The organism is Prevotella sp. DNF00663, assembly GCF_001553265.1.
In the GTDB taxonomy this organism is placed as follows: domain Bacteria; phylum Bacteroidota; class Bacteroidia; order Bacteroidales; family Bacteroidaceae; genus Prevotella.
The window spans coordinates 1-57,671 of the sequence record NZ_KQ960598.1; the positions used below are offsets into that span (position 1 = coordinate 1).

At 39.7% G+C, this 57,671-nt stretch carries 53 protein-coding genes and 3 pseudogenes (1 of these 56 running past the window's edge); 33 read left to right on the top strand and 23 right to left on the bottom strand.

Features of this window, described 5'->3' with window-relative positions; genetic code table 11:
* Positions 1-40 precede the first annotated feature (40 nt).
* The 4 genes from HMPREF3034_RS02085 to HMPREF3034_RS02100 form a co-directional block, all read right to left on the bottom strand.
* Complete coding sequence (locus HMPREF3034_RS02085) at positions 41-1,708, bottom strand: AMP-binding protein (protein ID WP_062432760.1); 1,668 nt, start codon at positions 1,706-1,708, stop codon at positions 41-43.
* A 3-nt stretch (positions 1,709-1,711) separates the two neighbouring features.
* Positions 1,712-3,379: an AMP-binding protein gene (locus HMPREF3034_RS02090; RefSeq protein WP_036898008.1), complete on the bottom strand. Its 1,668-nt coding sequence runs from the start codon at positions 3,377-3,379 to the stop codon at positions 1,712-1,714.
* A gap of 374 nt (positions 3,380-3,753) precedes the next feature.
* The gene (locus tag HMPREF3034_RS02095) at positions 3,754-5,001 is read right to left on the bottom strand and encodes an ABC transporter permease (protein ID WP_036898010.1); all 1,248 of its coding nucleotides are present in this window, start codon (positions 4,999-5,001) and stop codon (positions 3,754-3,756) included.
* Positions 5,002-5,012: 11 nt separating this feature from the next.
* A complete protein-coding gene (locus HMPREF3034_RS02100; RefSeq protein ID WP_036898013.1) occupies positions 5,013-6,224 on the bottom strand; it encodes a pyridoxal phosphate-dependent aminotransferase in 1,212 nt (403 codons plus the stop codon).
* A 174-nt stretch (positions 6,225-6,398) separates the two neighbouring features.
* On the opposite strand from HMPREF3034_RS02100, the gene HMPREF3034_RS02105 reads away from it, so the two are divergent.
* Together HMPREF3034_RS02105 and HMPREF3034_RS02110 are read left to right on the top strand one after the other, a co-directional pair.
* Positions 6,399-6,917, top strand: coding sequence for a DUF4494 domain-containing protein (locus tag HMPREF3034_RS02105; protein ID WP_036898016.1), 519 nt, complete (start codon positions 6,399-6,401; stop codon positions 6,915-6,917).
* A 2-nt stretch (positions 6,918-6,919) separates the two neighbouring features.
* Positions 6,920-7,594, top strand: a complete 675-nt coding sequence (locus HMPREF3034_RS02110) for a YggS family pyridoxal phosphate-dependent enzyme (RefSeq protein ID WP_036898019.1) — start codon at positions 6,920-6,922, stop codon at positions 7,592-7,594.
* 25 nt (positions 7,595-7,619) lie between these two features.
* Here HMPREF3034_RS02110 and HMPREF3034_RS02115 read toward each other — a convergent pair whose 3' ends face one another.
* The 4 genes from HMPREF3034_RS02115 to HMPREF3034_RS02130 form a co-directional block, all read right to left on the bottom strand.
* Positions 7,620-8,027 (bottom strand): hypothetical protein, encoded by a 408-nt coding sequence (locus tag HMPREF3034_RS02115; protein WP_062432764.1) that lies wholly within the window; start codon positions 8,025-8,027, stop codon positions 7,620-7,622.
* A gap of 317 nt (positions 8,028-8,344) precedes the next feature.
* Entirely contained in the window at positions 8,345-8,683 is a 339-nt protein-coding gene (locus HMPREF3034_RS02120) for a hypothetical protein (RefSeq protein WP_156431017.1), read from the bottom strand.
* Between the two features lie 28 nt (positions 8,684-8,711).
* A complete protein-coding gene (locus HMPREF3034_RS02125) occupies positions 8,712-9,482 on the bottom strand; it encodes an EFR1 family ferrodoxin (RefSeq protein WP_036898028.1) in 771 nt (256 codons plus the stop codon).
* A gap of 146 nt (positions 9,483-9,628) precedes the next feature.
* Positions 9,629-10,018, bottom strand: coding sequence for a DUF1573 domain-containing protein (locus tag HMPREF3034_RS02130; RefSeq protein WP_036898031.1), 390 nt, complete (start codon positions 10,016-10,018; stop codon positions 9,629-9,631).
* Between the two features lie 445 nt (positions 10,019-10,463).
* On the opposite strand from HMPREF3034_RS02130, the gene aspS reads away from it, so the two are divergent.
* From aspS to HMPREF3034_RS12200, 8 genes and pseudogenes are all read left to right on the top strand, one after another.
* On the top strand, positions 10,464-12,224 hold the full coding sequence (gene aspS / locus HMPREF3034_RS02135; RefSeq protein ID WP_062432770.1) for an aspartate--tRNA ligase: 1,761 nt from the start codon (positions 10,464-10,466) through the stop codon (positions 12,222-12,224).
* Between the two features lie 157 nt (positions 12,225-12,381).
* Positions 12,382-12,675 carry a winged helix-turn-helix domain-containing protein gene (locus HMPREF3034_RS02140; protein ID WP_036898037.1) on the top strand — a complete coding sequence of 98 codons (294 nt, stop codon included), beginning with the start codon at positions 12,382-12,384 and terminating at the stop codon, positions 12,673-12,675.
* A 77-nt stretch (positions 12,676-12,752) separates the two neighbouring features.
* Positions 12,753-13,085, top strand: a complete 333-nt coding sequence (locus tag HMPREF3034_RS02145) for a hypothetical protein (protein WP_062432773.1) — start codon at positions 12,753-12,755, stop codon at positions 13,083-13,085.
* A gap of 77 nt (positions 13,086-13,162) precedes the next feature.
* Entirely contained in the window at positions 13,163-14,659 is a 1,497-nt protein-coding gene (locus HMPREF3034_RS02150) for a xylulokinase (RefSeq protein ID WP_062432913.1), read from the top strand.
* 24 nt (positions 14,660-14,683) lie between these two features.
* Complete coding sequence (gene xylA / locus HMPREF3034_RS02155) at positions 14,684-16,003, top strand: xylose isomerase (protein ID WP_062432776.1); 1,320 nt, start codon at positions 14,684-14,686, stop codon at positions 16,001-16,003.
* A 168-nt stretch (positions 16,004-16,171) separates the two neighbouring features.
* The gene (locus tag HMPREF3034_RS02160; protein ID WP_062432779.1) at positions 16,172-17,233 is read left to right on the top strand and encodes a mannose-1-phosphate guanylyltransferase; all 1,062 of its coding nucleotides are present in this window, start codon (positions 16,172-16,174) and stop codon (positions 17,231-17,233) included.
* Between the two features lie 35 nt (positions 17,234-17,268).
* Positions 17,269-18,334: pseudogene (gmd, locus tag HMPREF3034_RS02165) on the top strand (GDP-mannose 4,6-dehydratase).
* Positions 18,285-18,557, top strand: a pseudogene (locus tag HMPREF3034_RS12200) (GDP-L-fucose synthase); the annotation flags it as partial. The pseudogenes gmd and HMPREF3034_RS12200, both read left to right, overlap by 50 nt.
* A 276-nt stretch (positions 18,558-18,833) precedes the next feature.
* On the opposite strand, the gene HMPREF3034_RS02170 reads toward HMPREF3034_RS12200, so the two are convergent.
* The 13 genes from HMPREF3034_RS02170 to HMPREF3034_RS02230 form a co-directional block, all read right to left on the bottom strand.
* Positions 18,834-20,792 carry a fructose-1,6-bisphosphatase gene (locus HMPREF3034_RS02170; protein ID WP_369796355.1) on the bottom strand — a complete coding sequence of 653 codons (1,959 nt, stop codon included), beginning with the start codon at positions 20,790-20,792 and terminating at the stop codon, positions 18,834-18,836.
* A gap of 36 nt (positions 20,793-20,828) precedes the next feature.
* Positions 20,829-21,617, bottom strand: coding sequence for a hypothetical protein (locus tag HMPREF3034_RS02175; RefSeq protein WP_036898051.1), 789 nt, complete (start codon positions 21,615-21,617; stop codon positions 20,829-20,831).
* Positions 21,614-22,705 carry a glycosyltransferase gene (locus tag HMPREF3034_RS02180; protein WP_197421717.1) on the bottom strand — a complete coding sequence of 364 codons (1,092 nt, stop codon included), beginning with the start codon at positions 22,703-22,705 and terminating at the stop codon, positions 21,614-21,616. The genes HMPREF3034_RS02175 and HMPREF3034_RS02180 overlap by 4 nt, the downstream gene beginning before the upstream one ends.
* Positions 22,706-22,785: 80 nt before the next feature.
* Positions 22,786-23,946, bottom strand: coding sequence for a diaminopimelate decarboxylase (gene lysA / locus HMPREF3034_RS02185; protein ID WP_062432785.1), 1,161 nt, complete (start codon positions 23,944-23,946; stop codon positions 22,786-22,788).
* Positions 23,947-24,008: 62 nt separating this feature from the next.
* The gene (locus HMPREF3034_RS02190) at positions 24,009-25,328 is read right to left on the bottom strand and encodes an aspartate kinase (protein ID WP_036898062.1); all 1,320 of its coding nucleotides are present in this window, start codon (positions 25,326-25,328) and stop codon (positions 24,009-24,011) included.
* A gap of 34 nt (positions 25,329-25,362) precedes the next feature.
* On the bottom strand, positions 25,363-26,121 hold the full coding sequence (locus tag HMPREF3034_RS02195; RefSeq protein WP_062432916.1) for a cell division ATP-binding protein FtsE: 759 nt from the start codon (positions 26,119-26,121) through the stop codon (positions 25,363-25,365).
* A 12-nt stretch (positions 26,122-26,133) separates the two neighbouring features.
* A complete protein-coding gene (gene hisIE / locus HMPREF3034_RS02200) occupies positions 26,134-26,754 on the bottom strand; it encodes a bifunctional phosphoribosyl-AMP cyclohydrolase/phosphoribosyl-ATP diphosphatase HisIE (RefSeq protein WP_062432788.1) in 621 nt (206 codons plus the stop codon).
* 23 nt (positions 26,755-26,777) lie between these two features.
* Complete coding sequence (gene hisF / locus HMPREF3034_RS02205) at positions 26,778-27,545, bottom strand: imidazole glycerol phosphate synthase subunit HisF (RefSeq protein ID WP_062432792.1); 768 nt, start codon at positions 27,543-27,545, stop codon at positions 26,778-26,780.
* Positions 27,542-28,270 (bottom strand): 1-(5-phosphoribosyl)-5-[(5-phosphoribosylamino)methylideneamino]imidazole-4-carboxamide isomerase, encoded by a 729-nt coding sequence (gene hisA, locus HMPREF3034_RS02210; RefSeq protein WP_062432795.1) that lies wholly within the window; start codon positions 28,268-28,270, stop codon positions 27,542-27,544. Before hisA ends, hisF begins: the two co-directional genes overlap by 4 nt.
* Complete coding sequence (gene hisH, locus HMPREF3034_RS02215) at positions 28,267-28,866, bottom strand: imidazole glycerol phosphate synthase subunit HisH (RefSeq protein ID WP_062432798.1); 600 nt, start codon at positions 28,864-28,866, stop codon at positions 28,267-28,269. Before hisH ends, hisA begins: the two co-directional genes overlap by 4 nt.
* A gap of 12 nt (positions 28,867-28,878) precedes the next feature.
* Positions 28,879-29,742 carry a formyltetrahydrofolate deformylase gene (gene purU / locus HMPREF3034_RS02220; RefSeq protein WP_036898077.1) on the bottom strand — a complete coding sequence of 288 codons (864 nt, stop codon included), beginning with the start codon at positions 29,740-29,742 and terminating at the stop codon, positions 28,879-28,881.
* Positions 29,743-29,996: 254 nt separating this feature from the next.
* Entirely contained in the window at positions 29,997-30,527 is a 531-nt protein-coding gene (locus HMPREF3034_RS02225; RefSeq protein WP_062432800.1) for an FHA domain-containing protein, read from the bottom strand.
* Positions 30,528-31,577: an HU domain-containing protein gene (locus tag HMPREF3034_RS02230; RefSeq protein ID WP_062432802.1), complete on the bottom strand. Its 1,050-nt coding sequence runs from the start codon at positions 31,575-31,577 to the stop codon at positions 30,528-30,530. It abuts the gene before it with no gap.
* A 316-nt stretch (positions 31,578-31,893) separates the two neighbouring features.
* On the opposite strand from HMPREF3034_RS02230, the gene rfbC reads away from it, so the two are divergent.
* The 5 genes from rfbC (at position 31,894) to HMPREF3034_RS02255 (ending at position 36,733) form a co-directional block, all read left to right on the top strand.
* Complete coding sequence (gene rfbC, locus HMPREF3034_RS02235) at positions 31,894-32,442, top strand: dTDP-4-dehydrorhamnose 3,5-epimerase (RefSeq protein WP_036898086.1); 549 nt, start codon at positions 31,894-31,896, stop codon at positions 32,440-32,442.
* Between the two features lie 55 nt (positions 32,443-32,497).
* Positions 32,498-33,310: a DUF4738 domain-containing protein gene (locus tag HMPREF3034_RS02240; protein ID WP_036898090.1), complete on the top strand. Its 813-nt coding sequence runs from the start codon at positions 32,498-32,500 to the stop codon at positions 33,308-33,310.
* Between the two features lie 799 nt (positions 33,311-34,109).
* The gene (locus tag HMPREF3034_RS02245; RefSeq protein ID WP_231725588.1) at positions 34,110-34,514 is read left to right on the top strand and encodes a GtrA family protein; all 405 of its coding nucleotides are present in this window, start codon (positions 34,110-34,112) and stop codon (positions 34,512-34,514) included.
* Between the two features lie 7 nt (positions 34,515-34,521).
* Positions 34,522-35,244, top strand: a complete 723-nt coding sequence (locus HMPREF3034_RS02250; RefSeq protein ID WP_062432806.1) for a glycosyltransferase family 2 protein — start codon at positions 34,522-34,524, stop codon at positions 35,242-35,244.
* A gap of 19 nt (positions 35,245-35,263) precedes the next feature.
* Entirely contained in the window at positions 35,264-36,733 is a 1,470-nt protein-coding gene (locus HMPREF3034_RS02255) for a hypothetical protein (protein ID WP_156431018.1), read from the top strand.
* 44 nt (positions 36,734-36,777) lie between these two features.
* Here the strand turns inward: HMPREF3034_RS02255 and HMPREF3034_RS02260 are convergent.
* Positions 36,778-37,757, bottom strand: a pseudogene (locus tag HMPREF3034_RS02260) (IS982 family transposase).
* A gap of 36 nt (positions 37,758-37,793) precedes the next feature.
* Here HMPREF3034_RS02260 and HMPREF3034_RS02265 point away from each other — a divergent pair.
* The 18 genes from HMPREF3034_RS02265 (at position 37,794) to HMPREF3034_RS02350 (ending at position 57,348) form a co-directional block, all read left to right on the top strand.
* A complete protein-coding gene (locus HMPREF3034_RS02265) occupies positions 37,794-38,540 on the top strand; it encodes a cytidylyltransferase domain-containing protein (RefSeq protein WP_062432809.1) in 747 nt (248 codons plus the stop codon).
* Between the two features lie 3 nt (positions 38,541-38,543).
* Positions 38,544-39,584, top strand: coding sequence for an N-acetylneuraminate synthase family protein (locus HMPREF3034_RS02270; RefSeq protein ID WP_062432811.1), 1,041 nt, complete (start codon positions 38,544-38,546; stop codon positions 39,582-39,584).
* Complete coding sequence (locus HMPREF3034_RS02275) at positions 39,581-40,072, top strand: KdsC family phosphatase (protein ID WP_062432814.1); 492 nt, start codon at positions 39,581-39,583, stop codon at positions 40,070-40,072. The genes HMPREF3034_RS02270 and HMPREF3034_RS02275 overlap by 4 nt, the downstream gene beginning before the upstream one ends.
* 31 nt (positions 40,073-40,103) lie before the next feature.
* Complete coding sequence (locus HMPREF3034_RS02280; protein WP_156431019.1) at positions 40,104-40,952, top strand: hypothetical protein; 849 nt, start codon at positions 40,104-40,106, stop codon at positions 40,950-40,952.
* Positions 40,953-40,959: 7 nt separating this feature from the next.
* Positions 40,960-42,213, top strand: a complete 1,254-nt coding sequence (locus HMPREF3034_RS02285) for a lipopolysaccharide biosynthesis protein (RefSeq protein WP_062432819.1) — start codon at positions 40,960-40,962, stop codon at positions 42,211-42,213.
* A 61-nt stretch (positions 42,214-42,274) separates the two neighbouring features.
* Positions 42,275-43,405: an EpsG family protein gene (locus tag HMPREF3034_RS02290; protein WP_082721671.1), complete on the top strand. Its 1,131-nt coding sequence runs from the start codon at positions 42,275-42,277 to the stop codon at positions 43,403-43,405.
* Positions 43,406-43,417: 12 nt separating this feature from the next.
* A complete protein-coding gene (locus tag HMPREF3034_RS02295) occupies positions 43,418-44,485 on the top strand; it encodes an acyltransferase family protein (RefSeq protein ID WP_062432822.1) in 1,068 nt (355 codons plus the stop codon).
* A 34-nt stretch (positions 44,486-44,519) separates the two neighbouring features.
* Positions 44,520-45,728 carry a glycosyltransferase gene (locus tag HMPREF3034_RS02300; protein WP_062432826.1) on the top strand — a complete coding sequence of 403 codons (1,209 nt, stop codon included), beginning with the start codon at positions 44,520-44,522 and terminating at the stop codon, positions 45,726-45,728.
* Positions 45,725-46,606: a glycosyltransferase family A protein gene (locus tag HMPREF3034_RS02305; protein WP_062432829.1), complete on the top strand. Its 882-nt coding sequence runs from the start codon at positions 45,725-45,727 to the stop codon at positions 46,604-46,606. Before HMPREF3034_RS02300 ends, HMPREF3034_RS02305 begins: the two co-directional genes overlap by 4 nt.
* Positions 46,606-47,679: a glycosyltransferase gene (locus HMPREF3034_RS02310; protein ID WP_062432832.1), complete on the top strand. Its 1,074-nt coding sequence runs from the start codon at positions 46,606-46,608 to the stop codon at positions 47,677-47,679. Before HMPREF3034_RS02305 ends, HMPREF3034_RS02310 begins: the two co-directional genes overlap by 1 nt.
* Positions 47,680-47,741: 62 nt before the next feature.
* The gene (locus HMPREF3034_RS02315; RefSeq protein WP_062432834.1) at positions 47,742-48,818 is read left to right on the top strand and encodes a glycosyltransferase; all 1,077 of its coding nucleotides are present in this window, start codon (positions 47,742-47,744) and stop codon (positions 48,816-48,818) included.
* 66 nt (positions 48,819-48,884) lie between these two features.
* Complete coding sequence (locus HMPREF3034_RS02320) at positions 48,885-50,084, top strand: glycosyltransferase family 4 protein (protein WP_062432837.1); 1,200 nt, start codon at positions 48,885-48,887, stop codon at positions 50,082-50,084.
* A 9-nt stretch (positions 50,085-50,093) separates the two neighbouring features.
* Positions 50,094-50,702: a sugar transferase gene (locus tag HMPREF3034_RS02325; protein WP_036898104.1), complete on the top strand. Its 609-nt coding sequence runs from the start codon at positions 50,094-50,096 to the stop codon at positions 50,700-50,702.
* Positions 50,689-51,873, top strand: coding sequence for a type III PLP-dependent enzyme domain-containing protein (locus HMPREF3034_RS02330; protein ID WP_036898107.1), 1,185 nt, complete (start codon positions 50,689-50,691; stop codon positions 51,871-51,873). Before HMPREF3034_RS02325 ends, HMPREF3034_RS02330 begins: the two co-directional genes overlap by 14 nt.
* 18 nt (positions 51,874-51,891) lie before the next feature.
* Complete coding sequence (locus HMPREF3034_RS02335) at positions 51,892-52,896, top strand: ATP-grasp domain-containing protein (protein ID WP_036898110.1); 1,005 nt, start codon at positions 51,892-51,894, stop codon at positions 52,894-52,896.
* Positions 52,897-52,912: 16 nt separating this feature from the next.
* Positions 52,913-54,265, top strand: a complete 1,353-nt coding sequence (locus tag HMPREF3034_RS02340) for a DegT/DnrJ/EryC1/StrS family aminotransferase (RefSeq protein WP_062432841.1) — start codon at positions 52,913-52,915, stop codon at positions 54,263-54,265.
* Positions 54,266-54,319: 54 nt separating this feature from the next.
* A complete protein-coding gene (locus HMPREF3034_RS02345; RefSeq protein ID WP_036898147.1) occupies positions 54,320-56,245 on the top strand; it encodes a polysaccharide biosynthesis protein in 1,926 nt (641 codons plus the stop codon).
* Entirely contained in the window at positions 56,245-57,348 is a 1,104-nt protein-coding gene (locus HMPREF3034_RS02350) for a nucleotidyltransferase family protein (RefSeq protein ID WP_062432847.1), read from the top strand. Before HMPREF3034_RS02345 ends, HMPREF3034_RS02350 begins: the two co-directional genes overlap by 1 nt.
* Positions 57,349-57,425: 77 nt before the next feature.
* On the opposite strand, the gene rny is transcribed toward HMPREF3034_RS02350, so the two are convergent.
* Positions 57,426-57,671, bottom strand: the 3' end of a protein-coding gene (gene rny / locus HMPREF3034_RS02355) for a ribonuclease Y (protein ID WP_036897217.1). It continues 1,290 nt past the right edge of the window; only the last 246 of its 1,536 coding nucleotides appear in the window; the start codon falls outside the window, past its right edge — the gene reads right to left on this strand; it ends in the stop codon at positions 57,426-57,428.

The following is a 57,671-nucleotide window of genomic DNA, read 5'->3' on the forward strand; positions in this document are numbered from 1 at the left end:
GAGGGGGTATCAATTTTGACACACCCTCTTTTTTCTTTTATTACCTAGTATAGAGGTAACGCTTAATACTTTTCTTTGGTGTCTTCTCGAATTCCTCCTCATGTATCTCGATAGCCGACAGTTTACAATATGATGGTAGCTTTTGGTTAAGCTCTTGACGGTTTTGTTCCATCACGTTTTGTAGGTCTTCGTTATTAAACGATAGCGATGAGGCTTCTTCGTAATCCGGGTGAACCAATCCTATCAGTTTGTCTCCATCTTGTATCACGACACTCTCGTTTACCAGTGCCATGGAGTTCAATTGGTCTTCCACTTCTTCGGGATAGATGTTTTGTCCATTCGCTCCTAGCAGCATATTTTTTGAACGTCCTTTGATGAAGATGTTGCCTTCCTCGTCCATTGTCCCCAAGTCGCCGGTGTGATACCATCCCTCTGAGTCGATTGTTTGCTTGGTAGTTTCCTCATTTTTATAATATCCCAGCATCACATTCAAGCCTCTGGCTAGAATTTCACCGGGCACATTGGCAGGGTCGGGACTGTCTATCTTCACATCCATATGGACCACACTGCGACCACAACTGCCCGGTACGAAAGTCTGATAATCGGCATAAGCGATGATGGGAGCACACTCTGTGGCGCCATAGCCCACTGTATATTTGAACTTGATTTGCTGTAAAAACTGCTCAACTTCTTGGTTTAGAGCGGCTCCACCAATAATAACTTCGTAGAATTTGCCACCGAACGCATCGGTTACAAGGTCGCAAATCTTCTCTTTTACCTTCTTGCTAACCATCGGCATGTTTAGCAACAAGCGCATCTTATTGTTCTGTATCTTCGGGAATACCTTCTTCTTGATAATCTTCTCAATGATGAGTGGTACCGCGATAATGACGTCCGGTTTCACCTCTGAGAATGCTTGTGCAATGATGGCAGGGCTGGGTATGCGTGTCAAGTAATAGATATGACATCCCTTGTTGAACTCAAATAGGAACTCGAACGACATACCATACATGTGTGCCATAGGCAAAATGCTGATGACTTTTGATCCTTTCTTGAGGTGACTACCAAGTACATGCTCTGCAAAATCGTAATTGCTCCACAGTGCACGATAAGGAATCATTACGCCTTTAGAGAATCCTGTCGTACCACTGGTGTAGTTAATGAGTGCCAATTCATCGGGACTCTGTTCTATATAGTAGTTGACATGCTCCTTACGATAGTACTTCGGGAACTTCTTACCGAACATCTCGTTCAGATGTTCGCGTGCGTATGTCAATTTATCTGTACGCGAAAGAATCAGTGAATTGTCCGGTATATAGATGATACCTTCCAATGCCGGCATCTTCGTTGCGTCGATCTCGGTAGTCACAACGTCTCCTGCGAAGAGCAGTTTCGACTCGCTGTGGTTGACGATATTGTGTATTTGGTCGGCCGTAAACTCGTGTAGAATGGGTACAGCTACGGCTCCGTAAGTAAGTGTAGCAAGGAAAGCTACAGCCCAGTTGGCACTGTTTCTACCGGCAATTGCAATCTTGTCGCCTCGTTCGATACCACAGTTCTCAAACATGATGTGCAGCTTTTCTATCTTTCTAGCTACATCATGGTATTGTAAGGTCATACCTTTGAAGTCGGTCAATGCATTTTGTTCCCAATGATCAACTATTGTTTTCTGAATTAAAGCGTTAAAGCTTGGAATATTCCCTGTCATAGATTATTCGATATTTTGATATAGATACCGTTTGATACTCTTTTTAGGTGTCTTTTGAAATTCTTCTTCGTGTAATTTAATAGAAGACAATTTGCAGAATGAGGGTAAAACAGAGTTGAGCTCTTGGCGGTTCTGCTCCATAATACTTTGTATGTCTTCGTTGGAGAAGCCCATGCTCTCAGCTTCTTCAAAGTCCGGATGTACCAATCCTACAAGGGCGTTGCCATTCTGTACGATGAGACTTTCACTGACCATTGCCATCGAGTTGAGCTTGTCTTCTATTTCTTCAGGATATACGTTTTGGCCATTGGCGCCTAACAACATATTCTTGATACGCCCTTTGATGAAGACATGTCCATCGGCACTTACGGTCGCTAAGTCGCCGGTATGATACCATCCATTATCGTCTAGTACTGCCTTTGTGGCTTCCAAATTCTTGTAGTAGCCCACCATGACGTTTGCTCCACGGGTAATAAGCTCGCCCGGAATGTTCTCCGGATCGCTGCTTTTCACCTTTATCTCCATGTTTTTGACCACCGTTCCACATGAACCTGGCACGAAATTAGTCCAATCGCTATAGGTTATCATGGGCGCAGTTTCGGTCGTACCATAACCCATTGTGATGGGAAAGTCAATGGATACAAGGAATGCTTCAATCTCTGTGTTCATGGGTGCACCACCGATGATAATCTCATATAGGTTGCCTCCAAATGTATCTTTCACCATTTGACAGATTCTTTCTTTCAGTCTTTTCTGTATCACAGGCATTCTCCACAGTAACTTTACCTTGTTGTTTTGAATCTGTGGGAATATCTTTTTGCGGATAATCTTCTCAAGAATAAGTGGTACGGCAACCACAATGGCCGGCTTAACTTCCATCATTGCCTCCTGAATGAATGAGGGACTGGGAAGGCGAGTGAGGAAGAAGAGATGGTTTCCATGGCAGAATTCCAAGATAAACTCTGCCATCATACCATACATGTGAGCCATAGGTAAAATGTTCAGCACATTGCTTCCTGCTGGAATATGCCCGGAGATAGACTCCGAAAGTCCCTCTAGATTACTCGATAAAGTTCTAAAAGGCAGCATTACTCCCTTTGAAAATCCTGTGGTACCACTGGTATAATTGATGAGTGCGAGGTCTTCGTTCTTGTCTTCGTAATACTTAATGTGCTCCGGACGGAAGTATTTGGGATACCGCAGACCGAATATTTCGTTCAGATGTTCGCGTGCATACGTCAGCTTTTCAGAGCGTGAAACGATGATAGAAAAGTCTGGTATATAAACCACGCCTTCCAAATTGGGCATTTGGTTTGGCTCAATCGTGGTGGAAACCACGTCACCTACAAACAAAAGTTTGGATTCGCTGTGATTTACAATGTGGTAAATCTGGTCGGGAGTGAATTCGTTTTGTATGGGGACGGCCACTGCACCATAGGTCAAAACAGCCATGAACACAACGGCCCAGTTGCTACTGTTTCTACCACAAATAGCAATCTTATCTCCACAGTTAATACCGCTGTTCTCGAACAGTATATGGAGTTTCTCTATCTTTCTTGCTACATCGTGATATTGTAATGTTGCCCCTTTGTAGTCGGTCAGGGCATCTTTATACCAATTTTCTTTGATACTGTGTTCTATATACTTATTGAAGCTGGGTATTAATTCCATTGCACAAAAATCAAAATATTGTGCAAAGGTAATGATTTAGGTGCACAATACAAAACTTTATGTGCAATTTTTAGGGCTGTCTATGAACCTTTGAAAAGGTAATATAGGATATGTAGTCATATCAACTATTCTTGTTCGGATATAGAATACATTGGTATGGAATGACTGCAGGGGCGTGGCAACATCGCTGCAACAACCGAACAGAATTCCTGCAAAGCCGGTTTAGCAATGTTGCCACAGCTCAGCAGTGAGATGAGCGAGTTGTTTGGAGTGAGAAAAGAGTAGTTTCTGCGTAAACAAGTGGACTTGTTTGGCTGTTAGATGTAAGAATTTATGACTGATAAAAGGGTGCTTTGGCAATTGGAAAAATACTTTTATTCATATCGCATAGACTTAGCCGGATGGATATGCGAGATGAGGTAGCTCGGTGTTATCAGTATAAATAGGCTTATCAACAAGGTTGCTACATTTAAGAGAATGATGAGGGGGAAATTGAATTCCACCGGTACGGTGTTGACATAGTATGTGGTTGGGTCGAGCTTCACCAAGTGGGTGAAGTGTTGCAGGGCTATAAGGCCGAGCCCGATAAGATTTCCGATGAGCAGTCCGCGGCCAATAATGAATGCTGCAAACCACAAGAATGTGTGGCGAATAGTCTTGTTTTGTGCGCCCATTGCTTTGAGTAAACCTATCATAGACGTGCGTTCCAATATAATGATAAGCAGTCCGGAAACCATCGTTACACCGGCTACACATACCATTAAGGCCAAGATAATCCATACATTCAGGTCGAGCAGGTCGAGCCAAGAGAATATCTGTGGGTTGATTTCCTGAATGGTTTGCGACGAGTAGGTCTCTCCATATTTGTCAATGCTACGGTTAACCTTGTCCACCATGGCTGCTGCGGTCTCGTAGAGACGATTGAAGTCGGTTACGGTAATCTCTGCTCCAGTGGCTTGATCGGCTTCCCAATTATTCAATTTCACCGCTGTGTATAGGTCGGTAAAGCAGATGGCGTTGTCGTATTGTGATAGATTGGTCTGATAAATGCCCGATATGGTGAACCGGCGTACGTGTATCCCGTTGTTATCAATGAAGTAAGCGAAGATGCGTTGGCCACATTTCAGATTCATTTTCGACGCCATTGATGCCGAAACAAGTATTTTATTGGTCGATTTTTGGTCACTGAAAGTGGGTATACTGCCATCTATCATATTCTGATGGAGGAAGGTGGAGTCGAACTCGGGACCTACACCTTTGAGTAAAACACCCATAAAATCATTGTCGGTCTTGAGTATTCCGCGTGCAGTGGCAAAGCGTTCCACATGCTTGACACCCGGAATGGTCTTAATGACACGTATCATCGAGTCGCCCATTTGGATGGGGTAGGACTCAGAGGATTGCTGTGTCATGAAGTTAGCTACCTGAATATGGCTGCCAAATCCGATGACCTTATCGCGGATGGTATGCTTGAATCCCAATACTACACATACAGATACTATCATCACGGCAAGTCCGATAGCTACTCCGGCAGTGGCTATTCGGATGGCAGGGAGCGATACTTTGCGCTTATCGCCCGTATCGCTGTAGATGCGTTTGGCTATGAATAAGGGGAAGTTCAAGCTTAATCGTTTTATGGTAGTTCCTCGTCTACGCGACCGGGATAGGCCTCCAACGCCTTGCGCAAGACGATGAGGGCACGCTCCAAGTCTTCTTTCTTAAGTACATATGCTATACGTACTTGGTTGATTCCGGCTCCGGGAGTGGTGTAGAAACCTGCTGCCGGGGCCATCATGACGGTTTCTCCCTCGTAAGTAAACTCTTCTAAGCACCATCGACAGAACTTTTCACTGTCGTCGACGGGTATTTTTGCTACGGTATAGAAGGCTCCCATAGGAATGGGGGAGTACACACCGGGAATGCGGTTTAGGCCGTCTATTAAGCATTTACGACGCTCTACGTATTCGTCGTAGACGTCTCTGTAATACGCTTCGGGGGCATCAAGGGAGGCTTCGGCTACTATTTGACCAATCAAAGGAGGTGATAGGCGGGCTTGACAGAACTTCATCACGGCCTTTCTCACCTGTTCGTTCTTGGTGATAAGTGCACCAATTCTGATACCACATTCCGAATATCGCTTGGAAACGGAGTCAATCAAGATGACGTTTTGTTCGATTCCTTCGAGGTGACAAGCACTGATATAGGGCGAACCTGTGTAGATATATTCGCGGTAAACCTCGTCGGAGAAGAGGTAAAGGTCGTACTTTCGCACCAAATCGCGTATTTGATTCATCTCTCGTCGAGTGTATAGATAGCCCGTAGGGTTATTGGGATTGCAAATCATGATGGCACGTGTGTGCTCGTTGATAAGCTCTTCGAACTTCTCAACTTTAGGCAATGAGAATCCCTCTTCAATGGTTGTGGCAATGGTACGAATCTTGGCGCCGGCACTAATGGCAAATGCCATGTAGTTGGCATAGGCAGGTTCGGGTACGATAATTTCGTCTCCGGGATTCAAACAACTCATGAAAGCGAACAAAACAGCCTCGCTTCCACCCGATGTAATAATAATATCATCGGCTGTTACTTGAATATTGTATTTCTTGTAATAATCAACAAGCTTCTCTCTATAGCTCTGATAACCTTGGCTGGGAGAATATTCCAATATCTTTCTGTCAATATGGGAGAGGGCGTCCAAGCCACATTGAGGTGTGGGAAGGTCTGGTTGTCCGATATTGAGATGATAAACCTTGGTTCCTTTCTTTTTAGCGGCTGCAGCCAATGGAGCCAACTTCCTGATAGGAGACTCCGGCATTTCCAGTCCGCGCACAGATATTTCAGGCATCGTTACTAAATTGTTTGTTGAATTGCAAAGGTAGTATATTTAATTGAAACGAAAACCTATGGATTGGATTTTGTTGTGTATCGCCTTATTTTTATGACTATTGTTCACCTCATGGTCAAAAATATATTATCTTTGCAAAGAAGAAAATAAATCAGAAATACATATTATTAGATTATGAGATCAAGGACAGCTTCTTGGTTTGAAACCAAGATTCGTTATGAGAAAACAATGGAAGATGGCATGCAAAAGAAGGTTACGGAGCAGTATGTTGTTGATGCTTTGAGCTTTACCGAGGCCGAAAATGCCATTATCAATGAGATGTCTTCTTATATAAGTGGTGAATTTAAGATTACAGACATTAAGCCCGCGTCGTACGGAGAGATCTTCTTTAGCGATGCAGATTTGGATGATCGCTGGTATAAGGCGAAACTTCAATTCATCACTATTGATGAAAAGACCGAGAAAGAAAAGCGTTCTACGGTTACTTATTTGGTACAGGCAGGTAATGTTCCGGTTGCTGTGAAGCACATAGATGAGATTATGGGCGGCACGATGATAGACTATGTGATAGCCGGAATCAACGAAACCCAAATCATGGATGTTTTTGAACATCAAGTAACAAAGAAGAAACCGGAGGTGAACGATGTGCCGGAATACGAACAACCAACCGAAGAGAAGAAAGAGGGAGAGTAGAGATGGATATTGATGTAGCTCGTAATTTGCACGAAGTACAGTCTCATTTACCGTCTACTGTCAAACTGGTAGCGGTGAGCAAGTATCATCCTAATGAGTACATCGAGGCTGCCTATCAGGAGGGACAGCGCATTTTCGGAGAGAGTCATGAGCAAGAACTCTCCAAAAAGGTGGCGTCGTTGCCCGATGATATAGAGTGGCATTTTATCGGGCATCTTCAAACTAACAAGGTGAAATACATCGCACCATACATCTCTATGATAGAGGCTGTGGATAGTTTGAAGCTTTTGAAGGAGATAGAAAAGCAGGCATCAAAATGTGATAGGGTCATTCGTGTACTTCTGGAACTGCACATTGCCGAAGAAGAAACGAAATACGGCCTTACGTTAGATGCTTGTCGGGAACTCTTGAATGATTCTACATGGCGCCAATTGAAGCATGTACAGATATGCGGCTTGATGATGATGGCTAGCAATGTAGACGATGAAACTCAGATAACGAGCGAGTTTGAGGCTGCTCGCAAGTTCTTTGACGAAGTGAAGTCGACCTATTTCCCAACCGATGATGCCTTTTGTGAGCGTTCTTGGGGGATGAGTCACGATTACCAATTGGCAATCAAACACGGCTCAACGATGGTTAGAGTCGGTACAACAATATTTGGGCCGAGAGTCTATTAAGACTTCCGGCCCAAATTGTTTTATTTTATTGAATTACAACTTTCTTTCTGTTGATGATGTAGATACCCTTGGGTAGTCGTGTCTTATCGGTTCCTAAGTATCGTCCGTCAATCGAGTAGATGCGATTATCTTTGTATAGTTGTTCTGCCACTGTGCCCAGAACACCAATGATTCCAGTCGGTGTGTCGTTATTTTCTTGTAAGAAATTGAACGTGATAACGCCATCAGTTTCAGTGATTTTGTATATAGGTTTAGCTAAAGCTGTCCCATTATAAACTGTAGGTTTCACCGTAGTTTCGTCTGTTAGAGTCGTATTGTTACCCGTTCCGGGGAATGGATCGGCAGCAGCCGAAGCTTTATATGCATATTGAGAAGTAATATCTGTGACATTAGATATATTCAGCAGTGTACCATCGGCAGGCACTAATGTCATTCGTGGATGTCCTAATGTATTGTTGACGGTATTGCTTAGTATACCAGAAGTGAGCGAAAAATGAGCTATACGCCGAATTTTCCATAGCTCATGGCTTTAAAATAGCCTCGAATACTGCCGATATTGGCAGTGTTATTATTCCCAAAATCACTCAGTTTATCAGCATTCAAGTATTCCTTATATGCTTCTATGGGCTTGTTGATTTTAAAAGTTGTGTCTTGAAATTCTGCAAGAATGACTAGTGCTTTAGGGCTATTTAGATGAGGAAAGAAACTGCCACCCGACTTGATAACTTCACGTGTACGAATCTTGTTAGTTCATGTGTTAGTTGCATTTTTGTAAAATACCTCCTTATTTTGACTGTTGATGAGTGTTTGTTCGGTGGCCGAACGTTGCCCAACTTCATGAGCCAATTGGGTGGAAGCCGTCAAATTGCCGTAAGAATCTATTTGGCCGATATAATACTCGAAGCCTACATGCACGAGGATAACGCCATCGCTAGCTGTGTACCATGATACATGTTCGTCTCCATGTCCGGTAACCAAGAGTGTCGTTCCATCTGATTGAGTAACACTGAAAGGCTCACTTAAGACTTTTGCACCCCATGCATATACAGTTATAACCAGTAGAAAAATGATGAGTAGAGGTTTCTTCATATTATAGAATCTATTATTAATACTTGTTTTATTTATAATGATATTGCCCTTTATGGCGCGTCTTGCTGCCGTATTCGATTGCATGATGTGGACAATAGTGATAACATGCAAAACACGTGATACATTTGTCTGCGTGCAACCAAGTTGGTTGGAAGCCGAGTCCGCCTTTGATATTGTCTGTAGGACAGACGTCAGCGCAGATGCCACACTTCACACAACGGCTCTCATCAACGCTGAATGGCTTATCTGTAAGAAGCCTTTTGACAAACAGATTTCCCAAGATATCAGAGTTGATACGAGGCCAATGGCTCTTATGGATAGGAGTAATACCGTTCTCGCAATTTTGAATGCGAGGGATATATTGTCGCAATAGCTTTTCTGATTCCTGCTTTTTAGCCTGTACGATTTGCGGTTTATCTGTGTTCATAAGTGGTAATCCCACATACGTATTAGGCATTTTTAGCGAGAAAGCGGCATGGGTGTGCAGTCCGAGTCGACCGAGTGACCCGTTGAGGTAGTCTACACTGCGTCCAATATCGTCACCGGCAGTCATGGCCGTATAGCAATAATGAGTATCGGTATCGCCTTTGAAAGACAGGGTAGCAATAAAGTCGAGCATGATTTTTGGCGGTCGCCATCCGTGGACAGGAAACACAAAGCCTATTCGCTCATCATCTTTGAGCGTATAGCAATGGAACATTGGGGCATCACAGATAGATATTATCTCTTCTTGTGTAGCTTGTCCCAGTTCCTTAGCGAGCCATCTGGAGTTACCTGTCGCCGAAAAATAGAAAATCATTCGCTTGTTCTCAATATTACATTTACAAAAATAAGTATTTCTCTTGAGCCCACCAAGAACCTTGATAGAATAGATGTATTGTAATGAAAAAACCATCCTGCGGATGCGGGATGGTTTTTTTGTGTATCTGTAAGATTAATATTTTACTATTTAGCTTCTGTCATCACACCCTCAATGTATAGGCGTGTCATCTCTGTTTGGCCATTGGAACGTACAGTAATGCTCTTCTTGAAATGTCCGGGGAACTTTCCTTTACCATTATAGGTAATCATAATTTGGCCTTTCTGTCCGGGCATCACCGGTGTTTTGGTGTAAGAGGGAACGGTACAACCGCAACTTGCGACAGCCTGATTGATGACAAGAGGTGCCTGGCCGACGTTGGTAAACGTGAAAGTACATTTCTGTACAGGGTTGTTTTCAGAGAAAGTACCCAAATCTATGGTTACTTTATCAAACTTAATATCGGCTTGATTTTGTGCCGAAACGGCTATCAAACCAATTACCAACATTGTTATGATGCTTAAAAACTTTTTCATTTCTTCTCGTTTTTGATTCTAAAAATTCGCAGCAAAGATATGAAACTTCGTGATAGCAAGCAACTATTCAGTCATATATTTATCTAATTTACGTTAAATGATGAATACTTTTAGCTCTTTATATTGTTGATTTGGCAGTTGATAAAGCACAGTTTCTCACTTCCCACTACTAAATCCTCATTCGCTGCAAGAGCGTGTCAATAGTACTGTTTTGGCTTTGCAGCATTACTGAAAAGGCTAGGCAGCAACGTTGCTAAACCTTTGCAGGAAATGAATATTTAGTAGTGAGAAATGAGAAGTGATATGTTTGGAGTTGGTGATAGCTTGCTTTGGAAAGGGAAATAAGGTAGTTCCTCTTTTAATTATGTAGATAAAAGAATGTACGTTCTTTGTGTAATGCTTTTTTTTGTATAACTTTGCATGATACAAAGGAAATATCAAAAATATGTATAGAAGCAATACTTGTGGAGAGTTAAGACTCTCTGATCAAGGTAAGGAAGTTACCTTGGCTGGATGGGTTCAGCGTTCGAGGAAAATGGGAGGTATGACTTTCGTCGACCTACGTGACCGTTATGGTATTACCCAGCTCGTATTTAACGAAGCAGACGATAGTGAACTCTGTGACAGAGCCAACAAGTTGGGACGTGAATACTGTATTCAGATCAAGGGTACGGTGAGCGAGCGTCAGAGCAAAAACGAGAAGTTGGATACCGGTGATATAGAAATATTGGTGCATGAACTCAATGTTTTATCAGAGAGCGCAACGCCTCCTTTCACGATAGAAGACAATACCGACGGTGGCGACGATATTCGTATGAAGTATCGTTATTTGGATTTGCGACGTGCCTCTGTGCGTAAGAATATGGAGTTGCGTCATCGTATGACCATTTTGATTCGTAATTTCTTAGACTCAAAAGAGTTTATGGAGGTGGAGACACCTATATTAATAGGTAGTACACCTGAGGGTGCTCGCGACTTCGTAGTGCCTAGCCGCATGAATCCGGGACAGTTCTATGCACTGCCACAGAGCCCGCAAACACTGAAACAATTGTTGATGGTGGCCGGCTTCGACCGCTATTTCCAGATAGCAAAGTGTTTCCGTGATGAGGATTTGCGTGCAGACCGTCAGCCCGAATTTACACAGGTAGACTGTGAAATGAGCTTTGTAGATCAGGAAGACGTGATAGGTATCTTTGAAGATATGTGTCGTATGCTCTTCAAGGAAGTCAGAGGCGTAGAGCTACCGGCTAAGTTACAGCAGATGTCATGGCACGAAGCGATGAGGCGTTTCGGTAGTGATAAACCCGATTTACGCTTCGGTATGGAGTTCGTTGAGTTGAAAGAGGCTTTCTCAGGTAAGGGAAACTTCTCTGTATTCGATGAAGCTAAATATATAGGTGGTATCTGTGTACCTGGTTGTGCAGACTATACTCGCAAACAACTTGATGGTTTGACCGATTTCGTGAAGCGTCCACAAGTGGGTGCCAAAGGCCTTGTGTATATTAAGTATAATGCTGATGGCACTATCAAAAGTTCGGTAGACAAGTTCTACTCGCCCGAAGAGTTGGCTGAAATCAAAAAAGTGATGAATGCTAATGATGGAGATTTGGTGTTGATACTGAGTGGTGACAATGCAAACAAAGCTCGTGTACAGTTGTGTGCGCTCCGCTTGGAGATGGGTGACCGTCTTGGTTTGCGCGATAAAAATAAGTTTGAATGTCTGTGGATAGTCGATTTCCCCTTGTTTGAGTGGAGCGATGAAGAGCAGCGATTGATGGCTACGCATCATCCTTTCACCATGCCTAACCCCGATGATATTCCATTGTTGGAAGAACATCCGGAACAAGTGAGGGCCAAAGCATACGACTTTGTCTGCAACGGCATTGAAGTAGGTGGTGGAAGTCTTCGTATCCATGATGGAAAATTGCAAGAACGTATGTTCAAGATATTGGGGTTCACTCCCGAAAGAGCCATGGCTCAGTTCGGTTTCCTTATCAATGCATTCAAATATGGTGCTCCTCCTCACGCTGGTTTGGCTTTCGGACTCGATCGTTTCGTTAGCATTATGGCCGGTTTGGACTCTATTCGCGACTGTATTGCGTTCCCGAAGAACAACAGTGGTAGGGATGTGATGCTCGATGCTCCATCAGAAATAGATGTCAAACAATTGGACGAATTGAACTTGAAAGTCGATTTGAAAGATTGATGTAAATCAAGAAAAAGAGCTACATAGTTGTTATTGAGATGTTTTGTGTAAAAAAATGCACGAACATGGAAAGATTGTCGTACTTTTGTAGTGATAAATAGAGTAATCTGATTCCTAATATAAGGAATTGAGATGAAATTGTAATCAAAATAAGAATATGGCAGAAAAGAAAGCAACAAAGGTAGTAGCAGCTCCTAAAAAGGAGACTACAAAGAAGGTAGCAGCAAAGAAACCGGCTGCACGCAAGGTGGTAGTAGCACTTAATGCAGAGAGTGTGGGCTTCCGCGCCGGCGATGTTTATCAGGCTTTGGCAGCTGCTGGAAAGGCTCTTAGTGTTAGCGAGATTTCCAAAGCAGCAAAGATTAGCGCTGAAGAGACCTATCTTGGAATAGGTTGGCTACTTAAAGAAGGCAAAGTAAAAGGCGACGAAAGCCTAGTAGCGTTGGCTTAATTTAGATTAAGAATAACCAAATAAGGAGCTGCATTGTTATAATACAGCTCCTTTTTTATGTTTTGTAAATAGTGTACATGAGTTACGATGCAGCGATATTACAGGTATTGGCAGAAGCCGGCAACGATGGTTTGTCGGTCAGGAAGATTGCACACCATGTATTGAATGCATGTAATTCGCTGTTTGAACCAGTCGAATATACTACCGTACATGCTTATGTACAGCAATTTCTTATTAGAAATTCTAAAACCACGAATGCTCTTATAGAGCGTACTGAGACGCGTGGAAAGTATCGGTTGAACTTGAATAATGTCGGAAATCAGCAGTTAATGCTCCAGTTTTGCGATGAGGTTGAGATAGAAGAAGAGCAGAATTGTCCGCCGGAAGACCTGTCGCTGAGCTTGTTTTGAGTGTTCGATGATTTCTAATGATTTTTAGGGAACACATGTTTTGATTCGTATTATACAATATATATAATATGAATCTTATGTCAAATAGATATTTATTAGGCTTTGATGTGGGTAGTAGCTCGGTTAAAGCCTCTCTTGTAGAGGTGGAAAGTGGGCAGACTGCGGCCACAGCTTTTTATCCTAAAAGCGAAGCTCCCATGCTTGCAGTGAAGACGGGATGGGCAGAACAGGACCCACAAATGTGGTGGGACAATGCTAAACTAGCCTTAAAGCAGGTCATGGCTGATAGCGGTATCACTGGTGAGGAGATTCTTGCTGTTGGTATTTCTTATCAAATGCATGGCTTGGTTTGTGTAGATAAGAATCGGGAAGTACTTCGCCCAAGTATTATTTGGTGTGACTCTCGTGCTGTACCTTATGGTGAAAAGGCATTCAAAGAGCTGGGGACAGACTATTGTCTGGGTCATTTATTGAATTCACCCGGTAATTTTACGGCCTCCAAATTAGCTTGGGTAAAGGCAAATGAGCCGGTACTTTACGAGCGTATAGATAAGATTATGCTGCCCGGAGATTACATTGCGATGAAGCTATCCGGTGATGTTTGCACCACTATTAGTGGCTTGTCTGAGGGCATGATGTGGGACTTTAAAGACAAATGTCCGGCCAAATCGCTTTTGGATTATTATGGTTTTGATGAGCATATATTGGCTCATATTGTCCCGACTTTTGCCGTACAAGGTGAAGTTTCTAGTGAGGCGGCTGCCGAAACCGGTTTGAAGAAAGGTACACCTATATCTTATAGAGCTGGCGACCAACCCAATAATGCGGTGAGTTTGAATGTCTTTAACCCCGGTGAAATAGCTTCTACGGCGGGTACTTCTGGGGTGGTTTATGGTGTTTTGGGCGATGTAAATTACGACGTAAAGAGCCGGGTCAATACTTTTGCACATGCCAATTATACATTAGAAGAGGACCGTTTGGGTGTGTTGTTGTGTATCAATGGTACCGGTATCTTGAATGCTTGGGTACATCGAAACGTTACTCCTGACATCAGTTATGCCGATATGAACAAAATGGCAGAGACCGTTCCGGTCGGATCAGAGGGCGTGAGTATCATCCCGTTTGGTAATGGTTCTGAGCGTGTGTTGGAGAATAAAGAAGTCGATTGTTCTATCCATGGCTTGAATTTCAATAAGCATTCGAAGGCTTATATCGTCAGAGCGGCTCAAGAAGGCATCGTCTTTAGCTTCTGTTATGGCATGGAAATCATGCGGGATATGGGTATGGACATTCGTAAGATACATGCTGGTCATGCTAATATGTTCCTAAGTCCGCTGTTTAGAAATACTTTGGCAGGAGTCAGCGGAGCCACCATTGAACTCTACGAGACCGATGGTAGCGTTGGAGCTGCAAAAGGAGCGGGTATTGGTGCAGGTATTTATAAGAATCATGATGAGGCATTTGCTACGCTCAAAAAACTGGCTGTGATTGAACCGGAAGAGCATTTGAAGACTTCGTATACCGATGCTTATGAGCGTTGGAAATCAATATTGAACAAAAATATAAATCAATAAGAACTTAAATTAAGAAACTACAAGATGATGACAAAAGAGTATTTTCCACAGATTGGTAAGATTCCTTTCGAAGGAACAGATAGCAAAAATCTCCTAGCATTCCACTATTACAACCCAGAAAAAGTTGTTGCTGGGAAGAAAATGAAGGACTGGTTGAAGTTTGCAATGGCTTGGTGGCATACGCTCGGAGCCGCAAGTAGCGACCAATTTGGTGGACAAACCCGCGATTATGCATGGGATCATGCCGACAGTGCCATCCAACGTGCCAAGGATAAGATGGATGCTGGCTTCGAAATCATGGAGAAGTTGGGTATCGAGTATTTCTGTTTCCACGACGTAGACTTGTGTGATCCCTCTGATGATATTGCTGAGTATGAGCAGAATATGAAGGAGATTACCGATTATGCTCTTGAGAAGATGAAGGCAAGTAACGTTAAGTTGCTTTGGGGAACAGCCAATGTGTTCAGTGATAAGCGTTATATGAATGGTGCCGCAACGAATCCTAACTTCGACGTAGTGGCTCGTGCTGCCGTTCAAATCAAGAATGCTATTGATGCAACTATCAAACTTGGTGGTACCAATTATGTGTTCTGGGGCGGTCGCGAAGGATACATGTCTCTGCTCAATACACAGATGCAACGTGAGAAAGAGCACTTGGCTCAAATGCTTATAGCGGCTCGTGACTATGCTCGTGCTAAAGGTTTTACAGGTACATTCCTTATCGAACCGAAACCTATGGAGCCTACAAAACATCAGTACGATGTAGATGTAGAGACCGTTATCGGGTTCTTGCGTGCTCACAATTTAGACAAAGATTTCAAGGTAAATATCGAAGTTAACCACGCTACATTGGCTGGTCATACCTTCGAGCATGAATTGGCTGTTGCTGTAGATAATGGTATGTTGGGTAGCATTGATGCTAACCGAGGTGATGCACAGAACGGTTGGGACACCGACCAATTCCCCATTGACAATTTTGAATTGACTCAAGCCATGATGCAGATTATCCGTAATGGTGGCTTAGGCAATGGCGGTAGCAACTTCGATGCAAAGATTCGCCGTAACTCTACCGACCCTGAAGATATATTTATTGCCCACATCAGTGGTATGGATGCCATGGCACGTGCGCTTGAGAATGCCGCAGCTATTCTTGAAGAGAGCGAACTTCCTCAAATGTTGAAGTCTCGTTATGCTAGCTTCGACAGCGGTATGGGCAAGGAATTTGAGGATGGAAAGGTCAGCTTGGAGCAGTTGGTAGACTATGCAAAGAAGAATGGTGAGCCTAAACAATTGTCAGGTAAGCAAGAACTTTATGAGACTATCGTAGCTTTATATTCTAAATAAGGCACGATAAAGATTACGCTATAAACATGGATAGGAGAGACCTTTGAACGGGTTTCTCCTATTTTTATGCCTAATACAGAGACTAAACGGTAAATAAAATTTTGTATCGATGCAGGTATGGAATATTTTGCCTATATTTGTAACTATATAAAATGAAGAATTAATCTTATGGTTATCGCAAACAATCATTTAGTCATTATGGCTGGTGGTGTAGGAAGCCGATTTTGGCCAATGAGCACCGAAGAACTTCCAAAACAGTTTATAGATATTCTAGGCGTAGGAAGAACACTGCTCCAACTCACTTTTGATCGTTTTAAAGGCCTTTGTCCTTCGGAGAATGTTTGGGTTGTTACGAATCGAAAGTATGAAGCACTTGTTAAAGAACAGTTACCTGAAGTTCCGGTAGAAAATATATTGTTAGAGCCTTGTCGGCGCAATACGGCACCTTGTATTGCCTATGTTAGTTGGCGTATCAAGGCCAAATCTTCCAAGGCAAATGTCGTCGTATCGCCTAGCGACCATATTGTTACCGATATCATAGAGTTTCAACGGGTCATCTCTTCGTGTTTACAGTTTACCAGTGAGACCGATGCTATTGTCACATTGGGTATGAAAGCTGACTGTCCGGAGACGGGTTATGGCTACATACAAGCTGATTTGACAGCACGTTCGCCGCGTAATAAAGAGATATTCCGTGTTGACTCGTTCCGCGAAAAGCCAGATTTACAGACTGCAACAGAATATATACGACAGAATAACTATTACTGGAATGCAGGTATATTCTTGTGGAGTGTAGAGACGATAGTCAACGCTTTCAGAGTTTATCAACCCACGATGGGTAAGTTGTTTGAGAGTATGCTGCCTGTATTGGGAACTCCTAAGGAACAGGAAATCATAGATCAGCGTTATGCAGAATGTGAGAATATCTCCGTTGACTATGCTATCATGGAGAAAGCCGAAGAAATTTTCGTGTGTCCGGCAAACTTCGGTTGGAGCGATTTAGGTACGTGGGGGAGTCTCTTGATGAAGAGTCATAAAGACTTATATGGAAACTGTGGTATTGGTGAAAATATTCGATTTTTTGATAGCCACAACTGTATAGTGCATACTATGCAAGAAAAGAAGGTTGTCGTCCAAGGACTTGATGGCTATATTGTAGCTGAGAAAGACAATACACTCTTGATATGTAAACTATCTGAAGAGCAGAAAATCAAACAGTATAGTGAGTAAAAATATAATAAATGATGGATAAAAAAGTAGCATAAATTACAGGAATATCAGGCCAAGATGGCAGTTATTTGGCAGAGTTTTAATATCAAAGGGATACGAAGTGCACGGCTTGCTACGTCGTTCTTCTTCTTTCAATACCGGACGTATAGAACATTTATACTTGGATGAATGGGTTCGCGATATGAAGAAACAACGCCTTGTCAATCTGCATTGGGCAGATATGACCGATTCTTCATCTTTGATACGTGTCATTTCTGAGACTAAGCCTACTGAAATCTACAATCTAGCGGCACAAAGTCATGTGAAAGTATCGTTTGACGTGCCTGAATATACGGCCGATACAGATGCTATAGGTGTATTAAGACTCTTAGAAGCCGTACGTATTTGTGGGTTGGAGCACACTTGTAAGATTTATCAAGCAAGTACATCAGAACTGTTTGGAAAGGTACAAGAGGTTCCTCAGCGCGAAACTACGCCTTTTTATCCGTGTTCACCTTACAGTGTAGCAAAATTGTATGGCTTTTGGATTATGAAGAATTATCGTGAGAGCTATGGTATGTACTGTTGCAATGGTATTCTTTTCAATCATGAGAGCGAACGTAGAGGTGAAAATTTTGTTACTCGTAAGATTACTTTGGCTGCTTGCCGTATAGTTCAAGGATACCAAGAGAAACTGTATTTGGGGAATTTGGATGCTCGACGTGACTGGGGTATGCCAAGGATTATGTGGAATGTATGTGGTTGATGCTGCAACAATCTCAACCTGACGATTTTGTAATAGCTACCGGTGAATATCATACCGTCCGAGAATTTGTTACAATCTCATTCCGGCATGTGGGAATAGAATTGGAATGGCAAGGTGAAGGTATTGATGAAAAGGGCATTGACAAGGCTACCGGTAAAGTGTTGGTAGAAGTAGATCCCAAGTATTTCCGCCCGGCTGAGGTTGAGGAATTGCTGGGTGATCCTACAAAAGCAAAGACTGTATTAGGTTGGAATCCTGCCAAGACATCTTTTGAAGAACTCATTCGTATCATGATAGAACATGATAAGAGGTGGAGCAATACCGCAATTGGGAGAAATTCGCAATTGTCATATTAATGTAGGAACAGGTAAAGAACTTACTATCAAAGAACTTTCTCAACTAGTTGTTGATACTGTCGGGTTTACGGGAGAAGTGTATTTTGATACTTCAAATCCGGATGGAACACCACGGAAATTAATTGATGTGTCGAAGCTACATCAGTTAGGTTGGAAGCATCATGTTGAGATAGAAGATGGTGTTCGACGCCTTTTTGATTGGTATAAGCAGTCATTAGAATAGTTTTTGTACTCTATATCTCTTATAAAGTACAATCTAGTTGAATCATTGCAATGGCTTGGCAGAATCGCTGTCAAGCCGTTGCTGTTTTACTGTTTGGACTTTTCAGCAATGTTGTTGGGGCTTTGCAGTAATGTCGTTGATAAGTAGACGAGTAGACAGGTAGGCTTGTTTAGTAATTGTTATATTCCTATATATAAGTTAACTATATTATACTGTAATATTAAAAAGGTGGCAATAACATATATGCTATTGCCACCTTTTATACTAGGATGAAGTTTATTTCGACTCTCTTTCGGTTATGAGACCGTGCCGATAAGCATAGAGTAGTTTCTCAAGATCTTTGATTTGGCGGTTTAGCTCTTCGCCCTTGTCAGTATTAGCCACCAGCATACGTTGACTACTTAGCTCAACAATCTGCGTTGTGCTCTTGATATCGGTTCCTCGTTGTACTGCATCGGCTGCGCTCGTGAAGGGCTCGTGTTGTACCAACTGGAGTCCGCGGCTATGGTATACAAGTGTATATCCGGCTATACCAGTCTCTTTGTGGTATGCTTCTGAGAAGCCGCCATCTATCACCATCAGTTTTCCGTTGGCCTTGATGGGATTTTCTCCGCTGCCGGCATGCACCGGTACGTGCCCGTTGATGATGTGCCTATTTGTACCATTTACACTGAAAGCATCCAGTATTCGGTCGGCTACAGCCTCGCTATCCCTCAGTTTGAAGTAGTTTCCTTTCTCTTCTTTGTGTGTAGCTTTGTCTTCGATGAAATATCGTTCGAATGTAGCCATTTTGCTTTTATCGAAGAGTGGGCTATCGGGACCGCACCATAGATAGAGGAAATAGTCGATAGCATATTGACGTTCGGCTGGCGGAGTGTCGTTTTGGAATGCAGAACGAATGAGCATTCCGGTGTGATGCATGAGCTCACGTCCTTGATATACTTGTCCTTTAGCTATTTCTACGTCCTTGAGACTACCATCTTCGTTGAGCGGAATAGAAGCATGGAAGAGTAAATTGTTGTTGTAAATGGCATACATACAACCATGCTGCAGGAGCAGGCGGATATGTTTGTGAAGTTTTTCGCACACCATGAACGAATGATGTAGCTTGCTCATCAGTGCAGTTTCTTCTTCTGTCATGTCGCACGGATGCTCCGGGTCGATGGTAGGGAAGTTGTTGCTGGTTAGTGGATACTCTTTACCGGTGAGCATGATGGTGCCTTTCTTGTAGTCGATGTTTTTGAATAGCTCTCTATCTTGCATGTCCCATGACGGATTTCGTTCGAAGAGTTGAGCCTCGGCTTTGAACTGTAGCACGGCAATGGCTTTGTGCATGAGTGCCATGAGGCGCACTGATTTATCATCAGTATTCTTATTATCGCCTATCAGTTTGGGTATAAACTCCTTGCATTCATCGTCTCCATAAGTCTCCATGGCAAATGTAGCCAATGAGATAAGATTGATACCGTATCCCTCTTCCAGTGTTGTCAGGTTGGCATAGCGCAGAGACAGCCGGATGACATTGCAAATACATGCATCGTTTCCGGCACAGGCTCCCATCCAAAGTATATCGTGGTTGCCCCATTGCATGTCCCAATTGTGGCGCGAGGCCATGGTGTCGAGAATGATATGAGCACCCGGACCACGGTCGAAGATGTCGCCGAGAATGTGCAAGCGGTCAATGGCTAGCCGTTGAATGACATTGGCGATGGCAATAATAAAGTCGTCGGCTCGTCCCGTAGAGATAATAGTATCGATGATGACATTGACGTATGCCGTCTTATTTGTGTCTTCGGTACGCTCGTGGAGGAGTTCCTGAATGATGTAAGAGAATCCGTTTGGTAATGATTTCCTTACTTTCGAGCGTGTATATTTGCTTGATACGTCGCGGCATACAGCCACGAGTTGGTGGATGGTGATTCTATACCAGTCAATGATATCCGTCTCTTTGGACTTGACAAGTTCCAATTTTTGTTCCGGATAGTAGATGAGTGTACAAAGTTCTCGTTTCTCGTATTCGCGTAAAGAGTTGCCAAAGAGCTCGTTGACTTTTCGTTTGATGTTACCCGATGCATTCTTCAGTACGTGCTGGAAAGCCTCATATTCACCATGAATGTCGGCTAAGAAATGTTCCGTTCCTTTCGGAAGATTCAAGATGGCTTGCAGGTTTATAATCTCTGTACTGGCTTCAGCCACTGTCGGGAATGATTGCGCCAGCAGCTGTAAATATCTCATGTCCTTGTTAATTGTATCTTGTTTTGTCATTTTAGCTTAATATTTTTGTGTTATCATTTCTACTATTTTTTGTGCTCTTCGGTCGTTGATGGCCGGAATAGGAATGAATCCTTCGGTGAGAGAAGTCTCTTGTAGCATGGCTTGTTCAAGACTTGCCACAAAAGGATGTATTTTTAATTGCTGTAATATCTCGCCCATTCGGTCTTCATCGTAATCGGATGTTAGCATCTCGTTGGTTAGTTGTTGGACGAAAGTGGGGGTGAGCCCATCTCTATTGAATAAATATTGGGCGTACAAGAACTCACTACATAGTTTATGTATTGGTGAGTCTGTACTATCAAACTTATCAACTTGTTGCTTGATTTGGCTACGTATCTGTTGATCGTGTGCGGTTGTTACCTTTATATATAGGTCTAATAATTGCCTGTATAAGTCGTTGCTTGCTTCGTCGTTTGTAATGATGGGGTTTTTGACCAGATATACTTTATGTGTTTGGAAACGTTGTTGGATGTATTGTTTCTCATGTCTGCCCATGGCATGGAATGTGAGATTGCGTCGTTTTAATGAATGTTGAAGCGGGGAATGGTGCCATGGAACCATGGATGCCAGTGGACTATAGAGGATGGGAATCAATTTTGAATTAGCTGTTTTGATACATTGAAGCCTCGAAAAATCCAATTCTCCCATGACATGAATAAGGTCTACGTTCTTGCTTTCCGCGAAGTTTACACCTTCACGGGATAACTCATGCTGTATCGTAGAGATGTATTGTGCAGCGAGAGATTCCCTTTTAATAACAGAACTTGTTACGACCTGTATTCTCATAGTTTATGACTTGTAAATTCGTATTTGTCAGCAAAGTGATGTTTGATGGCGTATCGACAGTTTGTCCATACACTTCTCAACTGGAAGAAAAAGAGTTTGAATGGGGAAATATGGGTACTGAATTTAGCTAAAGCGCTAGAGCAGGCGAGTGTACGCCAAATAAACAAGATGAATAAAGCAGTGATAGAGGCACCCAGCAATATCCAATTATTGATGATAGATGCATAGATGATAGATGCAATATTAGCCAAAAAACAGAAGTGAAGCAACAGATTGTCCATGAATATAGGAAATTTATATCTGAAACTTCCACGCATATATTTCTTTGATTCACGATAGAAAAGCCGGTTGTTGGTCCATGTTTTGGGACTCACGTCCATATCGGTGAGCCAACAAGTTGGCGAGATTGCTAAGGAAGAGTTGTCTTCTGTGGAGAATTTGTTGACGATAAAATCATACTCTCCACGTATTAAATGAAGATTGCCAAGGAATCCATTGCCTTCCATAAAGACTGTTTTACGGAATGCTAGATTCGCACAATTACATCCATAGCTATGTCCACGTTGTATGGAACGGAACATCTGTCTAGCTTTAGAGAAGTGTTGGAAGTGTTGATAGTCGGTTACTTTGTCGTCGGGGAAGTGAGTATATCCCATCGCGATAGCTTTATCTTCGTGCATGGCGGTGGCCATTGAAGCAAGCCAAAAGTCACTATCGGGTCTGCAACTAGCCTCGGTTAATAGGCACCATTCGTATTTAGCGGCCTTAACACCGACGGTTATGGCAAGTTTTCGTCTGCTCATGTACCGGGAAGACATGGGAAGGAAGGTGGCATAGAGTTTGTCGCTGGCTCCTAATCTCTTGAGTACATCTTCTGTATCTGTATCTCCCTTCTCAGCCACCACCACCACTTGGAAAGGTGAGGTATATTGTTGTTGTAAGAAATAGGGGAGGTTTTCTTCTAAGAAAGCAGCTCCTTTATGAGCCGGAATAATGATACTGATTCCCGGTAAAGGCTGTTTTTGCTCACCGGACAAATCGTCTTCTTCGGTATTGATGGTCAATTTGCGAAGAAAAGGACTTGCCAACGATGCAATAACAGATAATAAAATGAGGGTTCCTCCAATATATATAGTGGTCAGGAGAGTAAGCATGATAGTCTATAGAATTACAAATCTTCAGTAAGATAACCTTGAGGGAGTGTGCGACAATTGTATTGGTTGGCCATAATTTCGCCATAAGCCCCCGCACTTCTGAGCGCTATCAGGTCGCCACGGTGGCATGCGTTGAGCTTAATAGCCTTGGCAAACACATCGCTGGATTCGCAAATAGGTCCCACAATATCGTATGTTTCGACTTTATTTTCGCTGCTGAGATTCTCTATTTTATGCGAAGCTTGATACAAGGCTGGGCGGATGAGGTCGGTCATGCCGGCATCCACAATGGCAAACTGTTTGTATGTACCTTGTTTGATATACAGTGTCTTGGTGATGAGTGAACCGCATTGGCCTACAACCGCACGTCCTAATTCAAAGTGTACTTGCTGTCCTGCACGTAATTCCAAATGTTTAGCGTAGGTATCGAAATATGATTTGAAATCAGGAATCGGGTTCTCATTGGGATTATCGTAGTCGATTCCCAAACCACCTCCGACGTTGATATTTTCTACAACGATGTGATGTTCTTCCAATTGAGATTGCAATTGGTTGATTCTATCGCATAGTGCGATGAAGTCGGACATCTCTAATATCTGAGACCCGATATGGAAATGTAGACCTATGAACTTGATATTCTTGAGTTTCTTGGCCTCAGTTATTACGTATTCCATATCCTCCATGGCGATACCAAACTTGTTTTCGGCAAGTCCGGTGGTAATATTGGCATGCGTATGTGCCCCAACATTGGGATTAATACGGAATGCTACCTTGGCAATCTTGCCCTTCTGTTCGGCAATTTCATTAATGACCATCAACTCCGGGATGCTCTCTACATTGAAACAATAGATGTCATGGTCGAGTCCGAGTTCTATTTCCCAATCGCTTTTACCCACACCTGCATAGACAATATGAACAGGAGAAAAGCCCGATTGAATCGCTGCTCTTATTTCACCACCACTCACACAGTCGGCTCCCAAGCCAGATTGGCAAATGATCTTCAATATTTTGGCATTGGCATTGGCTTTGACTGCATAGTGAACTATGAAGTTGGCGTGCTTGCCAGCTTCTTCTTTGATGGTATCTAAGGTCTTTCTCAAGACCGCAGTATCATAATAATAAAATGGAGTTGGAATCTTTTGAAACTTGTCAATAGGAAATATTCCTTTACTCATAGTGTCTTGTATTGAAAGGAGAGTGTGTACTTGAGCGGTACACACTCTTAAAAATAATCTTCTTATGCTTCGAAAAGAGTGCGGCTGAGATTCTGCAATGCTCTCTTCTTATCAGCTTCACGAATTAAGAAAGAGATATTGTAGTTTGAGCCACCGTATGAAATCATGCGCACAGGAATGTCTTTCATAGCATCCAATGCCACTGTCTCAAAGCCGACATTACTCCAGTCAAGATCGCCGACCACGCAGATAATACACATATCGGAATCCACTGTGACAGTGCCATACTTCTTGAGTTCGTCTACGATCTCATTGAGATGAGTAGGATTATCCACGCTCATTGATACTCCTACTTCTGATGTTGTAATCATATCAATAGGCGTTTGATAGCTCTCGAAAATCTCAAATACCTTTCTTAAGAAGCCTGTAGCTAGCAGCATTCGGCTCGATTTTATCTTGACAGCAGTGATATTATCTTTCGCAGCTACGGCCTTAATCTTGCTTCTAACGATGACATTATCAATGATAGTACCCTCTGCATTCGGGGCCATTGTGTTCTTTAAGCGAACGGGAATACCTGCATATTTAGCCGGTTGAATGCAAGTGGGGTGAAGAATCTTGGCTCCAAAGTAAGCCAATTCAGCTGCTTCTTCAAAGTTCAACTGCCTTACTGCCTCTGTTCTCTCGACGATACGAGGGTCGTTATTGTGCATGCCGTCGATGTCGGTCCATATCTGTATCTCCTCTGCCGGCAATGCTGCGCCAATCAACGAAGCTGTATAGTCAGAGCCACCACGTTCCAAATTGTCTACTTCTCCATATGCATTGCGGCAGATGAAGCCCTGTGTAATGTAGATTTGGTAGCCCGGATTATTCGCCATAATCTCTGTTAACTTCTCCTTTATATATTGTGGATCTGGCTCAGAGTTTTTATCTGTGCGCATGAAATCAAGCGCACTAATGAGTTTAGCCTTTACCCCTGTCTCCTGAAGATAGTTTACTACCATGTTGGTACTCATGATTTCACCTTGAGCAACAATGTTCTTTTCCTCGAAACTTGTGAACAAATCCTTGGTGAAAGAACGTAGATATTCAAACTCTTCGTGCAAGAAATCAGCGGTTTGGGTCTTCTTTTCTGCTGTAGTATATAGTTCTTCTACATGCTGGGCATACTTTCTTTCCAGTGCATTGATGACTTCGTTTGCGCCTTCGGGGTTCTTTTTATATAAGTAATTGCTGATTTCAATGAGCGAATTAGTAGTTCCGCTCATAGCAGATAATACGACAAAGGTGGGTTCCCCTGATTCTGTGATTAATGAGGCGACATTCTTCATACGTTCGGGTGAGCCAACGGAAGTTCCTCCAAATTTCATTACTTTCATACCGCAATTATTTTGTTGATGGATTATCTAATTCTTATTCTGGTTTGGCCGATTCTGTATGGTCAGCTATTTCGTTTTCTTCCTCTTCATCGTTGATAAGGTCAAGCTGGTTGTGTTCGCCTGTTACATCTTGTAAAGTTTTGTCCTTACATTGATATACGATGCCGGGGAACTGGTCTAGCATAGAAATATTATGCGTCGTCATGATAACTGCTGCTCCCGTACCTGTAATGTCTTTCAGCAGCGACACGATGTTTCCGGCCGTCTCTGCATCCAAGTTACCGGTCGGTTCGTCGGCAATAATCATCTTTGGCTGGTTCAGAATGGCACGCGCAATGGCAATGCGTTGCTGCTCGCCACCGGATAACTCGTGTGGCATCTTGTCTATTTTGTCTTGCATACCCACTTCTTTCAGCACGCTTTCGATGCGTTTGTTGATTTCATCTTTGCCTTTCCAGCCTGTAGCTTCAAGTACAAAGCGGAGGTTTCTGCGTACACTTCGGTCGTGCAACAGCTGGAAATCTTGAAAGATAATGCCTAAGTCTCTACGCAATGCCGGTACTTCTTTCCTCTTCAAATCAAATAGGTTTCGACCAAGCACTTCTGCTTTCTGGTTTTCGTTTTCCTGTTCTAAGTCGAGTTCACAGTATAATGACTTCAGCAAAGAACTTTTACCGGTTCCTACCTTACCTATTATATAGATGAATTCTCCCTCATTCACTTGCAAGTTTACATCTTGTAGAACGAGGTTGTCGACTTGATATACATTTATGTTTTGGTAATCTATTAACATCATCCGTTAGTTTTAATCGTGTTTATGCCAGTTAGGATCATGGCGAACTTGTAACTCTTTGGCAATATCTTCAATTCTTAACCCCTTGCTTGTCAGTAATACGATGAGGTGATAGAACATATCTGCGCTCTCATAGATGAGGCGTGAATCCTCTCCATTGGTTGCTTCGATGACGGCTTCCAAAGCTTCTTCGCCCACTTTCTGAGCCATGCGGTTCAGTCCATCCTTAAATAGACTGGTGGTATATGAGCCTTCTGGCATCTCTTCATGGCGTTTCTCTATGAAGTCTTGCAACTCTGTCAAGAAGAGTAGGGGATTTGCGTTGTTGTCTTCTCCCCAACAAGTGTCGGTTCCTTTGTGGCAAGTTGGTCCCTGTGGATGCACCATGATGAGCAACGTATCGTTGTCACAATCGTTTTTGATGCTCACTACGTTTAGGTAATTTCCCGATGTTTCGCCCTTTGTCCACAGGCAGTTGCGAGTCCTACTCCAAAAAGTCACCTTTTTAGATTCTAATGTTTTCTCGTAGGCCTCTTTATTCATGAAGCCCAACATCAGTACTTTGTGGGTTATAGCGTCTTGTATAATAGCCGGCACAAGGCCGTTTAGCTTCTCAAAGTCTATCTCTGTCATATCTTAATCTTGTTTTTATTTCTTTATAATCTTATATTGATGTCCCTTTGGGATAAGTATTCTTTCAGTGCCGGTATCTTGATTTCGCCGAAATGGAATACACTGGCAGCCAGCGCAGCATCGGCTTTACCGCTGATGAAAGCATCTCTGAAATGTTCCATTGTGCCTGCTCCACCACTCGCAATGACCGGTATATTGACCTCTTCGCTCAACTTTGCTAGTGCTTCATTGGCGAATCCCTGTTTCACTCCGTCGTGGTTCATGCTCGTGAAGAGTATCTCTCCGGCTCCTCTATCGGCAGCTTCTTGTGCCCATTCTATCAATCCGCGCTTGGTACGAACCCTTCCGCCATGCGTATAACAGTGCCATCCGTCTTCGTCCAGCCGTGCATCTATGGCGCAGACGCATACTTGTGAACCGTAGTTATGGGCTATCTCTTCGATGAGTTCGGGGTGGGCGAGGGCGGCACTATTGATACTTACCTTGTCGGCTCCAGCGTTGAGGAGCCTGTCTACATCCTTCAATTCGTTGATACCTCCACCAACCGTGAAAGGTATATTGATTTCACGAGCCACCCGTGTCACCATTTCGGTAAATGTCTTTCGGCCTTCGAAACTTGCCGTGATGTCTAGAAAGACGAGTTCGTCGGCTCCCGCATTGCTGTAAGCCTTGCCTAGTTCAACCGGATCACCGGCACTCCGCAGATTCACGAAGTTGATTCCTTTAACCGTTTCTCCGTTCTTTACATCAAGACAGGGGATGATTCGCTTGGCCAATCCTCTATTTGTCATACGCTTATCATGCGGTTTAGTTCTTGTATATCAATTCGTCCTTCATAGAAGGCTTTGCCGAATACCACTGCAGGGATACCGGCTTTGTCGAGTTCCATGATGTCTTGGTTGCCCGAAATACCGCCACTTGCAATGAGATGCAACTGTGGATAGGTTGCCATTATCTGTTGATATAGCTCCGTGGCCGGCCCAGCAAGTGTCCCGTCTTTGCTGATTTCCGTGCATAGTACGTTCTTCACACCATGGTCGGTATAGGTCTTTAGGAATGGCAACAACTCCATTTCTGAATCTTCTTTCCATCCATTGATGGATACTTTTCCATGTCTGACGTCGGCGCCCAGTATGAGTTTGTCGGCTCCATATTTGTCCAACCATTGCAAAAACAATTCCGGTTGGGTCACGGCAATAGACCCCACGGTCACTATTTCAGCCCCACAAGCAAACGCAGTCTGAATATCTTCATCGGTCTTGATGCCACCTCCGAAGTCGACTTTCAGCTTTGTGGCTGTCGTAATAGCTTTGAGTGTTTCAGAGTTGACGATGTGTTTAGACTTTGCCCCGTCCAAATCCACGATATGCAATCGCTTGAATCCCATCGATTCAAAGCCCTTAGCTACCTTTACCGGGTCACTTTCATACACCGTTTTACGAGCATAGTCGCCTTGGGTCAGTCTTACACACTGTCCTTTGATGAGGTCTATGGCAGGAATTAGTTCGATGTTCATCTTCTTACAATATCAATGAAATTCTTTAATATCTGTGCCCCCGCATTACCACTTTTCTCTGGATGGAACTGGGTGGCATAGAAGTTGTCCTTGTGCATGGATGCACTGAAAGGCTGGACATAGTCAGCTGTGGCTATCGTATGCTTGCAAAGAGGTACATAGTAGCTATGTACGAAGTAGGTATACGGATGTTCTGGTATGTCGGTATATAGTTCCGACTTCAAGTCGTAAATCTCATTCCATCCGATGGCCGGCACTTTATCCTCGTGCCGAGTAGGTGTAAAACGCTTTACTTTGGCATCGAATACACCGATACAGTCGGTATCTCCCTCTTCAGAATGTTTACAGAGCAGTTGTTGACCGATACAAATACCCAATACTGGTTGCTTTAGATTTGCAATGACTTGATCCAATTTATGTTCTCGCAGATAAGCCATGGCATGATGAGCTTCGCCCTGTCCGGGGAAGAGTACTCCGTCGGCGCGTTGCAATTCCTCTATGTCGTCGGTTAAGGTTGGGCTTATTCCCAATCTTAACATGGCATTGACGACCGAGTAGATATTGCCGGCATTGTATTTTACGATTGCTATCTGCATGTTGTTTCTTGTTTAACTGAAGATGATGGTCTTGTTGTGATAGGTCAATATCTTACGCTCTATATGTTTGGTCACGGCTCTAGAGAGTACTATCTTCTCCAAGTCTTTGCCTTTTAATACCAGACTTTCGGGCGTGTCTTTGTGCGTAATGCGCGTCACATCCTGCTCGATGATAGGACTGGCATCTAATTCTGTGGTAACATAGTGACTGGTCGCGCCAATGATTTTCACTCCGCGCTCCCATGCTTGATGGTAGGGACGCGCACCGATGAACGCCGGCAAGAACGAGTGATGGATGTTGATTATCTTGTTAGGGTAGGCCTGAATCATGTTGTCGGTGATGATTTGCATGTAACGAGCCAACACGATGAATGTCACTTTCTCCTTTTTGAGCAACTCCATTTCGGCTTTCTCCACCTCTTCTTTGTTGCTGTGGTCTTTCTTGATAGCCCATACATGGTAGGGAATATCAAACTGTTCGGCTACATATCTCAGGTCTTCGTGATTGCTTACGATGCAAGGTATCTCTACGTTCCACTCACCGGCTTTGTACCGAGCAAGCAAGTCGTATAGGCAATGGCTCATCTTACTGACAAAGATTGCCATTCTCGGACGCTCGTCATTGAAGTATAGGTTGAATCCCATTTGGTAGCGTTGAGCATATAGAGTGGAAATATAGTCTTCTATCTTTGCCCTAGGAATCACGAAGTTATCCAATTCCCATTCTATGCGCATGAAGAACATACCATCTTCACGATCCACATACTGGTCAAGGTACACAATGTTTCCCTTGTTATCAGTGATGAACTTAGTGACCTCGGAGATGATCCCCTGTTTGTCAGGGCAGTGAAGGAGCAATATAGCCGTCGGTTTCATCCTCAATTATTCAATTTATACCGTAAATAAGCTTATGCACTTTAGCCTTGCAAGGCTATGCAGCCTATCTTATGCAATGATAGTGCCAATGAGTGTAATGTGAGTTTACTCACGTATTACCGAGTGCAGCCTATCTTATGCAAAGGTAGCATATTAAATTGATAATCGATAATTGAAAAATGAAAAAATAGATACATCAGCCGAATATCATATCCGGATGGAATAAATATGCATTGTAAAATCGGAAATAGCTATTATTCTGTTGTTTCGGGAGTATGCAATATGATGCTTGTGGCGCCGATGGTAAAGAGACTCCCATCTTCTAATATTCGACGCTCCTTGTCGCCCAATATTTCGTTGTCTACGAATGTTCCGGTGTAACTGGGGCCATCTCTTAGCACGTATTTCAGCTTGCCTTTCTTGTCTCTGCTGACCGTTACGACACAATGGTTCATATCAATACTAGGGTCAACAGTTTCGATGGGGCAATTGGTTTTACTGCCTTTCATGTATCGCCCCAGTACGTTGTCGCCCATTTGCAGAGGAATGACCTGTTTGTAATGGAATACATTCTCGATGACGGTTAAGGTTCCGTATTCTCCGGTGGGAACTTCGTCGGTGTTGGATTCTTCTTTTTGGGTCTTTCTTAATTTAGAAACGCCCATTCGGATACTGAATTGCTTGCCACATTGCGGACACTCAAATACCAAGGATTGTCCTGTCTGGTATTTGGTCTCGTCGAATATGATAAAGTTGTCGCATTTAGGACAGCGTACTCTCTTCATTTAGTTGATTTTACTAATCCAACAATCTGCAAACTCACTATTGTCGTTGAGTTTGTTCATAGCTTGACGAGCTTCTTGCTCTGTAGCGTATTTGCCGTAGACTACTTTTCGGTTTTGTCTCTTCTCCAGTACGCTTGCTTCTTTGTATCCTGCCGCTTTGAGGCGAGCTACATAGGCCTCAGCGTTGTGTCGAGTCACTTTGCTGGCTAATACCAAACTATAATATGGTACATCAGTGGCTTTGTTTTTGCGAACTCGCGAGGCTGTGGAAATTGAATCGGCAGCTTTTGCTACGGCTTCTTGGATGTTTTTTGGAGTGATAAGGGACTTGCTGTTTATGTCGCCAATAGTCATATCGCTAGGCATAATCTTGAGTAACAGACTCGTATCGGGAGTTGCGTTCGACAGCATCTTATCGTTGTTGAGCGGAGCCGGAATGAGCAAGAATGCCATCAATATGATGCATGCCGCTGCAATATTACGTAGGATGCTAACCTTGATACTGACAACTTTTTCCTCCTCATCTTCTGCTATGACAGTGGAAGTCTCGGACAAATGGCGTGTGCCAACATCTCCCGACATTGGTTTGAGTGGAATAATGGCAGCCTCTTCTGTCTGAGTTTTCTGTTGTCCCAAGGCTCTCATTTGGAACGAATTCAATCCATATAAACTAGGCGTGAGAATACCTGCTTCGCAAGGAGTAAACTGGAGGTGCCCGTCTTTATCTAATGAAAGGGTACCAATATCATTGAATTCATATTCTCCTTGGTTGTCAAGGATGAGCCGAAGTTCTGCTACTTCCTGCTGGATTCGGTCTAATGCCTCCGGGTAACTGATGTCGTATGCCTCAATATACGACTGTGCTAGAAGCGAATCGTTCAATTTGAGTTGCGGATTAAATCCTACTGTACGCGAAGGGGGGAGGAAAACACCGTCTCCCTCGTCATACCTTGCTTCCACATGATGTGCCATAAATCCACCGAATCCGGGGATTATCACACAATCATTGTTCAGCAATAGAATCTCTATATGTCTTTCAATTCCTAGCACGTTTGCAAAATTACCAATTTATTACGAGAAAGACAAGTGAATCAAGCAAAAATAGTTTCGTCATTTTCTGAATAATCTTTTGTCGTCAATTTTATTTGTAGTATCTTTGCGTTGTTACAATTGCTGTAGTAAGCTTGTTACTTCGTAACTTTGGAAGTTAGTGGAAGGTAACGGAAGTTAAATTCTCTAGGAGGAGAGGAGTCGACAGGCAAATGTCAATAAACTCCACCTAGTACTGCGACATCTATTAAGTGTCTAACTCCTGATGATTCTGAGGTGAGGCATTATAGCAACGTTTGGACAATGTAGTTAAATTATGGAATATCAAGAGACCGAGATAAAAGGAGTCTTTATCATCAAACCGAAGGTGTTTAACGATGCTCGCGGCTATTTTTACGAGGCGTGGAAGCTAGCGGAATTCAATGAGCATGTGGGACAAGTGGACTTTATTCAGGATAATGAATCTAAGTCGTCTTATGGCGTTTTAAGAGGATTACATTACCAGAAAGGTGAATATTCGCAAGCCAAATTGGTGCGTGTGATTCGTGGTCGTGTGCTCGATGTGGCTGTAGATATTCGTCGTAGTTCACCTACTTTCGGCAAACATGTGATGGTGGAATTGAGTGAAGAGAACAAACAACAACTTTTTATTCCGCGTGGCTTTGCCCATGGCTTCTTGGTATTGAGTGATGAGGCTGTCTTTACTTATAAAGTAGATAATATTTATGCACCTGAACATGAAGCTGGTATACGGTGGAATGATGAAGCACTCAACTTGCAATGGCCTATAGATAAGAAAGATGTGCTGACGTCGGAGAAAGATTTGAAGGCTAGCAGTTTGAAAGATGCCGTGTTGTTTGATTGATATACGCGGTATGCAATGCTATTGAATGAATTTGAGAATAGAATTTTAGACTAATATGCATAGGCAAATTAATATCACTTACATTCTCGCGAGCGCTGTATTGCTGACCTTACTACTCTTGGTATCATCTTGTAAAGAAAGAGGGCAGAAAGCTATGGCGGTGGAAAATCGTGTAGCAAAGAAGATGTTGCAGGGTGTTTGGGTGAACGAAGATGAAGATGAGCCGGCTTTTAGAGTGAAAGGTGATACCATCTATTATCCTGATTCTACTTCAATGCCTGTTTATTTCCAAGTGGTAAAAGATACGTTGGTACTCCGTGGAACAAATGTGGTGAGTTACCCAATCGTTAAGCAAGTGGCTCATTTATTCGTCTTTCGGAATCAGGTGGGCGACGTGATTACGTTGCAGAAGACGACGGATAGCGCTTATCTGCGGTTCTTTCAAACCAAGAAAGTGGTTGTGCTCAACCAACAACGACTTATTAAGCGCGACTCGATAGTGATGCATGCTGATGAGCGGTATCATTATTATGTGCAGGTGAATCCCACATCCTATAAAGTGGTTAAGAGTTCATTCAACGATGATGGGGTAGAAGTGGAGAATGTTTACTACGACAATATTGTTCATCTAGGTGTCTTCAATGGTAATCGTCGACTCTATTCGCGTGATTTTCGTAAACAAGATTTTAGTTTGAAAGTTCCTGAACAGGCGCTCAGGCAAAGCGTATTGAGCGATATTGTATATGTGAAGTCCGACTCCGAAGGGCTTCATTTCTCAGCTTCTGTTTGTATTCCTGATAGTCCAAGTAGTTATGTTGTTGAACTTATTGTGGATTATCAAGGACGTATGAAGATGCAAATAGCATAATATTACAACTTCACTTGATTTGCTGCCGAGTCTTTACAAGAATGCTGTAAAGACTCGGCAGCATTGTTGTTAGGGCGGGGCAGCAGTGTTGCCAAAGTTCTGCAGCGAAATAAGTGTGTGAATTGTTAAGTTCGTGAGCTATTGATTTGGTAGCAAGAAGTGAGAAGTTGGATGCAAAGAGCGATGATTGCCGCCTGCTTACGCCTATTATCATACACTTAATATCATTGTTTGTGTGGGTGAATCCAACTCGCCCCTACATGCAGATTTTTGTTTGAAGAACCACGATCGTTTCAGCCTTAATCCCTCATTTTTAGTCTCTTTTTCTCCCTATATTATAAAAGATGTGTAATCATTGCAATATTTTCATAAAAAATATATATCTTTGTACGTCAAATGGGACTGTCTTTAATGATGCGTTCTCTGCGAGTTATAACAGGCTCAGATGTGGAGACGAGTTCTCTGGAGTAGCGCGTTTATCGTAGCGTTATATTAACCTCCATGCTATTTGTATGAAGGAGAGGAGTCTCGTCTCATAAAATCAAGGAAAACATCTGTTTATTTACTTGCTGGATATTGCGAAAATCCATTTCCCATTTTATTTTTTTTCTGTTTTTGGAGTACAAGCTTGTGGCCTAAAATGGAAAGCTAGTGGTATTAGAGGACGCTGATAAGGGAGGGTAGATTATATTACTAAGTGTGTGAAGAATAGGGTAATCATACAAAAATACATGGTAGCGCAACGTGATATAAGTATGGATTTGGCAAAAGCTATTGCAATCATGTTGGTATGTATTGGATGAGTTTAAAATATTTATATTATAAATTTCACCATCTTATTTTGTATGGTGCTATAGGATGTTGTGCTTCAGGTTTGGATTTTCTTGTGTATAGTTTTCTTGTACAAATAGGGGGGCAACATTATATAATATCCAATTGTATTAGTGTGTTAGTCGGTATCGCAACAAGTTTCACATTGAATAGGAATTACAATTTTAAGGTTAAAGACAAGATCAAGAAGCGTTTTAGTATATTTCTAATAGTAGGTTTGTGTGGAATGTTTTTAAGTAATACCATTCTTTGGGTATGTATAGAGAAACTCCTATTTTCTAAGTTAGTATCTAAGGTTTTATCTATTGTTTTGGTGGTGTTCTTTCAATTCCTGTTAAATAAGTATTTTACATTTAGTCCTTCAAAGAAATAATGCCAGTATGAAAATCTATTTTGTAATGCCTGCATACAATGAAGAGTTGAATATTGCAGAAACAGTGGAGAAGTGGTATCCAATCGTAGAAAGTGTAGGGGAAGATTGTCGTTTGGTGGTAGCAAACGACGGGAGTAAAGATAAAACATTCTCTGTTTTGAAAGAAATAGAGAGAAAATATCCTCAATTAGTAGCTTTAGATAAGCCAAATGGAGGACATGGTTCTACAGTATTATTCTTGTATAAATATGCCATTGCTAATCAAGCTGATTTTATTTTTCAAACTGATAGTGATGGTCAGACTAATCCTAATGAATTTTCCTCGTTTTTAGAGTTAATAAGAAGCTATGATTGTGTGATGGGCTGTAGACCAGTGAGAGGTGATGGAAAAAACAGGAAAATGATAGAAAATATACTCCGTAGCTATGTGTGGCTTTACTTTCGAGTTTGGCTTCCTGATGCGAATGCACCTTTCCGTTTGATGAAGTCTTCTGTAGTTTCAAAGTATTTGGGTTTAATGCCATTAGAATTTAATTTGCCTAATGCGGTGTTAGCAGCTTGTTTTACAAAATTCCATGAAAAAGTAGTTTATAGAAATATTACTTTCAAACCTCGTCAGAAAGGTGTTAATTCTATTAATTTGAAAAAGATATTTATGATAGGATATAAGGCTATTTTTGATTTTTATAAAATAAGTCGGAATATGTCGGTATATAAGTCTACATTATAAACAAATCCTGGGTTTTAAGATGATGAAGAATAATAATATATATATACCATATGCCTTGATAGCTGTTTTTAGTCTTTTATTCCTTGTAATATATTTTTATACAACTTCCCCGTTTTATGCGGAACCGAGTTCTATGGACTCTGCAGTTTTCCAACTTATTGGAAAAGAATGGCTAAATGGTGGTTTACCTTATGTGACCCTATGGGATTTGAAAGGACCAATAATTTATTTAGTAAATGCTTTAGGCTATGCCATTGCAGGGACTCGATTGGGAGTGTTTATAATAGAATGGATTGTAGTGACTACTACTTTAGCTATTATGTATCGTTGGTTATGTAGTGAGTTCTCTGTGAAAATTTCATTAATATTAATAGTTTTTCCACTATTAAATATCTGTGCAAATGATTTAGGGGGAAATGCCGTAGCAGAATATATACTTCCTTTATTGGCAGTCTCTTTTGTTGGCATATATAGTTGGATATCAAAAGTTTCGGAACAAACATCTGTGGTGCAGCATAGACCTATCTTTGCTATAGTTTATGGTGTAGTATTATCTTTTAGCTTACTATCACGTATTACGAATGCGATAGGTGTTTGTGCAGCAGTTGCGGTAATAGGAATATATTTGATGATTAAAGGTGAATGGAAAAATCTGTTTAAAAATCTTTTGTACTTTCTATTAGGTTTCTTTTCCATTTTAATTCCATGTGTATTATATTTTAGAAGCCACAATGCAGAATATGATATGTGGTATGGTACCATCTTGTATAGTATAGATTATGCTAAAGATGCAAATTCTGTATATCACTCATTGGTAGAGCTTCTCAAGTCTATAGTTCATTTTGTTGATGTATACGTGTTGCTACTTGTATCTTTTATACTTTTAACTATACCTAAGAGACGTATCACTGGAGGGATGTGGTTGGCAGTTTCTGGCTTTACATTAGTGTGGCTTCTTAGTGGGTGGGGATTTGCCCATTATGGTTTGATAGCTATTCCATATTTTTGTATCTCCATTTTAGAAATGAAGCATATTTATGAGTATTATCGACATAAAAATGTATCTAAAGTTTTAGTTATTGTATTTTCTGCTTATGTTGCTATCATTCTTTTGGGTGCTATCCATTCATATCGGTTGTATTTAAATTTATATCAAGATAATCAAGAATTAAAAGAAGCTAGGGCTATTTTAGCGGAGTTACCTTCTGATTATAAGACCTCGTTTGTAGCATATAATTGCACTCCTGACTTGTATCTCTATAACGAGATTACCCCCTATTATCCATATTTTAGCCTTCAAGATTTTGAGAAGCGTAATAGCCCATCTTTGTCTAAGCGTGTTTACGATACTTTTGTTTATGGTGATGTGAAATGGATTCTAGTTAGGGATATAGAAACTTGTACTTTAAAGAAGGAATTATTGAGGAGATATGATATATATATACAGCATGATAAAACTCTATTGACCGTATTGAGAAGCAAAAAGTAAATAACTGTTTTTTCTGAAGTTAAATCATTTACCCGTTGGCGAAATTAATTTAGTGCGTATTTAATTCTTCCGATGGGTTTGTTATTAATAAAATTGACATCTTGTAATATGGTCAGCGCACTAATTTCCCGATTATTCGGGCAAACAGACCACATGTTATTTTCGCATAATTTCTGATGAATAGAAATTGCTCCGTGAGTTGCGAGAAGAGTGTTTCAATCCTTTTTCTGGCTTTGGCAAAAGGGATTAATGTTGGTTTCCAATTCTTTTGATTCAGCCGATATGGACATTCCAATCTAATGTGAGCCGTTTGGAAAAGATCGAGCTGAACGTCAGCCCCTATATATCCCTTGTCTCCATAGATGTTACAGTCATGATAGACCAGCTTGACATCTTTCATATAATTGAGGTCATGCACGCTGGCTTTTGACAAATCATAGGAGTGTATCACCCCACTTAACCCACAGAGTGCATTGAGTTTATAACCAAAGAAATACATGTTTTGAGAGGCACAGAAACCGAAATCCGGTGCTTGTGGGAAATCTCCCGTTCGTCCCATCTTGCAACGCTTCCCTCGGGCAACCCTGCACACGGCTATCGGCTTGGAATCTACGAAGAACTGAGTTTCCCCTCCGTCCATTTGGGCGGCTATCCTCTTTCGTATAGCTTCGCATAATCCTGCGGTATTCTTCCTGCGGTCGTTGAATTGCCTGCGAGATATGAGGTTGGGTATTTGTCTTTGTACTCCTGAAGCTTGTAATCAAAAAGCCATTTTTTCACTGTCAATGCTTTCTGATTCCGCTGTCAAGGACAAGACAACGACCTCCAAGTCTGAAAATTTTGGCATGGGACCACGACGGGTTATATTTCCCTGCTCATTGACAAGGTTTTGAGAGAATTGCTTGCATATCTCAAGTATTTTGACGAATTTTGTGTATAAGTTGTACATACGAGGATTTGTAATTAATGGTTTAAACTTCAATAAGTTACTAAAAATCAACGATATGTGCAACTTCTTGTATATCATTATAGCTACATTTTAATTCCGCCAACGGGTATCATGATAACTTTTATTGTTCAAGCTAGAGTAGGTTCTACTCGGTTACCACAAAAAATCCTTTTACCTTTTTATGAGGGGAAGTCTATTTTAGAGTTATTGATAGCAAAACTTCGACTCGTATCGAACACCCAGATTTTGATAGCAACATCTGATGATTCTAAGAACGATGTTATCGAGGAAATAGCACTGAGCAATAATGTAAAGTGTTTCAGAGGTTCGGAGAATGATGTTTTGCAACGTTTTATAGATGCTGCAGAATATGTTGGAGCTGAACAAATTATTAGAGTTTGTTCTGATAATCCTTTTTTAGAATTAGCTTCTATCCAAACTTTGGTTAATCGTGTCTCGGATGAGAAATGTGATTATATGAGTTTTTGGGTTGATGGTAAGCCTTCGATTAAGACCCATTTTGGTTTTTGGACAGAATATGTTACTTTGAAGGCACTTAAAAAAGTACGAGTATTAACAGAGGATTCACTCTATCATGAACATGTAACTAATTTTATCTATTCTCATCCAAAAGATTTTGTCGTATCATGGATAAATGGACCTGATGTGTTGAAAGGGAGAGATGATATTCGACTTACCACTGATACCATTGAAGATTTTAAGACGGCTCAAACTGTATATTCAAGATTAGTAGGAGTGCAGATTTATCCCACAATAGCTCAGGTAGTGAGTTTTTTGGATCAACATGGTGAATTATTACAGTCTATGAAACAACAGATTCATATAAATAGTAAATAGAATATGAAGCATACATATATTATTGGCGAAATAGGACAAAATCATAATGGTTCTGTTGATATAGCTAAATTGTTAACAGAATTGATAGCACGTCCAATCAGGGAAGCTACTTTTGGTTTGGAACTAAAACCTATAGACGCTGTAAAATTGACAAAAAGGGATTTAGAGGAAGAATTATCTGAGACACAAATGAATCGTGTCTATGATAGTCCCAATTCATTTGGTCGTACTTATGGAGAACATCGTGCTTTTTTAGAGCTTTCTGATGAAGAGCACTATGAAGTTTACAAATTTGCCAAGCAGCTTGGCTTAGAATTTGTTGAAACATTATGTGCAAAGAAATGCCTGTCATTATTAAAACTATTTACTCCCGACAGATTGAAAGTAGCAAGTAGAGATTTAACCAATCTTCCATTATTGGAAGTTATGGCTGAAACCAAAATTCCTATTATTCTTTCTACCGGAATGTCGGGAAAAAAAGAATTAGATGATGCGTTGGAGATTATAACAAAATATCATGACGATATTTCTATCTTACATTGTGTTTCACAATATCCAACGATGCCCGATAATTTAAATTTACTTACTATTAAATATCTTCAGAAACATTATGGACAATATACGATAGGCTTCTCTGATCATACAATAGGGATAGCAGCACCTATAGTAGCGGTAGGTATGGGGGCACAAATTATAGAAAAGCATATAACAATTGATCGAGAGATGAAAGGGACTGACCAAAAAGGCTCCTTAGGACCGGATGGTGTGCGCCGTATGGTTCGTGATATTCGTCTTGTAGAACGTTGGATGGGAGAAGAAAGCCTTTATATAGATAAATGTGTGACTGAATCTAAAATTAAACTAGAGCGTTCGATAGCATCTAATAAAAGATTAGAAGCAGGGCATGTCATTACTGAGGATGATTTACATATGCTCAGTCCCGGAGATGGGTTTAAATGGAGTCAAAAAAATGAACTCATCGGTAAAATGATTGTTAATGCTGTGTCCGAGAATGAGGTAATTTATCCAAATAATTTGATATGAAACTTCCAAAGATTATTTTGACAGATATTGATGGAGTTTGGACTGATGGTGGGATGTACTATGATCAGTCAGGTAATGAATGGAAAAAATTTCATACATACGATAGTGCTGGTGTTTTATTTGCTCATCGTTTGAATATCTTAGTTGGTATCATTACTTCAGAAAATACAGAGATTGTTGCTCGCCGCGCAAAAAAACTAAAAATTGATTTCTTATATCAAGGTGTCCAAGACAAGCTTGATGTTCTCTTTCAATTAGCTAAAGAACAAAATGTATCTCTGAATGAGATTGCTTATATAGGCGATGATATTGGAGATATTGCGGTTCTAAAACATGTGGGTATTGCCGGTGTACCAAGCAATGCTCCAGGATATGTGAAGTCTTTTGCTACAATGCACTTAAGCAAATGTGGAGGTGAAGGAGTCTTTAGGGAGTTTGTAGAGAATATTATTATAAGTTCGGAACAGAAACTCCCTTTGTATGAATGATGATATGATATTTGAAACACATAACCATTGAGTGATGAAGCGTTTCTTTGGTAATATTAGTATGCTTTTTAGCGATATAGTTGGGCTTATCCGCCCATTGGTATATCATTTGCAGTATCAGCACTTTCGTCAGATAGGCTGTATTCAGACACAAAATAAGGCATTAGCAATTTTAGGAAATGGGCCTTCGCTTAGGAACTTTAAACCTGCTATGAATATTGATGTGTGTACAGTTAATTTTAGTGCTAATACAGAAAACTTTTTTCTATTGAAACCCAAAATTTATGTTATGTCGGATCCTGAATTCTTTCGTGGGGCTGATAGAGAAGATGTGCGGATGTTATGGAATAATTTGCAAAAGGTGAATTGGAATCTAACATTGTTGTTGCCTTATACTTTTCCGAAATACTTTGTTGAGCAAATGGAAGCAAATACTTTTGTAAAGGTCAAAAGATTCTGTGAATATTTTTGGGAGCCCCAATTAGATATAAATAAACGTTTACAAAAATGGTGGTTTAAAAAGGGATTATTAGCTCCTAGAACACAAAATGTCATGATTCCAAGCCTTTTTAATGCGTTATTATTTGGATATAAAACCATTTTTCTATATGGGGTAGAACATTCTTGGTTGAATTTGACGTTTGTAGATGAGCATAATGTTGTGATGCAAAAAGATACGCATTATTATGGTACAAAGTTACGTCCTTGGACTCATGTTGATAAAGATAGAACTCCGATGAAACTTCATGAGGTACTGAGCATGCTTCAACATACATTTGAAAGTTATTGGCAGATACGCGAGTTTGCAGATTATTTGGGTGATGTTTCTATTATTAATAAAACGCCAGAATCATTTATTGATGCATTTGAAAGAGGATAGATTAAGTATGGCTTTTATTAGTAGAATATTTACTAATAAAACTATTAGAGCAGGTGGAATATTTGCTTTTTTTTCATTTCTAAATCAAGGCCTCAATTTTTTGCTGCTTTTGATTCTATCATGGTATATTTTACCTTCTTCTTATGGTCAGCTTAATTTATTCTATACAGGAGTATCTGTCGTCTCTGTTTTAATATCTTTGTCTTCTCAAGGTATTTTGGGAGTCAAGTATTTTAAAGTTTCACGAGTAGTTCTATTACAATATATCAAATCAATATTATTGAGTACTAGCTTAATGGCACTAGTATTCTTATTTGTCTCACTAGTATTCTATGATTTTATTGAGCAGACTATAAGTCTTAGTCTCACCTTTCAATTGATATGTATTTATATATGTTTTGTGTCAGTTATATATGCACTATTAACAGATATATTTCGTTTAGAGGAGAAGCCTATTTCATATGGTATTCTTACAACTATTAATACCTTAGTAAATGTTGTTTTTTCTCTTTATTTTGTCATAACTCTTCATCTAGATTGGACTGGAAGGATATGGGCAAATGTTGTTGCTGAGACAATATTATTCATAGTTTCGATATGGTTATTGATTACTAAGCGGTATTTTATATTTGGTTTCCCTACTCAAAAGATTTTTAAGGAGACGTTAGCTTTTAGTATTCCTCTTATTCCTCACAACCTAACAGGATGGCTTAGACAAGGGATGGATAGGTTTATTATTAATGCACATTTCTTACCATCTTTAGTTGGGTTATTCAGTTTTGCATGCAATTTTGCTAATATTATTAGTATTGCAGGTACAGCTTTCAATCAATCTAATTCTGTTTTGATTTACAAAACATTATCCACAGATACTGAAGTTGGTCGGACTTATTTGAGGAAACAGACCGGAATAATGTTTTTCGTATTTTTAGCATTGACCTCTTTGATTATAATTAGCTGTATTTTATTTTTACCTTTTATTTTTCCACATTATAGGCAATCAATCAAATTTTTAGTTCCTTTATGTTTTTCCGCTTTTTTTCAATGTGTTTATTTATTATTTACTAATTTCTTATTCTATTTTCAGAAGACAAGGCAATTGATGGCAATAACATTTACAATTTCTATTGTACATCTCATATTGTCATTAGTATTTACACCGTATTCTGTATTATTAACAGCTTATATTTCGCTGTTTTCTTCATTTTTGCAGGCATTAATTGTGTTCTTATATTCACGGAGATTATATAAACTTTTTTAGGGACTAATAAATTATTATATCAATGATATATATAGTTACATATATTATTATAACTCTCTCAATGGTCTATTTCAACAGTATAGATCGTAAGGCTACTGTCTCATGGCTGTTATCTGTTATTATTATTTTAGGACTAATAGTGGGATTGGCTGATATGTTAGGTGGTTATGATAGATATATCTATTGTGATTTATTTGATTCTTGCGTAGATATGTTGATTGATGGGCAAAGTCTTTTATTGCAAGATAATGTATTAATGCAGTCAGACTATGAGTTTGCTTATGTATATTTAAATATTCTTATAGCACACATTACAGATAACAGATATATATTTGTATTCATTGTCACTATTATCATCTATACGTTACTCTTTAATTCTTTTAGGACTTATTTTGATGACTATCCAATGGCGATGGTCTTATTCCTAGCTTTATATTTCTTTTTTACATTCACGTATTTACGCCAAAGTTTAGCTGTTGCTTTCTCTTGGTTCTCTTATCGTTATGTAATTGAGAAGCGTTTTTTCCCATTCTTTATATGTGCTTTTCTTGCATATAAATTTCATAATTCTGCAATAATATTTTTCCCTTTATATTTTATTCCGGCAAAAAAGTTTTCTAGAGGGACTATTTTATGGGTTGTATTGATCGCTTTTATTATTGGCATTACAGGAATTACTACTAAATTATATGGAATGTATGGTGAAATGACGGATACTGTTCATCGAGTTAGTCAATATGAAGAAGCTGGCAATGACTTTAGAATAGAATACGTAATAGAAGTAATTGTGTTTCTTTATTTCATATTAAAGCGATACGATAAAATTCCTAGTGAACGTTATCATTTAGTGTTTCTTAATTCAAGTCTTGTATTCTTTACAATTCTATTGCTGTTTGTGAAATCTGCTACTGCAGGACGTCAAACATGGTATTACATGTTAGGGCTTATCTATACGTTAAATTATATTACTTCAGGGAAGTCTAAGACAGCTAGAAACTACAGACTGATGGTATATATAGTCTGTACACTTCTCTTTTTGCGTATAGTATACTCGTGGGGTGAAATGCTTAATCCATATAAGACTTTTTTGACAAATGGTTCAAGAGAGAATGATCATATTCATGATAGTTATGAATACGATTCTAATTATGATAGGGATAAATTTTATAGATTAATAATCCATTTAAAATAACTAGGATAATTGATGAATCAAGTGACATCTAAAACAATTACTGCAATACGATTTCCCATGATGGTTTTTGTCGTAATATTACACACGTTTATTATTGATCGTCCTATTTCTGGTGTCATTTATGTTCCTAGAGGAAAGTTTGGCGGCTTTGATATCTTCCAACAACTTATTCAGAATGAAATATGTACGGTAGCTGTTCCGATGTTCTTTTTTTTATCAGGTTTTCTTTTTTTTAATGGCATACAAAGTTTTGATATAAAACAATTTCAAATTAAACTTAAAAAGAGGTTTTTCTCACTCTTTATCCCATATATGTTATGGAATATTATTTTTCTTTTTTTTGTATGTATGGTTGGTTTTTTTTATCCAGCTCTTCTAACTTATAAGAAAACAATATTTCAAATGAGTATATTTGAGATCTTATTTACTTTTTGGGAGTCTAGCCAAGGGCTTCTTCCCTTGTGGTTCTTAAGAGATCTTATGATAGTCAATTTATGTTCTCCTATAATTTATTTGATGTTACGTTCTAAACACAGTAAAGTTTTTTTGTTTGTTTTTGCTATGTTATATATAATTCCTACCAAGGTTCATTTTGTACCTGGGATTGGAATGCGGTGTGCTTTTCCGTATATGTTTGGAGCTTGGTTTAGTATAAATAACAAGGATTTTATTGCTTTTTTTAAGAAGTATTCTCTTTTGTGGTTGATTTTATCAGTATTGTTGATAGTTGCCTGTTTTGTTGTTTGGAACTATCACAATTATATCTTTATAATCGATAAGGCTAAAGATCTTTCGCTAGTCATTAGTTTTTTATTGTTAGTAGCTTTTGTTGTGAAGAAGCATATAATTCTAGTTTCTCCTTTATTGGCAGACGCTTCTTTTTTTGTATTTGTCTTTCATATGTTTATCATTCATATTCCTTTAAAGCTTTGGATATATATTTTTCCAGTAAATGGTTGGACTGCAAGTTTATGTTTGATTCTTATACCGCTTGTTATTTCGTATACTTGTGTACTTGTCTATATTTTCTTTAAAAGACAGATACCTTATGTTTCTAATCTTTTAATGGGAAAAAGATAGGTATTCATCAATTCTGGTCTTAAATATTTTTTGTATGAAAATAATTGCAATTACAGTTGTTACTCCGGCATCAGAGAATATTCGTGGTACTTCTGCTTTACCTTACCATCTAATTAAAAATAGAGGAGAGAATGTAGACATTATCATTTACTCATTCAATCATAATCAATTGCCCGAGAAAAAAATAAAAGAAGTAGAAGATGAATTAAACTGTAAGATAATCATACTTCCCATTCCTTGGTGCATCTCCTTTCTCATTACTTCTTTCTTAGGATTATTAGTGCGTTTCTTGTTACCTTATCCTCCACTATATTATCTGAGGCTTCCTAAGAAAAATCGTATTGAAATACTTAATAGTTGTGCAGATGCAGTGATTGTTTATGGAGAAGAGTTATCGCAGATAACTTCCCAACTTAATAATTATTTTAGATGTATACATATATTACCAGACTGTGAATCACTTTTCTATATACGTTTACTACAGGAACGATATCTTATAAATGGTATAACGCGTCTCAAATCTCAATTGATGTTGCGTAAATTTGTTAGAATGGAAAAAACTTTTGGAATAGAAAATATTTCTTACTATTTAGTTGGTGATGCTGATGCAAAAAGATTAAAGATGTTGAAACCAGCATTAGATGTACATTTCTTTAGACATCCACATTATATGGTTATGGACGAGCATAGGGAGATAGTTTTCCATGCAAATAAAATTAAATTACTTATTGCGGGGCAGGCAAATTTATATATGAAGTATGGAGCAGAGAAAGTTTGTGAGGGATTGTGTCATTCATCTTTCTTAAATAAATATTACCATATCACATTTCTGGGGCATGGGTGGAATAAATGTATTAATCAATTATTGCAGAAAGGCTTTGAAGTACAGTCTCTTGATTATGTCGATAACTATATAGAGGAAATATGCAAGCACGATATTCAACTAACTCCTATAGTGATTGGTACTGGAACGAAAGGGAAAGTTCTTGATGCAATGGCTAATGGTCTCCTTCTTGTAGGAACTCCATACTCTTTAGAGAATATAGCAATAAAGAATAACTATTCTTGTTTAGAGTATTATACTGTGGACGAATTAATATCTTCTTTAGTAAAGATAGTTGATGATAGGAAAGTTTATGAGAGGATTGCAGAAAATGGTAGGAGAACTGTCTTACAAAATCATAATGCTAATAGCTTTTGGGGTGAAGTATTAGCTAACTATTATCAAAAACTAAGAGAATGATAATTACAATTTTCACCCCTACGTATAATAGGGGAGCTCTTTTGGAGAGGTTGTATGATAGTTTATGTCAGCAGGATTATCATAATTTAGAATGGCTCATAGTAGATGATGGTAGTACAGATAATACAGAGACTGTTATTTCAAATATCAAAGATAAAGGTAGGCCTCCATTCCCTATAAGATATTATAGAAAGGAAAATGGTGGTAAGCATACTGCAATAAATTTAGGAGTGAAAGAAGCGAAGGGTGAACTCTTTTTTATAGCTGATTCTGATGATTTTTTAGCCCATGATGCCCTTCTTCTTCTTGAAGAGCAATGGAAAAAAATAGAGTGGAATAAAAACTTTGCAGGACTTTGCGGACTAGATACGTATGTAAATAGAGACAGAATAGGGTCTGGATTGCCTATGGAAACGATAGCATGTAATACAATGGATATTCGTTATAGACATCATGTTACTGGAGATTTGAAGGAGGTTTTTAGGACAGATATTCTTCGAAAATATCCATTTCCAGAGATTGAAAGAGAAGTTTTTTGTCCGGAGCAATTGGTGTGGTTTAGAATTGGGCAGAAGTATAAATTGTATTATTTCAACAAGGTTATATATTGTGTTGAGTATCAAGTTGATGGTATTACTGCAACGATTGTTAAGGCAAGGATGAATAGTCCAGTATGTTCAATGATGACATACCAAGAGATGACAGAATATGATATACCTTTTGTTCAGAAGATAAAAGCTGCAATCAATTATTGGAGATTTAGATTTTGTTTAACACAGTCAGAATTGACTTATCCTAAGCTAAAATATTATTGGAATTTGATGATGCCTATTGGATGGCTGATGCATTTAAGAGATTTACAGCTAATTAAGAAATAATGGAGATAGTATTAGACCCACGTCTTAAATTCAATTATGCTTCTTGGTATTTATTAGGGATAGAGCGCTTCTATGGCAAGCGATGTATTCATTATGATGTAGAACCGTTTAAAAATCTTCCTTATCATAAGATAAGGGATTATAATAGTGGTTTTGCTTTTCTATGTAAGGATGCTAAAAAGGTTGTGAAGATATTTGTTGATACAGAAGATGTTGCCAAGGTATTTCCAGAAAGATATGAATGGTGTGACATATATGGAATGGTAAATCCTACGAAAAAGCAAATAGAAACTTTTGATAAAATTATAGCAATTGGTCCAGCATGTGGCGTGACTCTCTCGGTAAGAATACAAAATATAGTATTGTCTTTAATGAGGTATTGCCAAGGGAGTAAGTATAATTCAATCCCATATAAGAATTATCTTAGAGACTATCTATATACAAATATCCGTCGTCGACCGCTTGAGTCTTATGAACTTCCTGTTAATATTAAAGAAAATTATATATTTCATGCTTCAACTCTTTGGTATAATCAGTTTGCTGCAACGGATACGAATAAATATAGGGGAGAATTCTTGAAAGTATGCCAAAAGGCCGGATTGGAGATTGAAGGTGGGTTATTTTATGTAGAGGGGAGAGATGTATTGGCAGAAATGCCTGATTATCCGAAATATAAAGAGATATACAAGGAATTTATTTATGATAAGCGTTTGTCAATGGATGATTATATTTGGAAGACAAAGCAAAGTGTCCTTGTATTCAATACACCAAGTGTTTGTGAATGTCATGGATGGAAGTTGGCAGAATATTTATGTATGGGTAAAGCTATCATCTCAACACCGCTGAAACGTGAAATGCCTGGTAGGGGACTAATACATGGGGAAAATGTACATTTCGTTCATCATGCTGATGAAATATATGATGCGGTAATTAAGATTTCTCACGATAAAGAATATCGTAAGAAGCTAGAACGTGGTGCGCGGGCTTATTATGAGCAATGGCTTGCACCTGAGGTAGTTATGAAACGGATGATAGATAAGGCTTTTAAAGCGGGTAATAATTTCCATGAATAAGGGTTGTGATTTGTTTACTTGCAATTGCTTGCGGATTTTAGTATCTTTGCATAAAGGGTAATATGCGAATATTACAAGTTATTACCTCGCTCCTTATTGGTGGGGCGGAACATTTGGTGGTTCAGTTAGTGGGGCGGCTACGTGAACAAGGTATAGAAACAGATGTGTGCCTGTTTGATGGTGAACGAACTTCGTTTTATGAAGAGTTGGAGAGCACGGGATGTAAAATTTATAGTCTTTCTGATGGGGCTAATTTTTATGACTTAAGGTATATTCCTCGATTACGGCGTATTATGCGTAACTATGATATTATTCATACGCACAATTCAGCTCCACAACTTTTTGTGGCAATAGCTAATATTGAGCTAGGGAAAAAACTTATAACAACTGAGCATTCTACTAATAATCGGAAGCGGGGTAATCCCTTTTATGCTGTTATCGATAAATGGATGTATGGCCGATATGAAAGGATAGTATGTATCTCGGAAGTGGCTCAAAAGAAACTTGCGCAATATTTGGATGAACCGAGGGAAAATCTAACAGTTATTAATAATGGTGTGGATGTATATGCCTTTCATCATGCAAAACTGATAGTCCCGACTATGCATGACGGAATATTCGTCACTGTTATGGTGGCGGGATTTCGTGAAGCAAAGGATCAGGACACAGTTATTAGAGCCATGGAGCTGTTGCCAGAGAATTATCATTTGTGGTTGGTTGGCGATGGGGTACGTAGAATTGAATTAGAAAAAGAGATAGAGGAAAGACATGTCGGTGATAGAGTTAAATTGTGGGGAATACGCTCGAATATAGCTCAAATATTAAAGTCTGCTGATGTTGTTGTCATGTCTTCACATTGGGAGGGGCTTTCTCTCTCAAATATTGAAGGGATGGCTGTAGGTAAACCATTTGTTGCTTCTGATGTTGATGGATTGCGAGAGGTTACAAAGGGTTATGGAATCCTTTTTCCGCATGGTGATGCTCAAGCCTTAGCTGATATAATCCGCCAATTACATGACGACCCTATATATTATAATATGGTGGCAAAAGCATGTTATCAGCGTGCTTGCCAGTTTGATATAAGTAAGACCGTGGAAAGATATATTAGAGTGTATCGTGATGTGTTTACATTGAATTGACACGGATATTATCACGACCAAGTATGGAGTCTTGTAGTGGTTCTCGTTGCAAAAGTTGGAATTAAAATGGAGAAAAGAAAACTAATCCGTGTAACAACATCTGATATCAGCCTTGAATCTCTGATTAAGGGACAATTGAAGTTTCTGAGTAATGAGTTTGAGGTGGTAGGGGTCTCGAATAATACCGGTATGTTACAGATGATAGGTGAACGTGAGGGTATTCGGGTGATAGAGGTGCCGATGCATCGTGAGATTTCTTTAAAGGATGATGTGAAGTGCTTGTGGGTGTTATATCGTCTGTTTAAGAGAGAGAGCCCGGATATCGTTCATGCCAATACGCCCAAAGGAAGTTTACTCTCAATGCTAGCTGCAAGATGTGCTCGTGTGCCTCATCGTATTTATACGGTTACGGGACTGCGCTATCAAGGGGCTAAAGGATTGTTTAGAGATATACTTATGGGTATGGAGCGTATTACTTGTTGGGCTGCTACTAAAGTGATTCCTGAAGGGCAAGGAGTTCTACATACTTTACAGAGTGATAAAATTACGAAGAAATCATTGAGCGTGATATATCATGGAAATATTAACGGTATTGATACGGAATATTTCTCGCGTGAGGTAACTGTTAAACATTTAAAGCAAAGTGTGGAATTCAAGGAAGATATTCCTACTGATGTGGTTAGAATGCGTGTTCGCCAATCGCTTGGATTAGCAGATGATGATTTCGGTTTTATCTTTATTGGGCGTATTGTAAGGGGGAAAGGGATGCATGAGTTAGCAAGTGCAATGAAGAAATTTTCACTGGAGAATATACATTGCAAATTAATTCTTGTGGGTAACTTTGAAGAGGAATTAGACCCTTTGCTATCGGAAGATATGGAATTCTTTACTCATGATCAAAGTGTTAAGTTTGTAGGGTATCAAAATGATGTCAGACCTTATTTGTTTGCGGCTGATGCCTTGGTATTCCCAAGTTATCGGGAAGGATTCCCTAATGTTGTATTACAGGCTGGGGCTATGGAGCTTCCTTCCATAGTGACAGATATTAATGGTTGTAATGAAATTATAGAGGATAACATCAATGGCATCATCATACCAAGTAAGGATGTGGAGGCTTTGTATATGAGTATGAAATATTTTATGGAACATATTGAAAAGATAAAGCAAATGGGGATTTATTCCCGACCACTCATCTGTAAACGATATGAGCAACAAGATGTGTGGCATGCGTTAAGTGAAGAATATAGAAGGGTTTTATCTAAATAAGTTAAGATTGTGTATAAGTTCTTTTTTAAACGACTTATAGATTTTAGTATAGCATTGATAAGTCTGATTTGTATAAGTCCTATTTTATTGATTATTACAATATGGCTTTATTTTGCGAATAGAAAGAGTGGTGTATTCTTTTTACAAGATAGGCCAGGGAAGAATGGGAAAATCTTTAAAGTTATCAAGTATAAGACCATGACGGATGATAGGGATGAGCGGGGGGAGTTGTTGCCCGATGAGGATCGATTGACAAAGGTCGGTCAATTTGTACGTTCTACTTCGATAGATGAACTTCCACAATTGGTTAATGTATTAAAAGGTGATATGGCACTAATTGGTCCTCGCCCATTGTTAGTACAATATTTGCCTTTGTACAGTGAGAGGCAGGCTCGTCGCCATGAGGTTCGACCGGGAATAACAGGATGGGCACAATGCCATGGACGTAATGCTATTTCATGGACAAAGAAATTTGAGTATGATGTATGGTATGTAGATCATATTTCTCTTAAAACAGATCTAAAAATATTGTATTTAACTCTGGTATCTATACTTAAGCGGGAAGGTATATCTGCGGAAAATAATGTAACAATAGAGGATTTTAATGGACACAATTAAGCATATGTTATATAATACTCCTTGTTTTATTCTTGATGAAGTAGAATTTAAAAGGAATGTTGATGGGTTTCGACTTGCGCTTAATCACTATTTCACAAATGGGCTAATAGGCTTTTCTGTTAAGACTAATTCTTTTCCTTATTTGCTGAAATTAGCAAAAGATTGTGGATGCTATGCAGAGGTGGTTTCATACTCGGAATATGAATTAGCCTTGATGTGTGGATTTGCTAAGGACAAGATTATCTATAATGGTCCTATGAAATCAAAAGAGTCTTTTCTTGATGCTCTAGAACATGGTGCAATAGTAAATATTGAAACAAAACGTGAAATAGAGTGGCTGAGGTTGTTAGATACGAATAAAGAATATCAAGTGGGGATTCGGCTGAATATAGATATTAGCCATATTTCTCCAGGGGATGCTAAATATGACAATGATGATAGCAGATTTGGATTCTCCGCAGAGAATGAGGAGTTCTTACTTGCATTAAAGAAAATATCCGAGATTTCTAATATTACAATAAAGGGACTTCATATTCATAGGACTTCAAAAACACGCAGTGTGAACTTTTATCAAAAGCTTGTACGATATGGGGCAGAAGTAATAGATAAATATCATTTAAAACTTCAGTATCTAGATATTGGAGGAGGGTATTTCGGAATCTTTGCTAATAAACCCACTTATGAAGATTATTGTAGTGCTATAGCTGAAGAACTAAAAAGACAAAAATTGGAGTATCTAAATATAATAGTAGAACCGGGAAATGCGCTTACAGCATCTGTATTTGAATATCATTCTTCAGTGATAGATACTAAACAGGTAGGGGAGACATTGTTTGTTACGACAGATGGTACACGTAATGATGTGGATCCTCTCTTTCAGAAATCTGATTATATAAAGGAATTAGTATACCATGGAAAGAATCAAGATATAGTAGCCCATCAAGTAATCACTGGGTGTACTTGCCTTGAGTTTGACCGCCTATTTGAGCTTTGTGAACAGCAGCGCTTAGATGTTGGTGATGAAATTATTTATAAGAATGTAGGTGCTTATACAATGTGTTTATCACCGTTATTTATTAGATATATCCCTAGAGTGTATTCAAAGGAATCGGGAGAATTATTAAGGCAAGAATGGACGGCACAGGAATATATTGCTCAATGTAAAATGTAATTGTAGATATAGATATAAATGGAAAAAAATATATTGTTTTGTAGTGTAGGTCGTAGAGCAACATTGTTACAGAATTTTAGAGAGTCAATGCGAGGTTGTGGTAAACTTGTTGCAACTGATTGTAGCCCAGTAGCTCCGGCATTATATTTTGCGGATAGCATTTATCGAGTTCCGCTTATTACGGATGAACATTATACAGAGGAAGTATTAGAAATTTGTAAAAGAGAAGATATTAAGGCACTTACAACTCTGATAGATCCTGAAATAGAAATAATGGCGAGACATGCTAGTGTGTATCGTAATCAGTCAATTTTGCCTCTTTGCCCAAATAAGGAGTCTGCCCATTTGTGTTTTGATAAGTATGAAATGTTTAAGTATTTTCAAAAGAAAGGAATAAGAACTGTACTTACTTATAATGATTTGGAAGTATTTAAGGAAGGCTTAAGTAAGGGCGAAATCTCCTTCCCGGTTTTTATGAAACCAATATCTGGTAGTGGAAGTGTTGGTGCACATCGTGTAGAAAACTTGGAGCAGTTGAAGAAAGACTGGAACGAAGGGCTTTTTACCTATATTATTCAAGAATTGATGGAAGAAGGGGACTGTGATGCTGATGTTTATGTAGATACGGAATCTCATCGCCCTGTTGCTATCTTTTCTAAAAAGAAAATCGAGACACGGATTGGCGGAGCAAGTAAAACCATCTCGTTTAAGGATGAAAAGCTCTTTGAATTTGTGGAACAGATTTGCAGCGCATTAGAGCTTAGTGGACCTTGTGATATGGATTTTTTTATGAAAGATGGAGAGTATTATCTTTCAGAAATTAATCCTCGCTTTGGAGGAGCTTATCTTCATGCTTATGGTGCAGGGGTTGATTTTATACAACTGATTCTTAATAATATAGACGGTAAAGAAAATAAGTCACTTATTGGAAACTACGATGAAGATATTTTGATGATGATGTATGATGCAGTAGTGATTCGAAAGAAAACAGACTTGTTGGAAGGAAATTTTTCGTTGTTATAGATTAAATGTCATTGTTATGCAAAAGCGAATTAATCTCTGCCTAGCTCATATGAGTGGCAATGAAATGAAATATATACAAGAGGCGTTTGACACAAATTGGGTAGTGCCTTTAGGGCCAAATGTGAATGCATTTGAGGAAGATCTGAGGCGGTTTGTTGTGTCGACAAGCAATGATGCATTGAAAGATCCGTACCTTAGAGAAACCTATCCGCAAACAGTAGAAGCGCATGAGAGTAATCCTGATAATTTGTGGTTGGAGAGCTTATCAGGACTGGAAAATAAACGGGTCGTGGCATTGGCTTCCGGTACGGCAGCTGTACATCTTGCGCTGATAGGTTTGGGTGTGAAAGTTGGCGACGAAGTGATTTGCCAGAGTCTTACCTTCTGTGCATCTTCACATCCTGTTACTTATCTTGGAGCTACGCCCGTATTTGTAGATTCAGAGGAAGAAACGTGGAATATGGATCCTGTATTACTAGATAAGGCAATCAAAGACCGAATAGCGAAGACTGGTTGTAAGCCAAAAGCTATTATCGTTGTTTATCTTTATGGTATGCCGGCTCGAATAGATGAAATCATGGCTGTGGCTCAAAAATATGATATTCCACTTATAGAAGATGCAGCCGAAGGTCTTGGTTCGCGTTATCATGGACAGGTGTGTGGAACGTTTGGCGAATATGGGGTATTGAGTTTTAATGGTAATAAGATGATAACCACGTCGGGTGGTGGTGCTTTAATATGTCCCGATGAGGCTAGTCGCAACAATATTATGTTCTATGCAACTCAGGCTCGTGAGGGGTATCCGTATTATCAGCATGAAAAGATAGGCTACAATTATCGGATGAGTAATATATGTGCGGGTATTGGACGAGGCCAGATGACAGTGCTTGATGAGCATGTTGCCCATCATCGGTACATTGCTGATTTATATGCCAAAGCTTTTGATGGAATAGACGGTATAACGTTTCATGGTAATCCTTCTTCAGAAATAGATTCTAACTTTTGGCTTAATACGATACTACTTGATCCAAGTCTTCAAGTTAGAGGACAAGGAAATGCATATAAGTCAACGGTGAAGGGGGCTGTAGGTGGAATTGCGGGAGTTATTCATTCTGTAGATAATGTTCATACAGATTGTGAACCTAATACCAATGTGGAAGCCATGCGCATCTGTTTGGACAATGTTGGTATCGAGAGTCGCCCACTATGGAAGCCTATGCATAAGCAACCTGTATACCGATATACTCCTGCTTATGTGAATGGAGTGTCTGAACAATTGTTTAAATGTGGACTATGTCTGCCTTCTGGTCCTTGTGTTTCTGATCAAGATGTAGAATGGATTGTTGAAACAATCAAGTCGTGTTTGTAAGCAAGGATGTTCTCCATGGTTACTGAAAATATGATTAATTAAATGGTGCGAGATATGAAGTTACTTGATAAACTAGTTAGTTGGTATTTTTCAAAAGATGCATTACCTTATTGGTGTGTGTTCATTATAGACTGTATTATTTGTTATTTATCTGGCTTATTTGTATTTTGGCTTTATTATAATGGAGCTGTGACGCTAGGTAATATCATCTTATTGACGAAGACTATATTTATGTATATGGTTTTCAACTTGATAGGTTTTAAGTTTTTTAGAACTTATACGGGTGTCATAAGATACTCTACTGTCACAGATTTAGTGAGAGTGGGATGTGCCATGTTCTTATCTTTGTTTGTAGCCGAGGTTATGCATTATGTTATTTATTATTGGCATTTGCATTTCATTAGGTTGCAAGGTCGCCAAATAGTTGCGATGTATCTTGTTGCAACGGTAGGAATGATGGCATTTAGAATGCTTGTAAAAACATTATATGAAGTGCTGTTTAGTTCTAACACTGGTATGCGCACATTCATATACGGTGTACAAAAGGGTGGTATCGGACTGGCTAAAAATATTAGAAATGAAAAGCCAGCCAGATTCCAACTAAAAGGGTTTATAGCTCCTGATGCTTATTTCTCTGGACGTAGGTTGTTGGGAGTGCGAGTGTATAAGAACGATGAAGACTTGATAGATGTATTGAAATCTATGAATGTTCAGGTTGTATTGGTCTCTCCATTACAGAATAAGGCGTTTCGTAGAGATGGAGCTTTGCAAGATAGATTGATACAAGCTAATATCCATATATATATGGTTGCTGAATCTGAGGAGTGGGCACCAGAAAAGAATACTGCAAGTGCACTCAAGGAAATCAGTATTGAAGACCTGCTACCGCGTAATGAGATACAGGTAGATATGGAAGCAATAGGCAGAATGATAACAGGAAAGAAAATTCTGATAACGGGTTCTGCTGGTAGTATCGGTAAGGGAATATTGAAGCAGATTGCAGTGTATCATCCTTCTGAATTGATGTTGATAGACCAAGCGGAAACTCCCCAGCATGACATTCGGTTGATGATGGCTCGCGATTATCCTAAGATTAAAGCGACTGTAGTAGTCGAAACGATAACCAATGAACACAGAATGGAATATATATTCAATAGGTTCAGACCTGATTATGTGTTTCATGCGGCAGCTTATAAACATGTACCTATGATGGAGGATAATCCTTATGAGAGCGTTTTGAATAATATTCGCGGTACGAAAGTCATTGCGGATTTGGCTGTCAAGTATGGTGTGAAGAAGTTTGTAATGCTTAGTACGGATAAGGCAGTCAATCCAACAAATGTAATGGGATGTTCTAAGCGCATTTGCGAAATTTATATTCAGTCGCTAGATAAGGCCATTAAGCAAGGGACGACAGAATCTTTGAAAGATAGAGTGACCCAGTTTGTGACGACTCGATTTGGAAATGTGCTTGGCTCAAATGGTTCTGTGATACCTCTTTTTGAAAAGCAAATCAAAGCAGGTGGACCACTGACGGTAACTGATCCCAATATTATCCGTTTCTTTATGTTGATACCAGAGGCTTGCAAGCTGGTGTTAGAGGCTGGTACCCATGGCAATGGAGGAGAGATATTCGTCTTTGATATGGGCGAGCCTGTGAAGATTGCAGATTTGGCAAAGCGTATGATATTGCTGTCCGGAGCACAAAATGTTCAAATTAAATATACAGGATTGCGTGAAGGCGAAAAGCTATATGAGGAAGTGTTATCAAAAGAAGAAGATACTTTACCTTCATTTAATCCCAAGATTCGTATTGCCAAAGTTCGACAATATGAATATGGCAATATCAATCAAGAGATTCTTAATCTGATAGATATAGCACAGACTTTTGATGATATGAAGATAGTTAAGAAGATGAAGGAATTAGTTCCGGAGTTTAAGTCAAAGAATTCTGTGTATGAGCAGTTAGACAACAACTAATGAATCAATCAAAATTACATCTCCATTTTCTACGTTTTGCGCTAGATACTGAGTATTCTCTACCAGCGTTAGATAAGTTAGATTGGAATGGATTGTACGAATTTGCTAATCGACATTCCATTCTTGGCATCTTGTATCAGGGATTGGAAAGATTACCTAAGGATAGTATTTGTCGTCCATCACGGCAACTCATTTTCAAATGGGTTGCAGCCGTAGATCAGATTAAACGAGCAAATATACAAGTAAATCAAGATGCTTGTCGACTGACAGAGGTGTTTAAACAGGATGGTATCCAATCATGTATACTAAAAGGACAGGCTAATGCCCGATTATATCCGACCCCTTTATATCGTATGCCAGGTGATATAGACGTTTGGACGGATATGAAAAGTGCCAAAGATATTGTTCGCTATGTGAAGCAAAAAGATATTATGTCCTCACCGGAATATCATCATATCGATTGGCCTAGCTTCGGTCGTACTCCTATTGAGGTTCATTATTTTCCCTCATTTATGGGAAATTTATACCATGAAATCCAATTAAGGCGCTATTTTGAGCAACAGAAAAGCAAACAATTTGAAAATTTTGTGGAACTTCCTAACACGTCTGGGCAAGGTATTTATGTTCTCAATTCCGATATGGATAGTGTATTTCAGCTCTCACATATTATGCATCATTTCTTTTTTGAGGGTATAGGACTACGACAAATCATAGATTATTATTATTTATTAAGATATGGTATTGCTCCAAAGGATAGGGAAAATATTGCTAAAACAATAAAAAAACTTCATCTGTTGAAATTTTCAAAGGGAATCATGTGGCTTATGCACGAAGTATTAGGACTGGATAAGCAATATTTGTACACGGAACCTGATGAGAATATAGGGCAACTTCTATTGGTAGAAATATTATATGCTGGGAACTTTGGACATTTTGATAGTCGCTATCATTTTGCTGGATTACCCCTTTACAAACAATATCTACTGGAGATAAAACGAAATTTAAGATTCAGTCGGTATTTCCCTTCGGAGGTTTTATGGGGGCGTCCTATAGCCCGTTTTTGGCATTCTGCATATAAGTATTATCTGAGAAGGAGTGTATAAGCCTCTCTCGTCAATCATATAATACCAAAAAGGCTGCTCCATAAGAGCAGCCTTTTTGGTATGTATAAATAGATGTTTTACTTTGCGTATGCCACAGAACGAGTCTCGCGGATAACGGTAATCTTTACTTGACCGGGATAAGTCATCTCGTTCTGAATCTTGGTAGCGATTTCGCTTGATAGCTTTTCACTTTCAGCATCGTCCATCTTATCGGCTCCAACGATGACGCGAAGCTCACGACCGGCTTGGATAGCATAGGTTTTAGTCACACCGGGATAGCTTAGTGCGATAGCTTCCAAGTCGTTGAGGCGCTTGATATAAGC

Excerpts from the sequence above, each read along its gene's own strand:
- HMPREF3034_RS02310 (WP_062432832.1), top strand. The coding sequence starts at position 46,606 with ATGGAGATAGTATTAGACCCACGTCTTAAATTCAATTATGCTTCTTGG.
- purU (WP_036898077.1), bottom strand. The coding sequence starts at position 29,742 with ATGAAACCGACGGCTATATTGCTCCTTCACTGCCCTGACAAACAGGGG.
- HMPREF3034_RS02190 (WP_036898062.1), bottom strand. The coding sequence starts at position 25,328 with ATGAAAGTAATGAAATTTGGAGGAACTTCCGTTGGCTCACCCGAACGT.
- HMPREF3034_RS02320 (WP_062432837.1), top strand. The coding sequence starts at position 48,885 with ATGGAGAAAAGAAAACTAATCCGTGTAACAACATCTGATATCAGCCTT.
- HMPREF3034_RS02255 (WP_156431018.1), top strand. The coding sequence starts at position 35,264 with ATGATGAAGAATAATAATATATATATACCATATGCCTTGATAGCTGTT.
- HMPREF3034_RS02340 (WP_062432841.1), top strand. The coding sequence starts at position 52,913 with ATGCAAAAGCGAATTAATCTCTGCCTAGCTCATATGAGTGGCAATGAA.
- HMPREF3034_RS02195 (WP_062432916.1), bottom strand. The coding sequence starts at position 26,121 with ATGTTAATAGATTACCAAAACATAAATGTATATCAAGTCGACAACCTC.
- HMPREF3034_RS02170 (WP_369796355.1), bottom strand. The coding sequence starts at position 20,792 with ATGAGATATTTACAGCTGCTGGCGCAATCATTCCCGACAGTGGCTGAA.
- HMPREF3034_RS02130 (WP_036898031.1), bottom strand. The coding sequence starts at position 10,018 with ATGAAAAAGTTTTTAAGCATCATAACAATGTTGGTAATTGGTTTGATA.
- HMPREF3034_RS02335 (WP_036898110.1), top strand. The coding sequence starts at position 51,892 with ATGGAAAAAAATATATTGTTTTGTAGTGTAGGTCGTAGAGCAACATTG.
- HMPREF3034_RS02240 (WP_036898090.1), top strand. The coding sequence starts at position 32,498 with ATGCATAGGCAAATTAATATCACTTACATTCTCGCGAGCGCTGTATTG.
- HMPREF3034_RS02100 (WP_036898013.1), bottom strand. The coding sequence starts at position 6,224 with ATGCCTGAAATATCTGTGCGCGGACTGGAAATGCCGGAGTCTCCTATC.
- HMPREF3034_RS02120 (WP_156431017.1), bottom strand. The coding sequence starts at position 8,683 with ATGAAGAAACCTCTACTCATCATTTTTCTACTGGTTATAACTGTATAT.
- lysA (WP_062432785.1), bottom strand. The coding sequence starts at position 23,946 with ATGAGTAAAGGAATATTTCCTATTGACAAGTTTCAAAAGATTCCAACT.
- HMPREF3034_RS02160 (WP_062432779.1), top strand. The coding sequence starts at position 16,172 with ATGGTTATCGCAAACAATCATTTAGTCATTATGGCTGGTGGTGTAGGA.
- HMPREF3034_RS02140 (WP_036898037.1), top strand. The coding sequence starts at position 12,382 with ATGGCAGAAAAGAAAGCAACAAAGGTAGTAGCAGCTCCTAAAAAGGAG.
- HMPREF3034_RS02315 (WP_062432834.1), top strand. The coding sequence starts at position 47,742 with ATGCGAATATTACAAGTTATTACCTCGCTCCTTATTGGTGGGGCGGAA.
- xylA (WP_062432776.1), top strand. The coding sequence starts at position 14,684 with ATGATGACAAAAGAGTATTTTCCACAGATTGGTAAGATTCCTTTCGAA.
- HMPREF3034_RS02290 (WP_082721671.1), top strand. The coding sequence starts at position 42,275 with ATGGTCTATTTCAACAGTATAGATCGTAAGGCTACTGTCTCATGGCTG.
- HMPREF3034_RS02300 (WP_062432826.1), top strand. The coding sequence starts at position 44,520 with ATGAAAATAATTGCAATTACAGTTGTTACTCCGGCATCAGAGAATATT.
- HMPREF3034_RS02285 (WP_062432819.1), top strand. The coding sequence starts at position 40,960 with ATGGCTTTTATTAGTAGAATATTTACTAATAAAACTATTAGAGCAGGT.
- HMPREF3034_RS02275 (WP_062432814.1), top strand. The coding sequence starts at position 39,581 with ATGAAACTTCCAAAGATTATTTTGACAGATATTGATGGAGTTTGGACT.
- HMPREF3034_RS02350 (WP_062432847.1), top strand. The coding sequence starts at position 56,245 with ATGAATCAATCAAAATTACATCTCCATTTTCTACGTTTTGCGCTAGAT.
- HMPREF3034_RS02330 (WP_036898107.1), top strand. The coding sequence starts at position 50,689 with ATGGACACAATTAAGCATATGTTATATAATACTCCTTGTTTTATTCTT.
- HMPREF3034_RS02175 (WP_036898051.1), bottom strand. The coding sequence starts at position 21,617 with ATGAGAATACAGGTCGTAACAAGTTCTGTTATTAAAAGGGAATCTCTC.
- HMPREF3034_RS02090 (WP_036898008.1), bottom strand. The coding sequence starts at position 3,379 with ATGGAATTAATACCCAGCTTCAATAAGTATATAGAACACAGTATCAAA.
- HMPREF3034_RS02225 (WP_062432800.1), bottom strand. The coding sequence starts at position 30,527 with ATGAAGAGAGTACGCTGTCCTAAATGCGACAACTTTATCATATTCGAC.
- HMPREF3034_RS02115 (WP_062432764.1), bottom strand. The coding sequence starts at position 8,027 with ATGACATTAGTGCCTGCCGATGGTACACTGCTGAATATATCTAATGTC.
- HMPREF3034_RS02245 (WP_231725588.1), top strand. The coding sequence starts at position 34,110 with ATGAGTTTAAAATATTTATATTATAAATTTCACCATCTTATTTTGTAT.
- HMPREF3034_RS02145 (WP_062432773.1), top strand. The coding sequence starts at position 12,753 with ATGAGTTACGATGCAGCGATATTACAGGTATTGGCAGAAGCCGGCAAC.
- HMPREF3034_RS02110 (WP_036898019.1), top strand. The coding sequence starts at position 6,920 with ATGGATATTGATGTAGCTCGTAATTTGCACGAAGTACAGTCTCATTTA.
- HMPREF3034_RS02295 (WP_062432822.1), top strand. The coding sequence starts at position 43,418 with ATGAATCAAGTGACATCTAAAACAATTACTGCAATACGATTTCCCATG.
- HMPREF3034_RS02250 (WP_062432806.1), top strand. The coding sequence starts at position 34,522 with ATGAAAATCTATTTTGTAATGCCTGCATACAATGAAGAGTTGAATATT.
- hisIE (WP_062432788.1), bottom strand. The coding sequence starts at position 26,754 with ATGACAGAGATAGACTTTGAGAAGCTAAACGGCCTTGTGCCGGCTATT.
- hisH (WP_062432798.1), bottom strand. The coding sequence starts at position 28,866 with ATGCAGATAGCAATCGTAAAATACAATGCCGGCAATATCTACTCGGTC.
- HMPREF3034_RS02345 (WP_036898147.1), top strand. The coding sequence starts at position 54,320 with ATGAAGTTACTTGATAAACTAGTTAGTTGGTATTTTTCAAAAGATGCA.
- HMPREF3034_RS02125 (WP_036898028.1), bottom strand. The coding sequence starts at position 9,482 with ATGATTTTCTATTTTTCGGCGACAGGTAACTCCAGATGGCTCGCTAAG.
- HMPREF3034_RS02270 (WP_062432811.1), top strand. The coding sequence starts at position 38,544 with ATGAAGCATACATATATTATTGGCGAAATAGGACAAAATCATAATGGT.
- HMPREF3034_RS02105 (WP_036898016.1), top strand. The coding sequence starts at position 6,399 with ATGAGATCAAGGACAGCTTCTTGGTTTGAAACCAAGATTCGTTATGAG.
- rfbC (WP_036898086.1), top strand. The coding sequence starts at position 31,894 with ATGGAATATCAAGAGACCGAGATAAAAGGAGTCTTTATCATCAAACCG.
- HMPREF3034_RS02085 (WP_062432760.1), bottom strand. The coding sequence starts at position 1,708 with ATGACAGGGAATATTCCAAGCTTTAACGCTTTAATTCAGAAAACAATA.
- HMPREF3034_RS02265 (WP_062432809.1), top strand. The coding sequence starts at position 37,794 with ATGATAACTTTTATTGTTCAAGCTAGAGTAGGTTCTACTCGGTTACCA.
- HMPREF3034_RS02305 (WP_062432829.1), top strand. The coding sequence starts at position 45,725 with ATGATAATTACAATTTTCACCCCTACGTATAATAGGGGAGCTCTTTTG.
- HMPREF3034_RS02150 (WP_062432913.1), top strand. The coding sequence starts at position 13,163 with ATGTCAAATAGATATTTATTAGGCTTTGATGTGGGTAGTAGCTCGGTT.
- hisA (WP_062432795.1), bottom strand. The coding sequence starts at position 28,270 with ATGAACATCGAACTAATTCCTGCCATAGACCTCATCAAAGGACAGTGT.
- aspS (WP_062432770.1), top strand. The coding sequence starts at position 10,464 with ATGTATAGAAGCAATACTTGTGGAGAGTTAAGACTCTCTGATCAAGGT.
- hisF (WP_062432792.1), bottom strand. The coding sequence starts at position 27,545 with ATGACAAATAGAGGATTGGCCAAGCGAATCATCCCCTGTCTTGATGTA.